This window comes from Bradyrhizobium sp. Ghvi, assembly GCF_900115265.1.
In the GTDB taxonomy this organism is placed as follows: domain Bacteria; phylum Pseudomonadota; class Alphaproteobacteria; order Rhizobiales; family Xanthobacteraceae; genus Bradyrhizobium.
Genome location: NZ_FOVU01000004.1, coordinates 631,469 through 686,878, shown reverse-complemented (window position 1 = coordinate 686,878; position 55,410 = coordinate 631,469). Strand labels below are relative to the sequence as shown.

The 55,410-nt window shown below is 63.5% G+C and carries 61 protein-coding genes (2 of these 61 only partly in view); 28 read left to right on the top strand and 33 right to left on the bottom strand.

Annotation, left to right across the window (positions count from 1 at the left end):
- From BM374_RS18845 to BM374_RS18825, 5 genes are all read left to right on the top strand, one after another.
- Positions 1-1,212 carry the end of a xanthine dehydrogenase family protein molybdopterin-binding subunit gene (locus BM374_RS18845; RefSeq protein WP_092294707.1) on the top strand. 1,560 nt of this gene lie to the left of the window's left edge, so 1,212 of the gene's 2,772 nt are visible here — the last part of the coding sequence; its start codon lies off the left edge, out of view; its stop codon occupies positions 1,210-1,212.
- Positions 1,209-1,733, top strand: coding sequence for a (2Fe-2S)-binding protein (locus tag BM374_RS18840; RefSeq protein WP_092294705.1), 525 nt, complete (start codon positions 1,209-1,211; stop codon positions 1,731-1,733). Before BM374_RS18845 ends, BM374_RS18840 begins: the two co-directional genes overlap by 4 nt.
- A gap of 35 nt (positions 1,734-1,768) precedes the next feature.
- Positions 1,769-2,359, top strand: coding sequence for an Isoquinoline 1-oxidoreductase subunit (locus BM374_RS18835; protein WP_502689448.1), 591 nt, complete (start codon positions 1,769-1,771; stop codon positions 2,357-2,359).
- A gap of 123 nt (positions 2,360-2,482) precedes the next feature.
- Positions 2,483-3,748 (top strand): lipoprotein-releasing ABC transporter permease subunit, encoded by a 1,266-nt coding sequence (locus BM374_RS18830; protein WP_177248394.1) that lies wholly within the window; start codon positions 2,483-2,485, stop codon positions 3,746-3,748.
- 257 nt (positions 3,749-4,005) lie between these two features.
- Entirely contained in the window at positions 4,006-4,281 is a 276-nt protein-coding gene (locus BM374_RS18825) for a DUF3303 domain-containing protein (protein ID WP_027572360.1), read from the top strand.
- A 340-nt stretch (positions 4,282-4,621) separates the two neighbouring features.
- On the opposite strand, the gene BM374_RS37950 is transcribed toward BM374_RS18825, so the two are convergent.
- The 8 genes from BM374_RS37950 to BM374_RS18795 form a co-directional block, all read right to left on the bottom strand.
- Positions 4,622-4,861, bottom strand: coding sequence for a hypothetical protein (locus BM374_RS37950; RefSeq protein ID WP_143270215.1), 240 nt, complete (start codon positions 4,859-4,861; stop codon positions 4,622-4,624).
- Positions 4,862-4,950: 89 nt separating this feature from the next.
- Positions 4,951-5,082, bottom strand: coding sequence for a hypothetical protein (locus tag BM374_RS39985; RefSeq protein ID WP_283807085.1), 132 nt, complete (start codon positions 5,080-5,082; stop codon positions 4,951-4,953).
- A 10-nt stretch (positions 5,083-5,092) separates the two neighbouring features.
- Positions 5,093-5,242, bottom strand: a complete 150-nt coding sequence (locus BM374_RS18820) for a hypothetical protein (RefSeq protein ID WP_007609497.1) — start codon at positions 5,240-5,242, stop codon at positions 5,093-5,095.
- 71 nt (positions 5,243-5,313) lie between these two features.
- On the bottom strand, positions 5,314-5,781 hold the full coding sequence (locus tag BM374_RS18815; protein WP_092294699.1) for a hypothetical protein: 468 nt from the start codon (positions 5,779-5,781) through the stop codon (positions 5,314-5,316).
- An 86-nt stretch (positions 5,782-5,867) separates the two neighbouring features.
- Positions 5,868-6,689: a tetratricopeptide repeat protein gene (locus tag BM374_RS18810; protein ID WP_177248410.1), complete on the bottom strand. Its 822-nt coding sequence runs from the start codon at positions 6,687-6,689 to the stop codon at positions 5,868-5,870.
- A gap of 32 nt (positions 6,690-6,721) precedes the next feature.
- Complete coding sequence (locus tag BM374_RS18805; protein WP_092294697.1) at positions 6,722-7,405, bottom strand: substrate-binding domain-containing protein; 684 nt, start codon at positions 7,403-7,405, stop codon at positions 6,722-6,724.
- Positions 7,406-7,424: 19 nt separating this feature from the next.
- Positions 7,425-8,126, bottom strand: a complete 702-nt coding sequence (locus BM374_RS18800; protein ID WP_177248393.1) for a GrlR family regulatory protein — start codon at positions 8,124-8,126, stop codon at positions 7,425-7,427.
- Positions 8,127-8,324: 198 nt separating this feature from the next.
- Positions 8,325-9,359, bottom strand: a complete 1,035-nt coding sequence (locus BM374_RS18795) for a glutamine synthetase beta-grasp domain-containing protein (protein ID WP_092294693.1) — start codon at positions 9,357-9,359, stop codon at positions 8,325-8,327.
- Between the two features lie 536 nt (positions 9,360-9,895).
- Between BM374_RS18795 and BM374_RS18785 the strand changes: the two genes are divergently transcribed.
- Complete coding sequence (locus BM374_RS18785; protein ID WP_092294691.1) at positions 9,896-10,099, top strand: DUF2735 domain-containing protein; 204 nt, start codon at positions 9,896-9,898, stop codon at positions 10,097-10,099.
- Between the two features lie 112 nt (positions 10,100-10,211).
- On the opposite strand, the gene BM374_RS18780 is transcribed toward BM374_RS18785, so the two are convergent.
- Positions 10,212-10,520 carry an MliC family protein gene (locus BM374_RS18780; protein WP_092294689.1) on the bottom strand — a complete coding sequence of 103 codons (309 nt, stop codon included), beginning with the start codon at positions 10,518-10,520 and terminating at the stop codon, positions 10,212-10,214.
- 71 nt (positions 10,521-10,591) lie between these two features.
- Here BM374_RS18780 and BM374_RS18775 point away from each other — a divergent pair, with 71 nt between their 5' ends.
- A complete protein-coding gene (locus tag BM374_RS18775) occupies positions 10,592-11,350 on the top strand; it encodes a tyrosine-protein phosphatase (protein ID WP_092294687.1) in 759 nt (252 codons plus the stop codon).
- 23 nt (positions 11,351-11,373) lie between these two features.
- The gene (locus BM374_RS18770; RefSeq protein WP_092294685.1) at positions 11,374-12,054 is read left to right on the top strand and encodes an SDR family oxidoreductase; all 681 of its coding nucleotides are present in this window, start codon (positions 11,374-11,376) and stop codon (positions 12,052-12,054) included.
- On the opposite strand, the gene BM374_RS18765 is transcribed toward BM374_RS18770, so the two are convergent.
- Positions 12,055-12,402 carry a GrlR family regulatory protein gene (locus BM374_RS18765; protein ID WP_057757757.1) on the bottom strand — a complete coding sequence of 116 codons (348 nt, stop codon included), beginning with the start codon at positions 12,400-12,402 and terminating at the stop codon, positions 12,055-12,057.
- Positions 12,403-12,529: 127 nt separating this feature from the next.
- Between BM374_RS18765 and BM374_RS18760 the strand changes: the two genes are divergently transcribed.
- Positions 12,530-13,216 (top strand): DUF2161 domain-containing phosphodiesterase, encoded by a 687-nt coding sequence (locus tag BM374_RS18760; protein WP_092294683.1) that lies wholly within the window; start codon positions 12,530-12,532, stop codon positions 13,214-13,216.
- Positions 13,217-13,311: 95 nt separating this feature from the next.
- A complete protein-coding gene (locus tag BM374_RS18755) occupies positions 13,312-13,617 on the top strand; it encodes a hypothetical protein (RefSeq protein ID WP_092294681.1) in 306 nt (101 codons plus the stop codon).
- A 72-nt stretch (positions 13,618-13,689) separates the two neighbouring features.
- Here the strand turns inward: BM374_RS18755 and BM374_RS18750 are convergent, their stop codons facing one another.
- From BM374_RS18750 to BM374_RS18720, 7 genes are all read right to left on the bottom strand, one after another.
- Complete coding sequence (locus BM374_RS18750) at positions 13,690-14,295, bottom strand: GNAT family N-acetyltransferase (RefSeq protein WP_092294679.1); 606 nt, start codon at positions 14,293-14,295, stop codon at positions 13,690-13,692.
- A 152-nt stretch (positions 14,296-14,447) separates the two neighbouring features.
- A complete protein-coding gene (locus BM374_RS18745) occupies positions 14,448-14,846 on the bottom strand; it encodes a PaaI family thioesterase (protein WP_092294677.1) in 399 nt (132 codons plus the stop codon).
- Positions 14,847-15,150: 304 nt separating this feature from the next.
- Positions 15,151-16,353 carry a kynureninase gene (gene kynU / locus BM374_RS18740; protein WP_092294675.1) on the bottom strand — a complete coding sequence of 401 codons (1,203 nt, stop codon included), beginning with the start codon at positions 16,351-16,353 and terminating at the stop codon, positions 15,151-15,153.
- An 8-nt stretch (positions 16,354-16,361) separates the two neighbouring features.
- Positions 16,362-17,201: a tryptophan 2,3-dioxygenase gene (kynA, locus tag BM374_RS18735; protein WP_092294673.1), complete on the bottom strand. Its 840-nt coding sequence runs from the start codon at positions 17,199-17,201 to the stop codon at positions 16,362-16,364.
- Between the two features lie 33 nt (positions 17,202-17,234).
- Positions 17,235-18,044: a hormone-sensitive lipase gene (locus BM374_RS18730; protein ID WP_092295034.1), complete on the bottom strand. Its 810-nt coding sequence runs from the start codon at positions 18,042-18,044 to the stop codon at positions 17,235-17,237.
- 278 nt (positions 18,045-18,322) lie between these two features.
- Positions 18,323-19,600: an ArgE/DapE family deacylase gene (locus tag BM374_RS18725; RefSeq protein WP_092294671.1), complete on the bottom strand. Its 1,278-nt coding sequence runs from the start codon at positions 19,598-19,600 to the stop codon at positions 18,323-18,325.
- Positions 19,601-19,653: 53 nt separating this feature from the next.
- Entirely contained in the window at positions 19,654-20,379 is a 726-nt protein-coding gene (locus tag BM374_RS18720) for a pyridoxamine 5'-phosphate oxidase family protein (protein WP_092295033.1), read from the bottom strand.
- A 75-nt stretch (positions 20,380-20,454) separates the two neighbouring features.
- Here BM374_RS18720 and pdxR point away from each other — a divergent pair, with 75 nt between their 5' ends.
- Together pdxR and BM374_RS18710 are read left to right on the top strand one after the other, a co-directional pair.
- Complete coding sequence (gene pdxR, locus BM374_RS18715; protein WP_092294669.1) at positions 20,455-21,924, top strand: MocR-like pyridoxine biosynthesis transcription factor PdxR; 1,470 nt, start codon at positions 20,455-20,457, stop codon at positions 21,922-21,924.
- 68 nt (positions 21,925-21,992) lie between these two features.
- Positions 21,993-22,250 (top strand): DUF6719 family protein, encoded by a 258-nt coding sequence (locus tag BM374_RS18710; protein ID WP_092294667.1) that lies wholly within the window; start codon positions 21,993-21,995, stop codon positions 22,248-22,250.
- 84 nt (positions 22,251-22,334) lie between these two features.
- Here the strand turns inward: BM374_RS18710 and BM374_RS18705 are convergent, their stop codons facing one another.
- From BM374_RS18705 to BM374_RS18695, 3 genes are read right to left on the bottom strand one after another with little or no spacing between them, the layout of a single operon-like run.
- Positions 22,335-22,700 (bottom strand): hypothetical protein, encoded by a 366-nt coding sequence (locus tag BM374_RS18705; protein ID WP_092294665.1) that lies wholly within the window; start codon positions 22,698-22,700, stop codon positions 22,335-22,337.
- A 33-nt stretch (positions 22,701-22,733) separates the two neighbouring features.
- Complete coding sequence (locus BM374_RS18700) at positions 22,734-23,069, bottom strand: hypothetical protein (protein WP_092294663.1); 336 nt, start codon at positions 23,067-23,069, stop codon at positions 22,734-22,736.
- Positions 23,070-23,128: 59 nt separating this feature from the next.
- Complete coding sequence (locus BM374_RS18695; RefSeq protein WP_092294661.1) at positions 23,129-23,677, bottom strand: CreA family protein; 549 nt, start codon at positions 23,675-23,677, stop codon at positions 23,129-23,131.
- 208 nt (positions 23,678-23,885) lie between these two features.
- On the opposite strand from BM374_RS18695, the gene BM374_RS18690 reads away from it, so the two are divergent.
- The 3 genes from BM374_RS18690 to BM374_RS18680 all read left to right on the top strand — a co-directional run bounded on the left by BM374_RS18690 (position 23,886) and on the right by BM374_RS18680 (position 27,455).
- Positions 23,886-25,487, top strand: coding sequence for a L,D-transpeptidase family protein (locus BM374_RS18690; RefSeq protein WP_092294659.1), 1,602 nt, complete (start codon positions 23,886-23,888; stop codon positions 25,485-25,487).
- Positions 25,488-25,885: 398 nt separating this feature from the next.
- Positions 25,886-26,896: a polysaccharide deacetylase family protein gene (locus tag BM374_RS18685; protein WP_092295032.1), complete on the top strand. Its 1,011-nt coding sequence runs from the start codon at positions 25,886-25,888 to the stop codon at positions 26,894-26,896.
- Between the two features lie 7 nt (positions 26,897-26,903).
- Positions 26,904-27,455 carry a dihydrofolate reductase family protein gene (locus BM374_RS18680; protein WP_177248392.1) on the top strand — a complete coding sequence of 184 codons (552 nt, stop codon included), beginning with the start codon at positions 26,904-26,906 and terminating at the stop codon, positions 27,453-27,455.
- 3 nt (positions 27,456-27,458) lie between these two features.
- On the opposite strand, the gene BM374_RS18675 is transcribed toward BM374_RS18680, so the two are convergent.
- The 3 genes from BM374_RS18675 to aspS form a co-directional block, all read right to left on the bottom strand.
- Positions 27,459-27,911, bottom strand: coding sequence for a DoxX family protein (locus tag BM374_RS18675; protein WP_092294657.1), 453 nt, complete (start codon positions 27,909-27,911; stop codon positions 27,459-27,461).
- A 227-nt stretch (positions 27,912-28,138) separates the two neighbouring features.
- A complete protein-coding gene (locus tag BM374_RS18670) occupies positions 28,139-30,451 on the bottom strand; it encodes an NADP-dependent malic enzyme (protein WP_092294655.1) in 2,313 nt (770 codons plus the stop codon).
- A gap of 304 nt (positions 30,452-30,755) precedes the next feature.
- Positions 30,756-32,528, bottom strand: a complete 1,773-nt coding sequence (gene aspS / locus BM374_RS18665) for an aspartate--tRNA ligase (protein WP_092294653.1) — start codon at positions 32,526-32,528, stop codon at positions 30,756-30,758.
- A gap of 208 nt (positions 32,529-32,736) precedes the next feature.
- Between aspS and BM374_RS18660 the strand changes: the two genes are divergently transcribed.
- A complete protein-coding gene (locus tag BM374_RS18660) occupies positions 32,737-34,209 on the top strand; it encodes a protein adenylyltransferase SelO (RefSeq protein ID WP_092294651.1) in 1,473 nt (490 codons plus the stop codon).
- Between the two features lie 101 nt (positions 34,210-34,310).
- On the opposite strand, the gene BM374_RS18655 is transcribed toward BM374_RS18660, so the two are convergent.
- Positions 34,311-34,850, bottom strand: coding sequence for an REP-associated tyrosine transposase (locus BM374_RS18655; RefSeq protein WP_092294649.1), 540 nt, complete (start codon positions 34,848-34,850; stop codon positions 34,311-34,313).
- A 269-nt stretch (positions 34,851-35,119) separates the two neighbouring features.
- On the opposite strand from BM374_RS18655, the gene BM374_RS18650 reads away from it, so the two are divergent.
- The 5 genes from BM374_RS18650 (at position 35,120) to rnd (ending at position 41,274) form a co-directional block, all read left to right on the top strand.
- Positions 35,120-35,986 carry a phosphodiesterase gene (locus BM374_RS18650; RefSeq protein WP_092294647.1) on the top strand — a complete coding sequence of 289 codons (867 nt, stop codon included), beginning with the start codon at positions 35,120-35,122 and terminating at the stop codon, positions 35,984-35,986.
- The gene (locus BM374_RS18645; RefSeq protein ID WP_177248391.1) at positions 35,973-36,923 is read left to right on the top strand and encodes a carbohydrate ABC transporter permease; all 951 of its coding nucleotides are present in this window, start codon (positions 35,973-35,975) and stop codon (positions 36,921-36,923) included. The genes BM374_RS18650 and BM374_RS18645 overlap by 14 nt, the downstream gene beginning before the upstream one ends.
- A complete protein-coding gene (locus BM374_RS18640) occupies positions 36,920-37,789 on the top strand; it encodes a carbohydrate ABC transporter permease (RefSeq protein WP_092294643.1) in 870 nt (289 codons plus the stop codon). The genes BM374_RS18645 and BM374_RS18640 overlap by 4 nt, the downstream gene beginning before the upstream one ends.
- A gap of 11 nt (positions 37,790-37,800) precedes the next feature.
- Positions 37,801-39,135 carry an ABC transporter substrate-binding protein gene (locus BM374_RS18635; protein ID WP_092294641.1) on the top strand — a complete coding sequence of 445 codons (1,335 nt, stop codon included), beginning with the start codon at positions 37,801-37,803 and terminating at the stop codon, positions 39,133-39,135.
- Positions 39,136-40,125: 990 nt separating this feature from the next.
- On the top strand, positions 40,126-41,274 hold the full coding sequence (gene rnd, locus BM374_RS18625) for a ribonuclease D (RefSeq protein WP_092294639.1): 1,149 nt from the start codon (positions 40,126-40,128) through the stop codon (positions 41,272-41,274).
- A gap of 171 nt (positions 41,275-41,445) precedes the next feature.
- Here the strand turns inward: rnd and BM374_RS18620 are convergent, their stop codons facing one another.
- Both BM374_RS18620 and BM374_RS18615 read right to left on the bottom strand, forming a co-directional pair.
- Complete coding sequence (locus BM374_RS18620; protein ID WP_092294637.1) at positions 41,446-42,828, bottom strand: aspartate aminotransferase family protein; 1,383 nt, start codon at positions 42,826-42,828, stop codon at positions 41,446-41,448.
- Between the two features lie 194 nt (positions 42,829-43,022).
- Positions 43,023-44,354, bottom strand: coding sequence for an MFS transporter (locus tag BM374_RS18615; protein WP_092294635.1), 1,332 nt, complete (start codon positions 44,352-44,354; stop codon positions 43,023-43,025).
- Here BM374_RS18615 and BM374_RS18610 point away from each other — a divergent pair.
- Positions 44,286-45,260: an IclR family transcriptional regulator gene (locus tag BM374_RS18610; protein WP_244552626.1), complete on the top strand. Its 975-nt coding sequence runs from the start codon at positions 44,286-44,288 to the stop codon at positions 45,258-45,260. The two genes, BM374_RS18615 and BM374_RS18610, sit on opposite strands and share 69 nt — an antisense overlap.
- Positions 45,261-45,355: 95 nt before the next feature.
- On the top strand, positions 45,356-46,948 hold the full coding sequence (locus tag BM374_RS18605) for an FAD-dependent monooxygenase (protein WP_092294633.1): 1,593 nt from the start codon (positions 45,356-45,358) through the stop codon (positions 46,946-46,948).
- Positions 46,949-46,969: 21 nt separating this feature from the next.
- Here BM374_RS18605 and BM374_RS38650 read toward each other — a convergent pair whose 3' ends face one another.
- From BM374_RS38650 to BM374_RS18590, 4 genes are read right to left on the bottom strand one after another with little or no spacing between them, the layout of a single operon-like run.
- A complete protein-coding gene (locus BM374_RS38650) occupies positions 46,970-47,134 on the bottom strand; it encodes a hypothetical protein (RefSeq protein WP_177248390.1) in 165 nt (54 codons plus the stop codon).
- Positions 47,135-47,168: 34 nt separating this feature from the next.
- A complete protein-coding gene (locus tag BM374_RS18600; RefSeq protein ID WP_177248389.1) occupies positions 47,169-47,729 on the bottom strand; it encodes an isochorismatase family protein in 561 nt (186 codons plus the stop codon).
- A 25-nt stretch (positions 47,730-47,754) separates the two neighbouring features.
- The gene (locus tag BM374_RS18595; RefSeq protein WP_092294629.1) at positions 47,755-48,375 is read right to left on the bottom strand and encodes a GNAT family N-acetyltransferase; all 621 of its coding nucleotides are present in this window, start codon (positions 48,373-48,375) and stop codon (positions 47,755-47,757) included.
- A complete protein-coding gene (locus BM374_RS18590; protein WP_177248388.1) occupies positions 48,362-48,979 on the bottom strand; it encodes a hypothetical protein in 618 nt (205 codons plus the stop codon). Before BM374_RS18590 ends, BM374_RS18595 begins: the two co-directional genes overlap by 14 nt.
- Before the next feature lie 72 nt (positions 48,980-49,051).
- Between BM374_RS18590 and BM374_RS18585 the strand changes: the two genes are divergently transcribed.
- Positions 49,052-50,092: a LysR family transcriptional regulator gene (locus BM374_RS18585; RefSeq protein ID WP_092294625.1), complete on the top strand. Its 1,041-nt coding sequence runs from the start codon at positions 49,052-49,054 to the stop codon at positions 50,090-50,092.
- A gap of 17 nt (positions 50,093-50,109) precedes the next feature.
- On the opposite strand, the gene BM374_RS18580 is transcribed toward BM374_RS18585, so the two are convergent.
- A complete protein-coding gene (locus tag BM374_RS18580; RefSeq protein WP_092294623.1) occupies positions 50,110-51,276 on the bottom strand; it encodes an autotransporter outer membrane beta-barrel domain-containing protein in 1,167 nt (388 codons plus the stop codon).
- A gap of 377 nt (positions 51,277-51,653) precedes the next feature.
- Here BM374_RS18580 and BM374_RS18570 point away from each other — a divergent pair, with 377 nt between their 5' ends.
- Positions 51,654-51,860, top strand: coding sequence for a cold-shock protein (locus BM374_RS18570; RefSeq protein WP_008129967.1), 207 nt, complete (start codon positions 51,654-51,656; stop codon positions 51,858-51,860).
- A gap of 89 nt (positions 51,861-51,949) precedes the next feature.
- Here the strand turns inward: BM374_RS18570 and purN are convergent, their stop codons facing one another.
- Both purN and purM read right to left on the bottom strand, forming a co-directional pair.
- Positions 51,950-52,603, bottom strand: coding sequence for a phosphoribosylglycinamide formyltransferase (gene purN, locus BM374_RS18565; RefSeq protein WP_177248387.1), 654 nt, complete (start codon positions 52,601-52,603; stop codon positions 51,950-51,952).
- Entirely contained in the window at positions 52,603-53,676 is a 1,074-nt protein-coding gene (gene purM, locus BM374_RS18560) for a phosphoribosylformylglycinamidine cyclo-ligase (protein ID WP_092294619.1), read from the bottom strand. The genes purN and purM overlap by 1 nt, the downstream gene beginning before the upstream one ends.
- 154 nt (positions 53,677-53,830) lie before the next feature.
- Between purM and BM374_RS18555 the strand changes: the two genes are divergently transcribed.
- From BM374_RS18555 to BM374_RS18545, 3 genes are all read left to right on the top strand, one after another.
- On the top strand, positions 53,831-54,373 hold the full coding sequence (locus tag BM374_RS18555) for a CDP-alcohol phosphatidyltransferase family protein (RefSeq protein WP_092294617.1): 543 nt from the start codon (positions 53,831-53,833) through the stop codon (positions 54,371-54,373).
- Between the two features lie 93 nt (positions 54,374-54,466).
- Positions 54,467-55,144, top strand: coding sequence for a P-loop NTPase family protein (locus tag BM374_RS18550; RefSeq protein WP_092294615.1), 678 nt, complete (start codon positions 54,467-54,469; stop codon positions 55,142-55,144).
- 140 nt (positions 55,145-55,284) lie between these two features.
- Positions 55,285-55,410 carry the 5' portion of an RNA degradosome polyphosphate kinase gene (locus tag BM374_RS18545; RefSeq protein ID WP_177248409.1) on the top strand. Its footprint extends 2,064 nt past the window's final position, so only the first 126 of its 2,190 coding nucleotides appear in the window; it begins with the start codon at positions 55,285-55,287; its stop codon lies beyond the right edge, outside the window.

Below are 55,410 nucleotides of genomic sequence, written 5' to 3'. Positions count from 1 at the left end.
CAGCTCAGGCAAACCTCGGGCGACCGCTTGGTCGGCACGGGTGTGGCCTGCGTGACCAAGGACTACGGCTCCGGCGCGGACTGCTCGCTCGGCCGCGTCGAGTTCGGCGCTGACGGCAAAATCGCGATCTTCTGCGACCATGTCGAGATGGGCAACGGCATCGGCACGGCGCTGGCGAACCGCGTCGGCTTCCATCTCGGCGCCATCGCCGACGAGGTCTCGGTCGCGCGCGTCGACAGCTACGACGTGCTCGGCCTCGTCACCTCGGGCGATCCCTACACGATGGACCAGAAGACCCAGGACGCCGCGGCGCGCAATTCGCGTTGGGTGCCCGCGATCTCCTCGGCGACGTCGGCCTCGATCGGCGCCCATGTCGGCACGCACTCGGCATCCGAGGCCGCGCGCATCATCTTCCGCTTCGGCCTGTGGCCCGCGGCGCTGGAGCTGTGGCGCATTCCGAAGGCGGATCCGCGCGCCCAACAATCGGCCCTCGCGGACTGGCAGAACGGCCAGCTCACGATGCCCGGTCTCGAGCCGTTGCCGTTGGCAAGGCTTGCCGCGACCGCGCATGCGCGCGGCTTCGTCACCGGCGCGGTGGCGCACAGCTTTTCGCGCTGGGCCTGGTCGCGGGCGCGCTTTCCCCTGTTCGGCGAGCAATACCTTGCCGAGATCGACGCGCTCGCGATCCGCCGTGGCAACAACAAATTCGAGCGGATCAATCGCAGCAACGTCAAATTTCCGCCGACCGACAACAACCGCATCGGCACCGCCTACACCTCGATGTGCGGCACGCTCGTCCGCGTCGAGATCGAGCGCGCCACCGGCGCGCTTCGCATCGCCAAGGCCTACAGCGTGTTCGAATGCGGCACCCCTCTGGTCCCAGAAGTCGTGATGGGCCAGTCCCATGGCGGCTTCGCCATGGGCGTCGGCTACGCGCTTCTGGAAACGCTGCCGCCGTTCGAGGGCGGCCCCGGCAACGGCGAGTGGAATCTCGGCCGCTATCTCATCCCGCGCGGCTCCGACCTGCCTTTGCGCGATCTCGAGATCGAGATGCTGAAGCCTCTCATCGGGAACGAAGCGCCCAAGGGCATGGCGGAGGTCGTGATGATCCCGATCGTGCCGGCGCTGATCAACGCCATCCATGACGCCACCGGCCACCGCTTCCGCGCGCTGCCGGTCACGGCCAATCTCCTGAAGGGAGTGCTCGCGTGACGACCCTCAGCCTCACCATCAACGGCCGGAAGCATGGTCCGATGGACGTCCGCGACGATCTCTCGATGAACGATTTCCTGCGCGAGATGCTCGGCATGACCGGCACCAAGTTCGGCTGCGGCGCCGCGCAATGCCTGAGCTGCGCCATCATCGTCGACGAGCCGGATGGCACCAGCTACACCAGTCCGACCTGCATTGCGCCCGCCATCAATTTCGACGGCAAGTCGATCCGCACCGTCGAAGGCCACGCCAAAGAAGGCCAGCTCTCGGCCCTGCAACAGGCTTTCATCGATCACTTCGCCTTCCAGTGCGGCTATTGCACGGCCGGTTTCCTCAATGAGGGGCAAGTGCTGCTCGAACGCCTCGCACGCGCCCCTGTGAGCCGCGAAGCTCTGGAGCAGACCATCGCTGATGCGCTCGACGGCCATCTCTGCCGCTGCACGGGCTACATCAAGTACCACGAGGCGGTGCGCGACGTGATCCTCGCCGATTCCACCCGCTATCTCGCCGCCGCCAAATGAGTGCGCCTGTGACGATCACCGCGCGCGTCAGGATCATGGTCGCGATGGCAGCGCTGACGAGCAGCCTGTGCGCCGGCTACGCCGCCTCTGATACGACCAGCCACGGCCTCGCCTCGCCCGAAAGTTTTGCCAACATTACTGACACCGAGAAGCGCTCGGCTGCGATCTTCACCGAGTTGGGGAAAGTGCTGACGCATCCGCGCTGCACCAATTGCCACCCGGCCGGCGACAGTCCGCGCCAGGGCGACAATCCCCGCCTCCATCAGCCGCCGGTGACGCGTGGCGCCGATGGCCATGGCGTCGAAGCGATGCGCTGCCACACCTGCCACCAGAAGGCCAATTTCGAACCCGGCCGCATTCCCGGCCATCCCGAATGGCACCTCGCCCCGCGCGAGATGGCTTGGGAAGGCAAGAGCGTCGGCGAGATCTGCGAACAGATCCGCGATCCCGCGCGCAACGGCGGCCGCAAGGTGGAAGACTTGATCGACCACATCGGCAAGGACACGCTGGTCGGCTGGGCCTGGAAGCCCGGCTTCGGCCGCTCGCCCGTCCCGGGCACGCAAGCGCAGGCCGGTGCGCTGGTCGAGGCCTGGGTGAAGACAGGAGCGGCGTGTCCAGCGCCGTGAGCCAGCCCGCGAGTTGTCATCGACAGCCGAAACCACGATTGGGCTTTTGATCCGCACACCTATAGCTAATCCGATCGCAACCGGAGAGAATGATCGTCCTGGCGGATGAGCGACGAGACAGTGATGGCTTCACCACGAACAGGCCCCTTTGCCCCCTTCGAGTGGATGCTCTCAGCCCGTTATCTGCGAGCCCGCCGCAAGGAAGGATTTGTCTCGGTCATCGCCGGGTTTTCGTTTCTGGGCATCACGCTCGGGGTGGCCACGCTGATCATCGTCATGGCGGTGATGAACGGCTTTCGCACAGAACTCCTGGGCAAGATCCTCGGGTTCAACGGACATCTTGTGGTGCAACCGCTGGAAACGCCGTTGACAGACTGGAAGGATGTCACTGAGCGCATCAGTCAGCTGCAGGGCGTCCGGTTGGCGGTCCCGGTCGTCGACGGCCCGGCGCTCGCCTCGTCGTCCAACGCCTCCGGCGTCCTGATCCGCGGCATCAGGGCTGAAGATCTCATCAGGCTTCCCTCGATCGCCGGCGGCATCAAGCAGGGATCGCTCGAGCATTTTGACGAGGGCCAGGGCGTTGTCATCGGTCAGGGCCTCGCCGACCAACTCTCCCTCCGTGCCGGTGACAGCATCACGCTCGTTGCGCGGCGCGGCGCAGTCACGCCGATGGGCATGATGCCACGCGTCAAGAAATATCAGGTCGCGGCCGTGTTCGAGATCGGGATGTCCGAATACGACACGGGCGTCATCTTCATGCCGATCGCGGAGGCGCAGGCGTTCTTCAACCGCGATCATGACGTCAACGCCATCGAGGTGTTCACGGCCAACCCTGATAGCGTCGACGTGTTTCGCAAGACGGTCGCGGAAGCGGCCGGTCGGCCGATCTACCTGGTCGACTGGCGGCAGCGCAACGCGACCTTCTTTGGCGCGCTCGAGGTCGAGCGCAACGTGATGTTTCTGATCCTGAGCCTGATCGTTCTCGTGGCCGCGCTGAATATCGTGTCCGGCCTGATCATGCTTGTGAAGGACAAGGGCAGCGACATCGCCATCCTCAGGACCATGGGCGCCTCGCAAGGTGCGATCATGCGAACGTTCATGATAACAGGCGCTGCGATCGGCGTGGCCGGGACGCTGGTTGGCTTGCTCGTCGGGCTCCTTGTCTGCGCCAACATCGAGTCGATCCGACAATTCATGTCCTGGCTGACGCACACGGACCTGTTCCCGCGAAAACTCTACTTTCTGTCCAAGCTGCCGGCGGAAATCGATCTCGTCGAGACCGCAGCGGTCGTAATCATGGCCCTGACACTATCGCTCCTTGCGACCCTCTATCCATCCTGGCGCGCTGCCCGGCTCGATCCCGTCGAGGCGCTACGACAGGGCGGCTAGTCGCGAACGAGCATCCTTTAACGGCGATAGTCCGCTCGCGCCGGAAGCAGCCTCTCTATGGCGCGCTCGTCGCACCGCCGGAAGTGCGCCCCTCGCCTCCTGGTTCAGTACGACCTGCCATATCCACCTTGGCGCCACCTCATCGACACGCCGAGCAGGTGGCCAAAGATCCAAAATCGATACTTGCAAGCGTCTCAGTTCGTGATTGAATTCGCACCGCCGTAAGGCGAATGGGTTATTTCAGATTGGAGATTGCAATGAAGTACATCTCAAGCTGGAAGTTGCCGCCGAATCTGATCGATTCCGCCATCGAGAAATTTTTGAAGACAGGGGGCGCGCCACCCGAGGGCGTGAAGATGCTTGGCCGCTGGCACGGAATGAATGGGACAGGCTTTGCAATCTCGGAAAGCAACGACCCGAAGGCCATGTACCAATGGTACGCCCAATGGGCGAATGTGATGGAAATCACCGTTACGCCTTGCGTTGAAGATGCCGAAGCCGGTCCAATCTTGGCTGCCTTGGCAAAGCAGTGACGAGCTCGGAGCGGCCGGCACACCCGGCCGCTCCATTGGTCGCACGTCCGCTTCGCGCCAAGAGCCATCGTCGCCGGGTCGCAGTTCGCTCCATAGGCTACTCTGGCGTTGGGCCGATTTGCTCTGGGTGCTATCTTTCGATGACATCAGTCCGTTAGGGCTGATGCGGCGGGTGGGTGATCAGGCTTACGGACTGCCGCCTGCCATTTGGAAGTTGGAATACTTTAGCCATAGGCCCCGCCTCCGGACGCATTTCAAAGTCGGCCGGGGAATATTCATTTGAGCTTTTTCCCTCCGTTCTTCCCATTGACTCGGAGGCGGGCTTTTTCTGTCCAACGCTTTAGAAAAAGCCATTCGCCATGTCTCCTTTTAGAAGCCGCACCAGGTGCGCGGCAGGCAATGACGGTTCAAGCGCAAGGCGAGTTTGTCGGAAGATTGCGGCTTCCAGCCACTGGATAGCCTGCATCATTCCCTTCGCGGGCAACGTCCGCTCAATGCGCAGCCCGCGATGTCTTGCAGCACCAGCCGAAGCTGAAGATGGTCGCGCCGAAGCGGATATGTCCGCGACATCGCGTTTCATTTTCGCCCGATCCCACCAGCCGGCAGCTAGCAGCGAACTCATTGGATCAGTCGCAGCAATTCTGCCGCCGTGAACGAACCAACGACGCCCTAGGGCATCGCATCCGCCCTGCCCTCCAGCAGGATGGTCGATCCCCCGGTGCGGTCGCGCAGCTTGATCGTGGTGACGTCGGCCCCATCAACGGCCGAAAGTTGGGATCGACTTTCTGACTCGGCCGACATTCGCCAGGCATCAGTGCCGCTTGAAATACTGCACCTCGCGCTCGTGCTTTTCGGCGGCCGCGCGGCTTTTGAACGTGCCGAGGTTGCGGCGCTTGCCGGTCTTGGGATTCACCTTGCGCGAATAGAGCCGGTATTCACCCGATGCGAGCTTGCGGATCATGGTTGCGCCTCCTGTCGTGCCTTGCAGATCAACCCGCTTCGCACGCGCAGCGTTCCGTCACGGCTTGGCGGTCAAGGCTTGGCCTGCGGCGCGAACTGCTGGTTGGCGAAAGGCTGCGGATCGGAGGGAACCTTCATCACGACGAAGCTGCGTCCCATCGAGCGGTGGCATGAATTGCAGCCCTCGGTCAGATCACCCATGACTTTCGCGAATTTGCGGCCGTCCTTTGCTGCGATCGCATCGGATGTCGCTTGCAGCGACGGCTCCAGCGTCGTGACGTTGCTGATGGGGATGCCGGAATAGAGCAAGGCGGCCTCGATCAGGCTCGCCTTGAGCTGCCGCAGCTCGTAGGCGGCAAGCTCCCAGTTCTGGGCCTTACCGGCCAGCGTGAGCTTTTGATGGCGCGTCTGCGCGGCGCTCATGATGTCGCCGAGCTGCGGCACGTACTGGTCCGCCGTCGGCGACTTGAGATCCTGCGCCGCCACCGCCGTCGCAGCCGCCAACCCGCCCAATACCAACATCCAATGCCGCAGTGTCATCGCACGTCTCCATTCCAATGGAGACGCAATCTAGGCCGGCCGGGCCGCGCCACCTTGCGCTCGATCAAGACCGGCGGCGCAGTCCGCTAGAAGCACAGCGTGGTGACGAGCTTGCCCTGCTTGTCCTTGATCGCGTAGGGACAGCGCAGCCGCTCCAGCGCCTTCTTGGCGTCCTCGTCGCCGAGCGCGGCGGCGCGCTCGTAATAGGCCTTGGCGGCGTCCTTGTCCTTCGGGCCGCCGCGGCCCCCTTCCGCGAAGGCGCCCATCCGCTCCAGCGCGCCGGGATGGTTTTGCGCCGCCGCCTTCTCGAACAGCGCGCGCGCCGCGACGTCGTCCTTCTCGCCGCCATTGCCGCTCGCGAGCATCAGGCCGAGCTGGTACTGCGCCTCCGCATTGGTCTCGGCAGCCCTGCCCAGCAGCGCGCGCGCCTGCGCCGGATCGGCCGGCGCACCGCCGCCGGCACTGCCGAGCGCAGCGAGATTCGAGACGCCGCGGGGATTACCCGCTTGCGCCGCCTTCTCGAACAATTGGCGCGCCTGCGCCTCGTCCTTGGCGACGCCTGAGCCGGTGCCGTAGGCGACGCCGAGCTCGACCATCGCCGCGCTGGAGCCCTTGTCGGCGGCCTTGCGCCAGGCGGCGATCGCCTCCGCCGTCTGCCGGTTGGCGGCATAGGCACGGCCGAGCGCGAATATCGCGCGGCGCGAGGAGCCCGCCGCCTGCCTGCAGAACTTGATGGCGGTCGCAATGTCCGAGGCTGCGATGTCGGGCACGCCCTTCACGTCGGCCGGCTTGTCGGGGTCGCTTGGGTCGGCGGCGACGCGGTCGCACAGGACGAGGTCGGCCGATTGCGCATGCGCTGCGATGGGCGCGGCAAGGGCGAGGAGCATGGCACAGAGGTAAGTTCGCATGGCCATCACGTTGCGTCCGCGTGCCGGCGATTTCAAGGCTCGAGTCCCGATTGCCGCAGCACCGGCACGACTTCGGCAGATGCCAGATAGCGCAACAGTCGGTCGGCAGCATCAGCCTGCTTCGCATTCACCATGCGGCCGGCGGAGAACACCGCGGGCGTCTGCAAGTCGTGCGGCACCGGGCCGATCACCTCTATGCCGCCGACCTGCTTCAGCTCGCTGATCTGCTGCACGGCGAGGTCAGCCTCGCCGCTGACGAGCCGCTCCGCGGTAAAGCCCTGCTCGACGATGGTGGCCTTGGCGTTGATCTCGTCCGCAATCCCCATCCGCACGATCAGCTGGGCGAAGTACACCCCGCTCGCACCGAGGCGCGAATAGGCGACCGACCGCGCCGCTAGCAAGGTCTTGCGCAGCGCGGCCTCGGTGGCGATATCGGGATGCGGAGCGCCTTTCCGTACGGCAAGGCCGACATAGGACCGCGCGAGATCTGCCGCGGTGCCTTCGACAACGCGGCCCTCGCCGATCAGCTCATTGAGCCCTTCCCGCGTGAGGATCACGAGATCGGCGCCCTCGCCCGCGCGCATTCGCTTGAGCAGCGCCAACGTTGGCGCGAAGTCGGCATCGACGTGAATGCCTGTTGCGGCCTCGAAGGCGGCGGACAGGCTGCGCATCGCGCCCATCAGGCCGAGCGTCGAGAGCATGCGAACTTTTTCCATGGGCGATGTCCCGTCGCGATCAGGCGCGATGCATCAGTTTGAGCGCGGCGGTCAGGCGCAGGCTGCGCTTACCGGCCAGCGCTGTTGCCTCCAGCACGGCCTCTTCGCCGTCATAGCTGCCGGAGAAGCCGATGCCGACCTCGTGGCCGCCGAAGATCGGATCGTCCTTGGCGGGCGTGTGCTCCTGGTTGAGGATCTGTCCCTTCCAGCGGCCGTTCGCAGCGGTGTAGCTGCCGAGATAGTAGAACGAGGCATCGCCGCCGAGGATACGGCCTGCGTTGAGCAGCATCACGCCGGTCAGCCCGCCATCGACGCCGTCGAGCATACGCAGATTAATCGAGTAGAGACCATCGATGATGCCGCTTTGGCCAACCCCACCGGCGATCGACACTTCTTCCTCCGTGATCGGCGTCATCACCGACTGGAACGGCACACCCGGCAGCTCCTTCAGCTCGCCCTTGAAGCGGTAGAGATCACCGTCGGCAAAACCCTTCGCGATCAAGGTCGCATCGTCGGTGCCGGCCATGGCGCGGTAGTTCGGATCGGGGTTGTGGCGGACGGTCTTGATGACGGTGTCAACCCCGTCAGCGGTCTTCTCATACGTGCCGATATGGGCGAACGCCGAGTTGCCGCCGAGCATCTTGCCATTGCCGGCATGCATCACGCTCCGGCCGATGGCATCGCCGAGCTGAAATCGCACCTTGTAGAAGCCTTCAAACACCAGCCGTGTCCCCGGCCCGCGCATCCTGCGGGCACTCTATCCCGGTTTCGCCTGGGAAGGACAGGCGTCAGACCGGCTTGGCCGCCAGACCCAGAACAACCACGGTCATACAAATGCAAAAATCCGCCGGAGCCTCGCAGCTCCGGCGGATTTGAAAGCCAACCCGGGCCCAGCCCCCCAACCCGGGCCGGGAGGATCTTAGGCCGCGGCCTTCTTGTCGGTCGGCACAGACGCGATCGTCTTCAGGATCTGCGAAGCGATCTGGTATGGGTCGCCCTGCGAGTTCGGACGGCGGTCTTCCAGATAGCCCTTGTATCCATTGTTGACGAAGGAGTGCGGAACGCGGATCGACGCGCCGCGATCAGCCACGCCGTAGCTGAACTTGTTCCACGGGGCGGTCTCGTGCTTGCCGGTCAGACGCTTGTCGTTGTCAGGACCGTAGACGGCGATGTGATCCATCAGGTTCTTGTCGAAGGCGGCCATCAGCGCCTCGAAATACTCCTTGCCGCCCACCGTGCGCATGTACTCGGTGGAGAAGTTGGCGTGCATGCCGGAGCCGTTCCAGTCGGTGTCGCCGAGCGGCTTGCAGTGGAATTCGATGTCGATTCCGTACTTCTCGGTGAGGCGCAGCATCAGATAGCGGGCCATCCACATTTCGTCAGCGGCCTTCTTGGAGCCCTTGCCGAAGATCTGGAATTCCCACTGGCCCTTGGCGACTTCCGCGTTGATGCCTTCATGGTTGATGCCGGCGGCAAGGCAGAGGTCGAGGTGCTCTTCGACGATCTTGCGGGCGACGTCGCCGACGTACTTGTAGCCAACGCCGGTGTAGTACGGGCCCTGCGGTGCGGGATAGCCGTGCTCGGGGAAGCCGAGCGGACGGCCGTCCTTGTAGAAGAAGTATTCCTGCTCGAAGCCGAACCAGGCGCCGGCGTCGTCGAGGATGGTGGCGCGCTTGTTCGACGGATGCGGGGTCTTGCCATCGGGCATCATGACTTCGCACATCACCAGCACGCCGTTGGTGCGGGCGCCGTCCGGGAAGACAGCAACCGGCTTCAGCACGCAATCCGAGCTGTGGCCCTCGGCCTGCTGGGTGGAGGAGCCATCGAAGCCCCAGAGCGGAAGCTGCTCGAGCGTCGGGAACGACGCGAATTCCTTGATCTGAGTTTTGCCGCGCAAATTCGGAGTCGGCGTATATCCGTCGAGCCAGATGTACTCGAGCTTATACTTGGTCATTGAGCCTCTCTGTAGATGATGCGAAAGGTGGGGTTGAGAGCCCCGCACGTTTGTACCCGGCCATCATCGGCCGGCGCTTTATAAGCATTTTGCGTGCCAAAAAGCCGCAGCGCGGCCGCTTTACCACCCGGACCGGGGCTGGAGCCGCCGGTCAAAAAACCTCCACCGCGAGGTGCGTCATAGGCGCGCACCTTCCCGTGAAGCTGCACTGCAAAAATCCCGCGGAAATCGCCTGATTCCGGAGCAAGCAGCCTCCGCCCGGAGGCTGCCGATGAAACGCGCATCAACGTCCGGCAACTTCTGCAAAGCCGTCGGGCCCTGCCTAGCAACCTTTGGAATGGCCCAAGCGTTGGTCACTGACATCGTGCCTTGGGGGATGCAAAAGCTCGACTGCCCATAAATTAGGCTGAAACTGATTTAGTTTTCAGCACTTTCCAATTCGGGATGCGCGGCCGATATGGGGACTCCAGTAACCACATCAGAACGAGTCGGGCGCACGATGGAGGCAAAGTCGCCTCGGCCAAGGAGCAATCGCAATGATGTACAATGGTCTGAGTCACGGAACGGCAACGATCTATCAATTCCCCGTCGGGGGCCGCGCGGCTCTCGCTGGACGCCGCTATGGCGAGACCCGCCTTCCCGCCGATCACGCTTCGCTTCCCGCGAACGTCTCGATTTGCAGCGATAGCTGGTATCATCAGGACGCGGTCGACGAAGCAAAGCCTAAATGGGATCGCTGATGCCGATGTCGGGTTTGAGGCCGCCGCGCTCCTTCAAGAGCGGACGGACATTTGAAAAAGGGTCGAAACAACGACGTTTCGATCCTTTTTGATTCCGGACCCGATAGCCTCGTCAGATCACGCTGCAGGCCGTGACCGGCCTCTTCAGATGCTTGACCGTGGCGGCTCCGGCCTTGCCGATCCTGAGCGTGATGCCCGCCCCCGAATACCGCGCGCCCGAAACCGTCAGCCGCTTGGCGAGCGTCACCGGCTCGCCATCGATCTGAAGGAAGGCGCGGGTATCGTCATCATAAAACCCCACGATGAACTGCGTACCATCGACACAATGGTAGTTCCGGAATGTCTGCGCATTGGCCTGCCCCGCGCCAGTCATTCCGGCCAGCATTGCTATCCCCAAAAGAACGGCCTTGTGCCGATCCATGATCGCCCCCTGTAATAGACATCAAGGACGCCCTCAGTGCGTCCGGCGGAACCATAACCCAAGCTGAGCCCATGCAAGACCCTTCGCTCAAGGACTCCCCTGCCCGTCACCTCGCTTTGCAAGGCGCCAGCAATTTTCGCGATCTCGGCGGCTACGTCACACATGATGGCCGCACCACGCGCTGGCGCCACATCTTCCGCTCCAACCATCTCGGCCAGCTCACCGCCGCCGACGTCGAGATCGTCCGCGCGCTCGGCGTGAGAAGCGCGTTCGACTTCCGCGGCGTCGAGGAGCGTGCAACCGGCATCTGCGCCGTGAGCGAGATCACCGTGCATTCGCTGCCGATCGAACCGACGGTTGTCGCCGCGCTCCGCGCCGAACTCGTCAGGGGCGCACTGACTGGACCGGTCGCGCTCGAGCTCATGCGCGAGTCCTACCGCAACTATGTCCGCCACAACACGCACAGTTTCCGCGCGCTGTTCGGCCATCTCCTGGAAGACCGCGCGCCGCTCGTGATCCATTGCACCGCCGGCAAGGACCGCACCGGTTTTGCCAGCGCCCTGATCCTGCATGCGCTGGGCGTGCCGGATGATGTCATCGCGGAGGATTATCTGCTGACCAACCGCCACTACAAGCGCGACGTGTCGAGCGTCTCCGATCTCCCCGCCGACGTCCTCGACGCCATCGGCTTGGTCGAGACGTCCTATCTCGATGCCGCCTTCGATGCTGTCAGCCGCGACTATGGCGATCTCGAAACCTATTTGCGCGACGGCCTCAAGCTTGGCACGGTCGAACGAACCGCGCTGAGGGAACGCTATCTGCAATCATAGGCGGCCGCGTCGGGAGATTGATGATGCAAGGCAAGGTTCTGATCGTGACCGGCGCGCTGGGCGCGCTTGGCAAGGTGGTATCCGAGATCGCGCTGGCGCGCGGCGCGCGGGTCGCCGGCATCGATCACGCGCCCTCTCAAACACCGGCGACGGCCGAGCGGATCGAGATCGGGGGCGTCGACCTGTCCGACGCGGTGCAGGCGAAGGCGGCGGTCGAGGCTGCCGCAAGGCATTTCGGCAGACTGGATGCCTTGGTCAACATCGCGGGCGGTTTCGTCTTCGAGACCATTGGCGACGGCGACATCAAGACATGGCAGCGCATGCATGCGCTGAACGTGCTGACCGCCCTCAACACCTCGCACGCGGCTTTACCGCATCTTGCCGTGTCGAAGGCAGGCCGCATCGTCAATATCGGCGCGATGAGCGCTCTCCAGGCCGGGTCCGGCATGGGTCCCTACGCCGCATCGAAAGCAGGCGTGCACCGTCTCACCGAGGCACTGGCCAGCGAGTGGAAGGGCAAGGTCACGGTCAACGCGGTGCTGCCGTCGATCATCGACACCAAGGCCAACCGCGCCGACATGCCGAAAGCGGACTTCAGCAAATGGGTGACGCCGCAGGAGCTTGCCGAGGTGATCCTGTTCCTGATCAGCGACGCCGCGAGCGGCGTCACCGGTGCGCTCATTCCGGTGAGCGGACGGGTGTGATCAATCCGGCACCAGCAGCCGCAGATTGCCCTTGAAACGGATGCTCTGCTTGCCGGCCAGCGCGATGCCCTCACCATAGGCAGTCTCATCGGTGTAGGTGCCGCTGAAGCCGATGGTCACGACCTTGCGGCCCCACACCGGACGCTCGTCGAACGAGGGCGAATGTTCCTCGTTGGTCAGCTCGCCTTTCCACTTGCCGTCCGCAGACGTGTAGCTGCCATAAGCGAAGAAGAAAGAATCCCCGCCGCGCATGGTACCGTCGCGCAGCACCATGACGCCCTGATTGCCGCCCTGGACGCTATCCAGGAACTCAATCCGGATATGATAGAGCCCATTCCTGATCGTCATCGCCGCAAACGCCCTGTTCCCCACACCGAGATATAGCTGGCTTGGCCGCGTGCGGGCAAATGCGATCAGCCCAGAGTCCAATCCGGGCTAGACTCCCCGCAACTGATTCTCCGATCGGACACTCGCCGTGGAAACCGCCCTCTATCTCCCCGTCAAACGATTCCTCGAAGGCCTCGGCTTCGACGTGAAGGGCGAGATTCGCGGCTGCGATCTCGTGGGCCTGAGCGCCGGCGATCCGCCCGTGGTGGTGATCGGCGAGCTCAAGCTCGCCTTCAATCTCGAACTGATCCTGCAGGCGGTCGATCGCGCACCGGCCGGCGACGAGATCTGGATCGCGGCAAGAATATCGGCGCGCGGCAAGGGACGCGAGAGCGATGCCCGTTATCGCAATCTCTGCCGTCGACTCGGCTTCGGTATGCTCGGGGTGACCGAGAACGGCCAGGTCGAGGTGCTGGTGAAGCCGCCGACGGCAGCCCCGCGTCGCGAGCCGAAAACGCGCTCGCGGCTCGTGGCCGAGCATCAGCGCCGCCAGGGCGATCCCGCGCTCGGTGGCAGCACCCGCGCACCGATCATGACCGCCTACCGGCAGCAGGCGCTGGCCTGCGCATCCGAGCTCGCAGCGGGCCCGCGGCGCGTGCGCGAACTGCGCGAGCGCTGTCCCGATGCCGGCAAGATCTTGCTTAACAATGTGTATGGCTGGTTCGAGCGTGCCGACCGGGGAATCTACGGACTGACCGAGGCGGGACGTGCGGCGCTGAAGCGTTGGCCGCAGCAACGGGCAGAGGTGAATGCCGGTGTTACGTCACCGCCATGACACCTGACCGGTGCATAGCTGAGATGCCATACCAATTTCATATTGCAATGCAACATTCAGGGCACTAGGTATCCCGGCATCAAAACGAGGCCGCTATGAGCGCAGACTGGAATACCAAATATGGCACGCGCCGCGTCCGCCATGATCCGCCCACTCTGGACGAGGCGATCTTCGCCGCTGTCGGCATCACCGACGATCACGAGCAGCAGGCCGAGATCGCTGCCGCGCTGATGGGGATGCCGCTCGAAATCGTTCAGGCCGAGGTCAAGAAGCAGGCTCGCACCAACAGCCGCATCACTGCCACGCGCGTGATCGCCGGCGAACAGGGTGCACAGCGCTCGGTGGTGGTGGAACGCCGCGTCGTTCGCCGCTTCGGCAACGACAAACGCACCGGAACCTGAACACTCATTTCTTCGGATCAACAAAAAGCGGACCGGCCTCTCGCCGGTCCGCTTTTTGATTCAGGCTGCAATTCAAGCCGCGCGATGGCCATACATGCTGGAGATCAGCTTCCAGCAGGTGGAGTTGAAGCTGAGAAGCGCGCGGCCAGCCTTGAATGGCGCTGCTGCGAGATCGGCAAGCTCGTCCTCGGCCGTCTTGGTAAGGTCGATTGTGCCGGTGGATTCGCCATGGCGGAAAACGAGATGCGCGCCAAACTTCCTCGCGAGCGCGCGCATGGCATGATTCTCCGCGCCCGTGGTGATGCGCAGGCTCTTGTAGCCCTTCCAGCGCGCTTCCGCGATCAGACGGCTGAACAGTACGGTGCCGACATTCTGCCGGCGCGAGGAGGCTTCTACGCTGAAGGCGACTTCGGGTAGCGAATCGCCCTCCGGCGGATGCAGCTCGGCCGCACCACGGACCACGCCATCGACGATGTAGGCAGCGATGACAGTGCCGTCTTCGGCACAGCGGGCTGCGTAACGCTCGATGAAGCTATCGTCGAGAAAACCGTTGAAACGATCATGCCGGCTTTCGGCGTCAAGCCGCAGCAGGTGATCGCGCAATAGTGGCAATTCTTCCTGCTGGATCAGGGTCCGCACGTAACCCGGGGCGGTGCGGACAGTGTCTTCAAGTACCACGTCAAAACTCCTCTTGGTGTCCCTCGAGGAGGCGTTCGAATCCCTAGAGTCCCAATATTGTGCGACGCAATAATTTTTTCAAGATGGGAACCCGCCCAAGTTTGAGGCAGCGTAAACGACTAATTCATTAACAAAATCAAGGCCCGGTAGTCTTACAGGACCAGCTGCGTTTGGGTCACCAATGCGACCAGCTTGCCGTCCTCAGTTTCAAGCCGGGTGGTCCAGACCTGGGTCCGGCGGCCCCGATGGACCGGGGTGGCGATTGCGATGACAGTCGTTCCTTCCTTCGCCCCGCCGATGAAATTGGTCTTGCTCTCCAGCGTGGTCGTGCCCTTCGCGTCCTCCGGCAGGTTGATCACGGTTGCTGCCGCGCCGACGGAATCTGCAAACGCCATCACCGCGCCGCCATGGATGGTGTGATGGAGGGTGCAGAGATCGGGCCTGACCGTCATCCGCGCGACCACGCGGTCCTTCTCAGCTTCGACGAACTCGACGCCCTTGAGCTCGGCGAACGGCATCTTCATCGCTTTAACTTTCTCGAGCGGCGTCATCAGATCTCCTCCCAATTCCTTGTTGTCCCAGCGTGAATGGCTTCGCGCGCTAACGCAATGACGTCTGAAGTCATGGCCGTGCATTTGGAGCCACCGTAGCTGCGCTACGGAGTGAACACGCCAACGCGACCCCAGTTCTCGTGTCCCGGACGCGTTCGCTCTTGCGTTGCTGCGCTGAGCCGGGACCCATCTCGCAACGTACCCGATCAGCAACCTGGGCCCCGGCTCTGCAGCGCACCGCACCGGACGATGCTTCGCATCGCCGGGGAAGCGCTGCGCCGCGTCCGGGGCACGGCTCGCAGCTTCACGTCACCGCATTCACCACCTGATATTCCGGTCGCCGCCACACCTCGCCCTTGATCACCTCCTCGATGATCTCGGCCGCCCGCACGATCTCGCTTTCACCAATATACAGCGGCGTGATCCCGAACCGCATGATGTCAGGCGCGCGGAAATCGCCGATCACGCCGCGGGCGATGAGGGCCTGCATGGCGGCGTAACCGCCCTCGAAGGCAAAGGAGACCTGGGAGCCGCGGCGCTCGTGTGGACGCGGGGTGACCAGCCTCAGCGACGGGCAGCGGCGCTCAACTTCCGCAATCAGCAGATCGGCAAGCCCCAACGAGCGGGCGCGGACTTCATTGATGTCGACGCGATCCCAGATATCGAGCGACGCCTCCAGCGCGGCCATCGCCAGCACCGGCGGCGTGCCCACGCGCATGCGCTCGACGCCGCCGGCGGCCGCATAGGCAAGCTCGAATGCGAAGGGTTTTGCATGGCCCATCCATCCGGACAATGCAGCGCGCGCATCGTCGGCATGGCGCGGCGAGACGTAGAGGAAGGCGGGCGCGCCCGGGCCGGCGTTGAGATATTTGTAGGTGCAGCCGGCGGCGAAATCGACGCGACAGCCGGCGAGATCGACCGGTAGCGCGCCGGCCGAATGGGCGAGATCCCAGACGGTCACGATCCCCAGCGCATGCGCCGTCGCGGTCAGTTTCGCCATGTCGTGGCGGCGGCCGGTGCGGTAGTCGACCTCGGTGATGTAAAGCACTGCAATTTCATCCGACAGCGCGCCCTCGATCTCCTCCGGCGCCACCAGGCGCAATTGATGGCCCCGCCCGAGCGTCGCGATCAGGCCTTCGGCCATGTAAAGGTCGGTCGGGAAATTGCCGGTGTCCGACAAAACGACTTTGCGTGAGGCGTTCATATCGAGCGCTGCGGCCAGCGCCTGATAGACCTTGAGCGACAGCGTATCGCCCACCATCACGGAGCCGCCTTCCGCGCCGATCAATCGCGCGAGACGGTCGCCGACATGGCGCGGCTGGGCATACCAACCCGCACTGTTCCAGGCGCGGATCAGCTCATTGCCCCACTCGGCTGTAATCACGCGGTTGACGCGTTCGGCAACGCCCAGCGGCAGCGCGCCGAGCGAATTGCCGTCGAGATAGATCACGCCGTCCGGCAAATGGAACAGCGCTTTGGTGTCGTCGTAGACGCGATATCCGGTCATGAGCAATTCTACAGAATGGTACGGACGCGCCAGAGCTCGGGGAACAACTCGACCTCGAGCATGCGCTTGAGATAGCTGACGCCGCCGGTACCGCCGGTGCCGCGCTTGAAGCCGATGACGCGTTCAACCGTGGTCACGTGGTTGAAGCGCCAGCGCCGGAAATAATCCTCGAAATCGACCAGCTTCTCGGCGAGCTCGTACAACATCCAGTGCGTCTCCGGCGCCTCATAGACGATTCGCCAGGCCTGCAGCACGCCTTCGCTGAAGCTGTGTGTCTCGCGGACGTCGCGCGCCAGCACCGCGGCCGGCATCGTCAGCCCGTGTCGATCGGCGAGCCGCAGCACCTCGTCATAGAGGCTCGGGGTCGCGAGCTCGGCTTCGAGCAGCTTTGTCGTTTCGACGTCGTGCGCGTGCGGCTTCAGCATGGCGTGATTGCGGTTGCCAAGCAGATATTCGATCAGCCGGTACTGACGCGACTGAAAGCCGGAGGACTGGCCGAGCTGGGAGCGGAAGCGCGTATATTCGCTTGGCGTCATCGTGCGCAGCACGTCCCAGGCATTGTTGAGCTGCTCGAAGATACGCGACATGCGCGCCAGCATTTTCATCGCGGGCTGCACCTCGTCTTTGGCGATGGCGCGTCGCGCGGCGCTGAGCTCGTGGATGGCAAGGCGCATCCAAAGTTCGGTGGTCTGATGCTGGATGATGAACAGCATCTCGTCGTGCGCCTCCGACAGCGGATGCTGCGCGCCGAGAATGGCGTCGAGCGCCAGATAATCACCATAGGACATGCGCCGTGCGAAATCGGTCTCGGCGCCTTCGCTTGAGGGATCATAATCGCTGGATGTCATAACAGACCTCTCGATCGATCATCCCTGCCCTCGCTAGTCGAGACCGATCAGGCGCGCGGTGATCTGCGACGACGGGTCCTTCAGCCCGTCGATCACGGTGAAATGGTTGAGCCCGGGCTCGACGACGAGGCGGGTCGGCACGTCGAAACCAGTCCAGATATTGGCCATCAGGTCGGACTGACGGATGAATTCGGGCCGCTCGCCACCTCCAACCCAGGCGGTGACAGGCGAATGCCCGCGCGGCAGATGCAGCGCCGCGCTTTCGAGGCTCGCCTCCTCCAAGGTCATCCGCAGCGTCTCGTTCATCTTGGTCTTGAGCAGCGGCCGCAGATCGTGCAAGCCGCTGATAGAAAGCGTACCTGCAATGCGGTTGAAGACGGAAGGTTCGAGCCCGCTGTCGTCGCACAGCATGCGCGTGACGAGATGGCCGCCGGCGGAATGCCCGGCGAGCCGGATCGGTCCCGTAACGAGTGAGGCCGCTTTCGTGATCGCGGCAGACATCTCCGCAGTGATGTCGGAGATACGCGCGGCCGGTGTCAGCGTGTAACTCGGCAAGCACACCGTCCAGCCATGATGTCGCGCGCCTTCGGCGAGATCTGTCCAGGTCGATTTGTCGAAGCGCATCCAGTAGCCGCCGTGCACGAACACGACGAGACCCTTGCTATCACCATCAGGCGGGACGAGGTCGAAGCGCTGACGCTCACCGGAGCCGTAGGCGATGTCTGCGCGAAAGCCTTTCAGAGCGGCACGGTAAGCCGCCGCCCGCTCCGCCCATTGCGCCGGCATCTTGTCCGAGCCCGGGATATGGGCCGAATTGGCGTAAGCATCATCCCAATCGCGCATGGTGTCTCCCTGGGTGGACTCGGCAGTCCAGCGCCAGTCTGCCACCAGAGCCGGCGGCATCCTAGTCTTTATTTTAAGCTTAAAGGAATTGGGGGCGCTTATGCATGACGCAAGCGCCGAGTGCTCGGTGCGTTCCCCGGGCGCATCGCAGCGTGCAACGATGCGCTGCTGAACCGGGGTCCAGTGCCTGGGACGACATGGGTCCCGGCCCTGCGGAGCACCACTCGGACCAACGCTTCGCGTCGTCCGCGCGCTGCACCGCGTCCGGGACAACGAAACTACGCCTTCTCCACCCCGCACCATTCCGCGATGAACAGCGCCATTGCCTTGGTCGTCTTCTTGAGCGACTCCAGATCGACAAACTCGTTGAAGCCGTGCATCTCGCCGCCGCTGGCGCCGAAGCACAGGCTCGGAATGCCGTGGTTGAGGCCATAGAAGCGGGTGTCGGTGAGCGCGGTGAAGACCAGGTCCTCGACCGCGCCGCCATAGACCTTGTTGAACGCCTTGCCGAATGCGGCTTCCGGCGCGGCGGCGTCGGTCAGTTCATAACCTTCCGACAGGAAGCCCGACCACTCGACCTCGGGCGGGTTGTTGGCGAGGAAGCGGTGGTCGCGCGAGGCCGCTGCAACGCAGGCCAAAATCTCCTTCTGGTGGTCGGCGACCGACCAGCCCGGCAGGATGGCGATACGGCAGTCGACATCGCACCAGGCAGGCACGCTGGAGGCCCAGTCGCCGCCCTTGATGATCCCAGGGTTGAAGTTGATCGGGTGGTTGAGCGTCTTGAAGTGACGATCCGCCTTGGCACGCTCGTTCCACTCGGTCTCGAGCTTCTGCAGGGCATGGATCAGATGATATGCTGCCATGATCGCATTGGAGCCTGAGCCGGCAAACGCGACGTGGGTCGGATGGCCCTTCACGCGCAGCCGAAACCAGATCACGCCGACCTGCGAGCGCACCATCTTGCCGGAGGTCGGCTCGGGGATGAAGCAGGCGTCGGCACGATAGCCGCGCTGCAGTGTCGAGAGCGCGCCAACCCCGGTGCTCTCCTCCTCGATCACCGACTGGAAGTGAATCCGCGCCGTCGGCTTGAGCCCAGCGGCCTTGATCGCATCAAGTGCATAGAGCGCGCCAATGGTGCCCGACTTCATGTCGCAGGCGCCGCGGCCGAACATCTTGCCGTCCTTGATGACGGGCGAGAATGGCGGCGTGTCCCACAATTCCAAGGGACCCGCCGGCACCACGTCGCAGTGGCCCTGGAGGATCAGCGATTTGCCGGCTTCGCTCGCCGGACGATAGGTGCCGACAACCGAACGGGCCTTGGAGAAATCATGCTCGATCGGCCCGAAGCCGCGCAGATCCTTCAAGTCGTCGACATTGATGTGCCAGTCGTCGACCTCGTAGCCGCGCGCGCGGAGGAGGTCGCCGATCATATCCTGGCACGGTCCCTCCGCGCCGCGAGTCGAGGGGATCGCGACGAAATCGCGCGTGGTCGCAAGCTGGGCTTCGAAGCCGGCATCGACGGCGTCAAGAATCCTCTGCTGCGTTTCGGCATTCATCAGGCAACTCCGGGCATCCAAATGGTCAAAGGGTGCGCGCAAGCTAGCCGATTTCAGCCGTTCGGGTACTCCTCAAAATAAGCATCCCGCAATGCATCTTCGAGCAGTCGACCTTCCGAATATCCATTCAGCGTCGCGGGCCGGCTCACGCCGTCGAGCAGCCGCGGGCACGGCTCCGGCGCGCCGAGGACGGTTCGCACCGGAATGCGCTCGGCGTAGATTGGCAACTCGTAGTCCTCATCGTCGTCGGCGACACCCTTGGCGCGGATTTTTGCAGAGGCCTCCTCGAACTCCATCGCGATGAAGGAGGTCGCCTTGATCTCCTGGACGTTGCTCGCCCGCAGGATGGCAGTGCGCCCCGGAAAGAAGCGATCGACCATCGCGATCACCGCGCGTTCTTTCTCCGCGGGGTCGGTGACGAGGTAGGCCGTGCCGAACGCCATCACCGCGCGATAGTCAGCCGAGTGATTGAAGCCGCAGCGCGCCAGCACGAGGCTGTCGAGATGGGCAACCGTCAGGCAGACGCGCTCACCTTTGGTCTGGTTACGCAGCATGCGGCTCGCGCTGGAGCCGTGCCAATAGAGCCTGGTCCCCTCGCGCCAGAAGAACGTCGGCGTGCAATAGGGCTGTCCGTCGATGACATAGGAGACGTGACACAGCATCGAGGAGTCCAGGATGCGATGAACGGTGGCGTGATCGTAGAAGCCGCGGTCGTGCCGGCGCTTCACCTGATTGCGCGCTGATCTCGGATAGACGCTTTGGCTTTCGGTCTGGCTCACGGCCGCTCCTGTCGGGACTGGAAGAATTCCGGAGCAGTTGTAGCGGCCCATTTGGTCTGCGATAGTGCCAATTCCATGCAAAAATTTCCGACCAATTCCACCTCGACGGGCAAAGCTGAATTGCCGCTGGATTTCACCGGCCCGCATATCACCCCGGGCGCCTCCTCGGCGCACCGGCTGTACCAAGCGCTGTGCGAGATAATCGTCTCTGGCCTGGTCAAGTCAGGCGAGCCGCTGCCGCCGTCGCGCATCCTGGCCAAGCAGACCGGCTTCCGGCGCAACGCCGTCGTCGCGGCCTATGAACGTCTGATCGCCGACGGGTTTGCAGAAGCCACCGTCGGCTCCGGCACCTTCGTTGCCGCGCGCATACCCGCACGCGCCGCCGCACCGAAGAAGCCGAAAGCGACTGTCGAGACCCCCAGGCAAGGCGCGCTCTCGCTTGGCTGCACCCATATCGACGAGCGCGCGGTTCAGCGTTTTCGTGCCTTCATCGGTCGGCGGATGCGGTCGTTCGGCGCCGAGCATCTGCATTATGGCGATCCGCGCGGCAGCCGCGAGTTGCGTGTCGCCATTGCCGATCATCTGCTATCGGCACGAGGGCTGCGCTGCGACCCCGACCAGATCATGCTGACGTCGGGCACGCTGCACACGCTGCGCATCGCGCTCGGCGCGATCCTGAAGACCGGCGATCAGGTCTGGTGCGAGGACCCCGGCTATCCCATCGCACGCAGGACCATCGCGCAATGCGGCTATCGCGCCGTGCCCGTTCCCCTCGACGCGCACGGCCTGCAAGTCGACCGGGGCCGCACGGTCGCTCCGGCTGCGCGCGCGGCCTATGTGACGCCCTCGCATCAGTTTCCGCTGGGGGTGCAGATGTCGATGCCGCGCCGGCTCGAGCTGCTGGACTGGGCCAAGCAGGCGGACGCCTTCGTATTCGAGGACGATTACGACAGCGAATTCCGCTATGACGGCGCGCCCTTGATGTCGCTGGCCGGGATCGATCGCCTCCAGCGCGTGATCTACATGGGCACGTTTGCCAAGACGCTGTTTCCAGGCCTGCGCATCGGCTATTGCGCCCTGCCCGAGCGCCTGATCGGTGGCGTCACGGCCGCGCGCGCCGCGCTGGATCGCTTTCCCGGCACGTTGATGGAAGGCGCGGTCGCCGACATGCTCAATTCCGGCGCGTTCGCGGCGAATTTGAAGCGTGTCCGAAAACTCTATCGTGAGGCGCGCGATGCGCTGGCGGAGACGCTTGAAGCAGCTTCGGATGGCGCGCTGTCGGTTCCGATGCCGTCACAGGGCCTGCATCTCGTGGCACAGTTCGATCCGTTGGTTGCTCCAGCCGTTGCGGCTGAGGCGAAGCAGGCCGCAGGCACGGAAGGCTGGCTGCTCGCCGACACCTATGCGCGGACGCGGCCGCTGCCCGGTTTCGTGCTGGGATTTTCAGGTCACCCGGTTCCGCAACTGGTCGCCGCCGCGGAAAGGCTGGCGCAGGAAGCGCGCGCCGCCTTGCGCAGCAAGGGCAAATCGGTCCGGCGAGCGTGACGAAGGTTGACTATCAGAATCATCGACGGCTCTTTAACGTCGCGGCATCGATTCCAGGACCTCTTGCCATGTTTTCTGTCACGACACTCGGCCGTGCCACCTTCCTCTTGCTGCTGATGCTCACCGCTCTTGCCTCGACAGCATCAGCCACCACAGTCGGACGCGAACAGGATATCGTCGACCTCAAGCTCGGCCAGCGCGTGCAAGTGGATGACGGAACCTGCCCGGCCGGACAAATCAAGGAAGTGCGCGGTTCGAAGATGACCGACCAGGGCGTCGTGCGAACGGCCACCTGCGTGGCGCGGTTCGGCCCGAAGTCGAGGTGACGAGCATGATCCGGACCCGAAGGGCCGCGTTAGCGCAAAGCGTGAAGCGGGTTTCCGACGAGATCATGCTCAGACAATAGACCCTTAAGACTTCGCCGGATCGAACATACACTGCAAGGTCGGCTTGGCGATCTTGGTGAAGGTCGCGCCGATTTCGCTTTGTTTGGCCGCCGGCACCCAATCGGTCTCGATCGTCGGCACACCGGTCTCGCTGATACCGCGCAGCAGAGCCTCGCGCAGATCGCGATCCTCGACGACGGCCGCGGCATGATCATGCAGACAGCCGCAGACCTCTTCCGGATGCTCCCAGCGCCCGAGCATGCGCGGTGCACATTGTCGCACGAATTCGGTACGGGGATCCGGCAGTCGACTCGGCGAGCGGACCTGCGCCTGAACGGAGTTGATCGTCAGAACGGACAGGAACACTGCCGCGCAGAAACGAAGATACATGATGGCCTTGCCGGCTGATTTTCTTGTTGGTGATCAGAAGTGCGCCGCGAGGACGATGGGCTGCGGCGCGGCAGTCGTGACCGGCGAGCCGCTGTACTGGAAGGTCCCAATGCCGGGCAGATCCCCGTCCGGCGCGCCCGCGAACGAGGAACCTGCGAGCACGAAACCAAAAGCAAGGATCAAGCTGAGCGCGCGCATGGATCTCTCTCCGAATTGCGTGGCCGGCGGTACGGCGGCGTCGTTGTGATCCTGATAACCATCCGCGGTTTCTTGCGTGATGCACTCCAAGCCGAAAATGGTTTCGTTCCCGGTGAGAATTGTTTCGTCACCCGAGGCGCGACGAAATAATTCGCGGAAAACATCAATCATTTCAGACGGGACGCCCGATGATTTGAACCCGCCTGGAAACTAGCGTTCACGCAAGCGCATCACTGAGTAAAGAAGTCGCCGCACTTCTGAACGTTGGCGTCAGCCGGTCCCCAGGGCATGATCGGCACCGTCGAAGTTGAGTTCTTCGGCGATCCCTCGATCAACTTGTCCGAATAGACCATGTAGACCAGCACATTACGTTTGGCGTCGCAGCCGCGCACGATCTGCATCTTCTTGAAGAAGATCGAACGGCGCTTGCGGAACATGTCGTCGCCCTGCTCCATCTTATCCTTGAACTTGATCGGGCCGATCTGGCGGCAGGCGAGCGAGATGTCCGAGACCTCCTCGGCAAGACCCAGCCAGCCCTTGAAACCGCCCTTCTCCGGAACCGTGAAATGACAGGCCACGCCCTCGACTTCGGGATCGTCGAGGCCATAGGTCGCGAGCTTGTCGTTTGGGCTCATCCATTTGAACACGGTGGAGCGACGGAAGATCAGATCCGGTTCGTCGGCGGCAGCGGCGGACGTCGCAGGCACAACCAGTAACAACAGGAATAAAACGAAGTCTTTCAAGCAGATGCTGGAAAGACCAGGGAAACGAGATGACATGAAGTTCTCCGGTAACAAGTCCGGGCAATGTAGGCATGAGCTGGCCGATCAGGAAGGTCACGCAAGCCGGCTGCGGCCGCCGTTTACCGCTCCGTGAGGCTTTTTTGCTACGTCTTGGACAAAAGTAGCTGATGGCAGAACCGCCGTGGTGGTGAACGCGTATCCCCTCTGCGACACTAACGTCTGATTTGGATTGCGGATTCGAGGAATGAATAGCGTGAACGGGCCCCGTTTTGCTGCCGCGCCGGCACGGCTGTGGCAGGTCGCCATTTTGACGGCGGCAGGTGCGATCGGCTCGACCAGCCAGGCGGATGCTGCCTTCTTTTACACGCCGGATTATTCGGGCACGTCCTACTATTACCCGCAAGAGCGGTATCCCGAGCAGCTGCGGCAAAAGCCCCAGAAGCGCGGCTCGGCATCCGCCAGGAACAAGAAAGAGGGTGTCGTCGAGAAGGAGAGCGGCGCGAAGCCGCAAGGCCCGCTCGTAATCGTCGTCTCGATCGACCGCCAGAAGGTAACGATCTACGACTCCAACGGCGTGTTCGCGGAATCGCCGGTGTCGACCGGCATGAAGGGCCACTCGACGCCGATGGGCGTGTTCAGCGTCATCCAGAAGCACAAATTCCACCACTCCAACATCTATAGCGGCGCGCCGATGCCGTATATGCAGCGGATCACCTGGTCCGGCGTCGCCATGCACGCCGGCGTGCTGCCAGGCTATCCGGCCTCGCACGGCTGCATCCGCATGCCGATGGCGTTCGCGGTGAAGATGTGGAACTGGACCAAGATGGGCGCGCGTGTGATCGTCGTGCCCGGCCAGATGACACCGCAAAGCTTCTCGCATCCGATGCTCGCCTCGCTCCGCGTCCCGCCGCAGCCGGCCGCCAGCCTCGAGCCGACGACGAGCATCGGCGACAAGACGGACAAGGGTGGGCCGGAGACCAGGGTCGCGGACGCCAAGCCGGTCGAGACCGAATCGTTTGAGACGAAGACTGCCAGCGCTGACGGCGTGCTCGAGCTGCGCTCCACCGTCGGCCATACCGTGATGTCGGACGTGACCACCGGCAATGCGCCGGTCCGCGAGGAAGCCGCGAAGACGGACGATGCCGGCAAGGCCGCTGACACGGCGAGCACGGAAGGGAAGTCGACCGACGCTCCGAAAGCCGACGCGCCGAAGGCGGACGTCGCCTCAGAGCCTGCCAAATCCGAACCGGTCAAGGCTGACACAGCGACCGAGACAAAGTCCGACGCGGCTGTGACCGCAATCGCGCCCGCGCAAGCTGCTTCGCCGGACAAGGAAGAGCAGCCCCGCCTCGCCGAGCCCGCACCGTCCGTAAGGCCGGACCTGCCGAAGCGAACCGGCCAGATCGCAGTGTTCATCAGCCGCAAGGATTCCAAGCTCTACGTACGGCAGAACTTTGCGCCGCTGTTCGATGTGCCCGTGACGATCGCGGCAAGCGATCGACCACTCGGTACCCACGTCTTCACCGCCGAGGCCGACAAAGCCGATTCCAATTCGCTGCACTGGTCGGTGGTGTCGCTGCCCGTCGCTGTTCGCGCCGCCGCGCGCGACGAGGATGGCCGCGCTGTGCGCCGCCAGCGCGGCGCCGCCGTGATCCCCGTTGCCGCAAAGCCGGTGATCACGCCGGACAGCCCCGCCGAGGCACTGGACCGCATCACGATCCCTGCCGATGCCATGGCGAAGATCAACGAGATGCTCACCTCGGGCAGCTCGGTCATCGTCTCCGACCAGGGAATCAACCAAGGTGAGACCGGTGAAGGCACCGACTTCATCGTCCGCCTGTATTAAACCGATCACCCCGCAGATAACGCGGTGTTGAGCAGGCCGGTCGCATAGAGATCTCGAAGACTGCCGGTTACCAATACGAGATTACCTCCCCTGTTGCCGCCAATGCCGTGGTGTGGTCGGAGCAAAGGCATATCTGCTTTACGAATGGACCGGCGAGGCGCGACCGGACGGGGTTCCGCACCGGAACTTCCGCAAACAATTGATTGATCGCGATAGGCTACATCGCCGCGCCGCACGGTCTCATCAAATAGGCTTGGGCACAATTGTGGCGAACCGACAAACAGCCGTTGCAATAGCGATGGGCCACCATCTAGGCTAGGATGATCTGGGGCAGGATGGGTTTGGCCGAAGGCGAAAAGCCGCGGCGGAACAACGGGATCAATCTCGAGGACAGCACCATGCGTGTGGCGGTAGGACTGATTTTGGCAAGCGCGATGTCTGTTGCGCTGACAGGCGCGGCATGGTCGCAGACCTCAGCCGCGAAACCGGTGGCCGCGACGCCAGCCGCACCGGCGGCAACGGCGGCCGCAGCTGCGGCTCCGGCAACCGCAGCGCCCGCCGCGGCACCATCCGCTGCCTTCCCGCCACCGCCGCAACAAGCGCCGCAGCCGGCGCGCGCCGCCTGCACCAATCCGAACGCGCTGGGCGTTGCCCGCACGGTCGAGATCGACACCACAGGCGGTCCCGGCTTCGGCTTCGAGCATTTCAAGGAGCTCGACTTCCTGCGCGACAAGGAGGTCGTCCTGACCTTCGACGACGGTCCGTGGCCGCGCAACACGCCTGCCGTGCTGAAGGCGCTCGCCGACCAGTGCACCACCGGCATCTTCTTCTCGATCGGCAAGCACGCCACCTACGAGCCGGAAATCCTGAAGCAGGTCTACGCGGCCGGTCACACCATCGGCACCCACACCTGGTCGCACGCCAACCTCAACGACAAGAGGCTGAGCGAAGCACAGCGCAAGGAAGAGATCGAGAAGGGTATCAGCGCCGTGAAATGGGCGCTCGGCGGCATCTCGCCGGCGGCGTTCTTCCGCTTCCCGGCGCTGCAACATCCGCCGGAGATGGTCACCTATCTCGGCAACCGCAACGTCGCGATCTTCTCCTGCGACATCGACTCCTTCGACTTCAAGGCCTCGAAGCCCGAGAAGGTGATCGAGACCGTGATGAAGAAGCTCGACAGCAAGGGCAAAGGCATCATCTTGATGCACGACTTCCAGAAGCACACGGCAGAAGCCCTGCCCGAGCTTCTGAACCGTCTCAAGGCCGGCGGCTACAAGATCGTGGCGATGCGCGCCAAGGCGCCGGTCGCCTCGCTTCCCGAATACGACCAGGAGCTGATGAAGGACGTCAAGCTGCCGACGGTCAGCACGCGCCCGGTCAATTCCGTGGTGACGACCGTTTCCGAATAGACGTCACTTGTCTTTCAGGTTCGAAGGTTACGTCATCGTCTCGGCCGACGGCATGCTTGCCGACGCCAGCCATGTCATGCCCGACAGTCTGAAGTTCGAAGGCGACAAGCTTTTCTTCGAGCAGGCCCTCGATGGCGCCGCGCTGATCGTGCACGGCCGCCACTCGCACGAGCAGCAGCCGAACTCACCCAAGCGCAAGCGGCTGATCCTGACCCGCAAGATCAAGGCCCTCACGGTCGATCCCGAAATGCCGAACGCGACGCTGTGGAATCCTGAGCATGCGAGCTTCGAGGAGGCCTGCGCCTTTGCCGATGTCGTCTCCGGCCGCGTCGCGATCATCGGCGGCCCCGTCGTGTTCGACATGTTCATGGACCGCTACGACACGTTCTGGCTGTCGGAAGCCCCGCATGTCACGCTGCCCGGCGGCGAAGGCTGTTTCGTCGACGTGCCCAAGCGGACGCCCCACGACGTGCTGAGATCACATGGGATGAATCCGGGCACGCCTTACCTGCTCGACGCCGCGAATGATGTGACTGTTACGCCGTGGCGGCGGGATTAGCGCTTACACGTCCCCGTAGGCCGCCTCGGCCGGACGGGTGACGCGGCCATAGCCCATGATCATGAACAGCGCGCCGATGATGGAGAGATTCTTCAGCGCATCGATCACCGTGGCGGCGTTCTCGGGCGCCGTCTGATTCCAGAAATCGGAGAACAGGACCGTCGACACCGCGATGGTGATGACCATCAGCATGGCGAAGAAGCGCGCGCCGAGATTGAGCGCGATCATCAGTCCCGCAAGGATCTCGAGCCCACCGAGCGCGATCGCCAACAATTGCGGTGTGGTCATCGCGGTCGCGGTCTCCACCTGCTTCGCATAGGGTGCGATCATATCGGGCACCACGATCTTGCCGGCGATGAGATCGGCGGTCGCCTGGAGCGGGAAGAACTTGGTCGCGCCCGTGTAGATGAACAGCACAGCGAACAGGATTCGCCCGAAAGTCACGAACGCTGGCATGGTCGACCTCTTGGCAAGCGCTAAAACGCGGGACGCCGGCGGATTATGAAGAGTCCGATTGCGGTTTTCAAACGGGGAAATGGAAAGCTGCGAGTTATTCAAAAAGCGGTGGCTTGCAGCAGGTTGGCGCTCCCTAGCGGAATCGAACCAAGGGTGCCGCGGTTGTCATCACACTCTCCTTGTCATGGCCGGGACAAGCCCGGGCATGACGAATTCTCAGAGCCCTTTTACGTAAACAACGTCGGCTGCTGCCGCGCTGCGCGCTCCTGCGCTTCGACCACGGCGACCGCCGTCATGTTCAGGATGCCGCGTGCGGTGACGCCAGGCGTCAGGATGTGGGCCGGGCGCGCCGGGCCGATCAGGATCGGACCGACGGGAAGTGCGTCCGCCAAGGCCTTGATCATCTGATAGGCAACGTTGGCGGTGTCGAGGTTCGGCATGATCAGGATGTTGGCCTCGCCTTCGAGCTTGGAGTGCGGCAGCACGAGCTTGCGGGCCGCAGCCGATAGCGCGGTGTCGCCCTGCATCTCGCCGTCGGCTTCGATCTCCGGATGCTTGTCCTTCAGGAGCTGGGTTGCGCGGCGCATCTTGCGCGAGGAGTCCGTATCGTAGCTGCCGAAATCCGAATGCGACACGAAGGCGATCTTCGGCTTCAGCGTGAAGCGCTGGACGTGGAGCGCGGCCAGCGCCGCGATCTCGGCAAGCTCCTCCGCGCTCGGATTGGGCCGCACCTGGGTATCGGCAAGGAAGTAGGCGCCCTTGCTGGTGATCATCAGTGCAAGCGCCGCATAGTCGGAGATCCCCGGCGTGAAGCCGACGATGTCGCGGACATGACGCAAATGGCTCATGTAGCGCCCTTCGACGCCGCAGAGCATCGCATCCGCCTCCCCGCGCACCACGGCGAGCGCCGCAATCACCGTGTTGTTGGTACGCACCACGGTGCGCGCCGTATCGGGCGTCACGCCGCGGCGGCCTGCGATCTCGACATAGGACTGCACATAGGAACGGTAGCGCGGATCGTCCTCGGGATTGACGAGGTCGAAATCCTTGCCCGCCTTGATCGACAGGCCGAAGCGCTTGATGCGCGCTTCCACGACGGACGGACGGCCGACCAGGATCGGTTGCGCCAGCTTCTCCTCCAGCACGACCTGCGTGGCGCGCAGCACGCGCTCGTCCTCGCCTTCGGCATAGATCACCCGCACCGGCTGGGTCTTGGCCTTGGCGAACATCGGCTTCATGACGAGGCCGGACCGGAAGGCAAAGCGCGTGAGCTGCGTCTCGTACTCTTCGAAATTGGTGATGGGGCGCGTTGCGACGCCCGACTCCATCGCGGCCTTGGCGACGGCCGGCGCGATGCGCAGGATTAGCCGCGGATCAAATGGGCTCGGGATCAGCGAGCCCGGACCGAAACCACCCGCCTCGCCGGTGTCGAAGCCGCCCGCCGAGACCGCATCCGACGGCGCCTCTCGCGCGAGTTGCGCGATGGCCTCGACGGCAGCGAGCTTCATCTCCTCGTTGATGGCGGTCGCGCCGACGTCGAGCGCGCCACGGAAGATGAAGGGGAAGCACAGGACATTGTTGACCTGGTTCGGATAATCGGAGCGCCCGGTGCAGATCATGGCGTCGGGCCGCGCTTTCCGCGCCTCCTCCGGCATGATTTCCGGCGTCGGGTTGGCAAGGGCCATGATCAAGGGCTTCTCGCCCATCTGCTTGGCCATCTCGGGCGTCAGAACGCCCGGCGCCGACAGGCCGATGAAGATATCGGCCCCGCCGATCACATCGCCGAGCGTGCGCTTGTCGGTCTTCTGCGCATAGACCGCCTTCCAGCGGTCCATCGAGGTGTTGCGGCCCTCATGTACGAGACCGTCGATGTCGCAGACCCAGATGTTCTTGCGCTGCGCGCCCATCGAGACCAGGAGGTTGAGGGTCGCGAGCGCTGCCGCGCCCGCCCCTGACTGCACGATCTTGACCTCGGAGAGCTTCTTGCCGTTCAGCCTGAGGCCGTTGGTGATGGCAGCAGCAACGATGATGGCGGTACCGTGCTGGTCGTCATGGAAGACCGGGATCTTCATGCGCTCCTTCAGCCGCGCCTCGATCTCGAAGCATTCCGGTCCGCGGATGTCTTCCAGATTGATGCCGCCGAAGGTCGGCTCCAGCGCCGCCACGGTCTCGACCACACGCTCGATGGTGTCGGCGGCGATCTCGATGTCGAACACGTCAATGCCCGCGAACTTCTTGAACAGGACCGCCTTGCCTTCCATGACAGGCTTGGAGGCCAGCGGGCCGATATTGCCGAGACCGAGCACCGCGGTGCCGTTCGAGACCACCGCGACGAGGTTGGCACGGGTCGTCAGGGTCGCTGCTTCCGCCGGGTTCTTGGCAATCTCGGTGCAGGCGGCCGCCACGCCCGGAGAATAGGCAAGCGCGAGGTCCCGCTGGTTTGCGAGCGGTTTGCTAGCCTGGATCTCGAGCTTTCCGGGGCGCGGCAGACGGTGATAGGCCAGCGCCGCCTGGTGGAGATCATCAGAATAGGACGACATGCGGTCTCTTGCCTCGCGTTACCGGCCTCAAAATGCATGATCCGGAGCGGCCATCCAAGCGGATGGTATTTCCGGGTCGTGGAAACCGGATGAAGCACGGCCGAAGGCCCGGTGGCAATATCCGATTGCGCCCCCATCAACACCGGACGTCGGCGGCGCTGCAAGCCGAGCGAATCGCGCAGCGGTCTCGCGTCCCGGACGCGCCGCGGCACGCAGTGACGCTGCGCAGAGCCTTGGCTGCGGCGACGTGGACCCCGGCTCGGCAGCGCATCACTGCGTGCTGCGCTGCGTCCGGCGCAAGAGCTCACTTCTGCGGCAGGTTCACCCGCACATGCAGCTCGCGCAACTGCTTGGTCGTGGCTTCCGACGGGGCGCCCATCAGCAGGTCCATGGCCTGCTGGTTCATCGGGAACAGCGAGATCTCGCGCAAATTCGTGGTGCCGCAGAGCAGCATCACGATGCGGTCGACGCCCGCGGCCATGCCGCCATGCGGCGGCGCGCCGTACTGGAAGGCGCGGTACATGCCGCCGAAGCGGTCGACCACTTCCTGCTCGCCGTAACCTGCGATCTCGAACGCCTTCACCATCGCTTCGGGCACGTGGTTGCGGATGCCGCCCGAGGCGATCTCGTAGCCGTTACAGGTAATGTCGTACTGAAAGGCCTTAATGGTCAGCGGATCCTGGCTCTTCAGCGCTTCGAGACCGCCCTGCGGCATCGAGAACGGGTTGTGCGAGAAGTCGACCTTCTTGTCGTCCTCGTTGTACTCGTACATCGGGAAGTCGACGATCCAGGCGAGTTCGAACCGCTCCTTGTCGGTGAGGTTCAATTCCTCGCCAACCTTGTTGCGGGCGAGACCTGAAAACTTCCAGAACTTGTCGGGATCGCCGGCAACGAAGAAGGCGGCATCGCCCTCCTTGGTGCCGATCTGCGCGCGGATAGCAGCAGTGCGCTCGGGCCCGATGTTGTTCGCCAAGGGGCCGGCGCCCTCGCCGCCCTCGCGCCACATGATGTAGCCGAGGCCGGGCTGGCCCTCTCCTTGCGCCCACGAGTTCATGCGGTCGCAGAATGCGCGGCTGCCGCCACCGGGCGCGGGAATGGCCCAGACCTGGTTCTTGGGGTCTTCGAGCATGCGCGCGAACACCTTGAAGCCGGAGCCGCGGAAGTGCTCCGAGACGTCCTGCATCTCGATGGGGTTGCGGAGATCAGGCTTGTCGCTGCCGTATTTGCGGAGCGCCTCGGCGAACGGAATCCGCCGCCAGCCTTTCGTCACCGGCTTGCCCTTGGCGAACTCCTCGAACACCCCGGTGATGACCGGCTCCATCGCCGCGAACACGTCTTCCTGCGTGACAAAGCTCATCTCGACATCGAGCTGATAGAACTCGCCGGGCAGACGATCGGCGCGCGGGTCCTCGTCGCGGAAGCAGGGCGCGATCTGGAAGTAGCGATCGAAGCCCGACATCATCAAGAGTTGCTTGTACTGCTGCGGCGCCTGCGGCAGCGCGTAGAACTTGCCGGGATGGATACGCGAGGGCACCAGGAAGTCGCGCGCGCCTTCCGGCGAGGACGCCGTCAGGATCGGCGTGTTGAACTCGAAGAAGCCCTGCCCCTCCATGCGCCGACGCATCGACTTGATGATCTCGACGCGCGTCATGATGTTCTGGTGCAGCTTCTCACGACGCAAATCGAGGAAGCGGTATTTCAGGCGGATGTCCTCTGGATATTCCTGGTCGCCGAACACAGGCAGCGGCAAGTCGCCGGCCGGGCCCAGCACCTCGATCTCGCTGACGTAAACTTCGACCTTGCCGGTCGGCAGATCGTCATTGTCGGTGCCTTCGGGGCGGCGACGGACCTTGCCGTCCATCTTGACCACGAATTCGGAGCGGAGCTTTTCGGCCAGCGAGAAGGCCGGCGAGTCAGGATCGACCACGCACTGGGTCAGGCCGTAATGGTCGCGCAGATCGATGAACAGCACACCGCCATGGTCGCGAACGCGATGGACCCAGCCCGAAAGGCGGATGGTCTCGCCGATGTTGCTCTCGCGGAGCGCGCCGCATGTATGTGACCGGTAGCGATGCATGGTCGTCCCAAAATCAATGTCGGAGGATACGAATCGGACGGTCTGAAACGACCGGTCCGAATTGCGGCAGGGTTTACCCGACGAGGCCCAAAGCGGCAACCCGAGGCGGCAACCAAAGGAACGCCCTGTTTTGGGCCTCGAAGGCCTCTTTTTGGACCATTTGGGCCCAAGCCTTTGCCATCAGGCGTTCCAGCCCTATCTTGAGGCCATGACGGTCCATTTCCCCTTCCAGAACTCCTATTCGGCCCTGCCGGACAGCTTCTTCGCCCGCGTCGCGCCGACGCCCGTGGCCGCGCCCCGGCTGATCAAGCTGAACCGGCCCCTGGCGGTCCAGCTCGGGCTCGATCCCGATCTGCTGGAGACCCCGGAAGGCGCCGAGATCCTGGCCGGAAAGACGGTTCCATCAGGCGCCGATCCGATCGCCATGGCCTATGCCGGCCACCAGTTCGGGAATTTCGTGCCGCAGCTCGGCGACGGCCGCGCTATTCTGCTCGGCGAGGTCATCGACATCGATGGCATCCGCCGCGACATCCAGCTCAAGGGCTCGGGACCCACCCCGTTCTCCCGCCGCGGCGACGGCCGCGCCGCGCTGGGACCGGTGCTGCGCGAATACATCGTCAGCGAAGCCATGTTCGCGCTCGGCATTCCGACCACGCGCTCGCTCGCGGCCGTCGTCACCGGCGAGCCCGTCATCCGCGAGACTGTGCTGCCAGGCGCGGTGCTGACGCGCGTCGCCTCGAGCCACATCAGGGTCGGCACCTTCCAGTTCTTTGCCGTCCGCCGCGACACCGACGCGATCCGCCGGCTCGCCGATCACGTCATCACCAGGCACTATCCGGATCTGCTTCACGCCGAGCGACCATATCACGCGCTGCTCGCCGGTGTCGTCGCGCGGCAGGCCGAGCTCATCGCCCGCTGGCTGCTGGTCGGCTTCATCCACGGCGTCATGAACACCGACAACTCCTCCATCTCAGGCGAGACCATCGATTATGGCCCCTGCGCCTTCATGGACGCCTACAACCCTTCACAGGTGTTCTCGTCCATCGACGAGATGGGCCGCTACGCCTACGCCAACCAGCCGCGCATCGGCTTGTGGAATCTCACGCGCCTCGCCGAATGCCTGCTGCCGCTGTTCTCCGACGACCAGGAGAAGGCGGTCGCGGAGGCGCAGGACATTCTCGGCGCGTTCTCCGAAACGTTCAGCAACGCCTATCAGGCGGGGCTGCGCAAAAAGGTCGGCCTGTTCACGGAACGCGACGGCGACGAAGCGCTGATCCAGGATCTGCTCGACGCCATGGCCAAGAACCAGGCCGACTTCACTCTCACCTTCCGCAAGCTCGGCGACGCCACCGTTGATGACAGCACCGACGTGCGCGCGCAGTTCATGGAGCCCGCAGCCTTCGACGAATGGGCCGCACGCTGGCGCGCGCGCATCGCGCTGGAGCCGCAGACGCCGGCCGAGCGGCAAGCCGCGATGCATGCCGTCAACCCGCTCTTCATCCCACGCAACCACCGCGTCGAAGCCGTGATCCAGGCCGCGGTGAATGACGACGATTACGCGCCGTTCGAAGAATTGGTGAAGGTGCTGGCGAGGCCGTATCAGGATCAGCCGGAGTACACGGCTTATGCCGATCCGCCGCTACCGGATCAGCGGGTGTTGCAAACGTTCTGCGGGACGTAAGGCAAACACGATGCCGTAGGGTGGATTAGCCGAAGGCGTAATCCACCACTTCTCTCAACCAGCGGAAAGCAAAGAGGTGGATTACGCTTCGCTAATCCACCCTACGGTCCCACCCGCTCGCCAAAGTCGCCTGCGATCTTCGCATCACCGCCCCAATCCTCGGGAAACAGTCCCGCTCGCACATCGCGGTGAAACGACGAATACGGCCAGTCGCATACTCGCGACACATGACCGTGCTTCACCGGGTTGTAGTAGCAGTATTCGACATGACGCGCGTAATCCGCCTCATCGCGGATCAGATGCTCCCAGAACCGGCGTTGCCAGATGCCGCGCTCGGCCCGTGCGACGCGAACGGCGCTCAGCCGCTCATCTGCGGGAAGCGCTTTGGCAAAGCGCGTCTTGATCAACCGCCAGCGTACGGAAAAGTCGGCATCGCCCTCTGGCAGTCTCCAGATCGCATGCAGATGATCCGGCAGAACCACGAAAGCGCCGATCTCGAAAGGATGGCTCTTGCGCGTTGCGCCGATCGCCTCTCGCAAGATAGGGATCTCGTCAGTTAGCAGGGTTCTCCGCCGGTCCAGCAGGTTCACAGTGAAGAACCAGCAGCCTCCGGGAACGAATGCGCGGCGATACTGGGACATTCGCAATGGATAGCACAACTTGATGTTGCATCACCGTATACGTAGCGACAAACTCGACTTCGTAGGGTGGATTAGCGGAGCGTAATCCACCACTTCTCTCAACCAGCGGAAAGCAAAGAGGTGGATTACGCTCCGCTAATCCACCCTACGACGCTGCCGTTCGTGGAGATCTGAACCGCTGTCATCAAACTGAAACACACGCGCTCTAACGGGCTGGCAGGTCGTCTTGCCGGAGGCGTCCATCCTCCAACCGTCCGACAAAGCGCGCCATGCCCTTCAAATTCATCCACATCACCGACACGCATCTGGCGACCCCCGGGCTGAAGCTTTATGGGCTCGATCCGCGGGCCCGGCTGGATGCGGCGATCGCCGACATCAACAAACACCAGTCGGACGCCGCCTTTGCAATCGTGACCGGCGACCTCACCCATTGGGGCGAGCCGGAATCCTACGCCAACTTCGCCGAGGCGATGTCGGCGCTGAAGATTCCCTACATCGCCATGGTCGGCAATCACGACAAGCGCGTGGCCTGTCTCGACGGATTGAAGGCCGCACCGCGCGATGCCAACGGCTTTGTCCAGGGCACCCGCACCACCGAGCACGGCCTGTTCGTCTTCCTCGATACGCTGGACGAGACCAGCCATGCCGGCGAGATGTGCGCCAAGCGCTTCGAGTGGCTCGCGAAGATGCTCGCCGCCGCGCCCGCCGACCAGCAATTCGTCGTGTTCATGCACCACCCGCCCTTCCCGGTCGGCGTGCATGCAATGGATGAGATCGGACTGAAGCAAAGTGCCGAATTCGCGGAGGTGATCGCGCCCTATCGTTCGCGCATCCGCCATCTCTTCTTCGGCCATGTGCACCGGCCGATCTTCGGCAGCTACGGCAAGATCCCGTTCTCGACGCTGCGCGGCACCAACCACCAGGTCTGGTTCGAGCTCGATGCCAACGCGAAAGACCATCTGGCGAGCCATGAGCCGCCGGCCTATGGCGTCGTGCTGATCGACGATCAGAACCTCGTCGTGCACAGCCACGATTTCCTCGACACCAGTCTGCGCTTTCCGTTCGATCCGCCCGAGGGAATGGACGGCCGCGACTATGCGCTCAATTTCCCGGCGCGGTCAGATGACCCTCGCTGAACCCGCGGCTCTCTCCGTCGCAGCCTCGGCGCCGCCGCGCCTTCACATCGCGAGGCGATTCACCGCCCGCCTGAAGGCATCGCTTCCCGCCTATCTGCTGCTTCTGCCCTCGCTCGTCTTCCTCGCGCTGTTCACCTATGGCGCGATGGGACGCGTGCTGATCGATGCGCTGTACCAGCGCGCAACGCCGAAGGCGCCGCTGCGCTTCGTCGGCCTCGACAACATCGCGGCGGTGCTGGCGGACTCCGCCTTTACCGGCGCTGTTGTCAACAACCTCATCTACGCCGTCGGCACCGCGATACCGAGCATCGGCCTCGCGCTGCTGTTTGCGCTGGCGCTGGCGCGCACCAACGCCGTCACCAGCGCGTTGCGAGCCGCGCTGTTCCTGCCGGTGCTGATTCCGATGGTCGCGGCGTCCGCGCTGTTCCTGTTCATCTTCCTGCCCAATGTCGGCCTGCTCGACCACTATATCGGCCGCCTGCTGCCGGTGCTGCCGAACTGGCTCGGCGACCCCGATATCGCGCTCTATGCGATCATGATCATCACGATCTGGAAGAACGCCGGATATTACATGCTGTTCTTCCTCGCCGGCCTCCAGGCGGTGCCCGAGGACGTCATGGAAGCCGCGCATCTCGACGGTGCTGGCCCCTTCATGCGGCTGCGCTACATCATTCTGCCGGAGCTCAAGCCCACCTTCCTGTTCGTCATCGTGATCGCCACGCTCAACGCGGTGACGCAAGTCGACCACGTCTTCGTCTTGACCCAGGGCGGCCCATCCAATGCGACCAATCTCGTGCTGTTCTACATCTATCAGCAGGCAGTGGAGCATTTCGACGTCGGCAAAGCCTCGGCCGCGACGCTCCTGACGCTCGCCGCCCTGATGGGCCTCACCGCGCTCTCGTTCCGCACCATGGCGAACCGGGAGGGCGGCCCATGAAGCTGATCGACAGGCTCTACAAGGACGCCCCGCTCGCCACCCGCAACGAGATCACGCCGAAGCTCGGCTTCCTGCTCACAATCCTGCTTGCGCTCGCCTGGCTGATCCCGTTCCTGTGGATGGGCGTGGCAACGCTGCGCCCGGCCTCCGACGGCATCAACCTGATGGCTGAATTGATGCCGAGCCTGAAGCCGACGCTCGACAATGTCAGGGATGCGTGGGAGATCGGCGATTTCCCGCGCTATTTCCTCAACACCACGATCATCTGCACCGGTATCCTGCTGGTGCAGTTCGTCACCATCACCCTGGCCGGCTTCGCCTTTGCGCGGCTCGACTTCGCCGGCAAGACGCCGATCTTCTACCTGTTCCTGATGCAGCTCATGCTGGTGCCTGTGCTGCTGATCGTACCGAACCTGAGCCTTGTGGTGCAGCTCGGCCTCTACGACACGCTCGCCGGCGTGATGATGCCGTTCTTCGCCTCGGCCTTCGGCACCTTCCTTATGCGCCAGGCGTTCGAAGCCATTCCGACCGAGCTGGAGGATGCCGCTCTGATCGACGGCGCCAGCCTGATCCAGCGCATCCGCCACATCTACGTGCCGCTATCGCTGCCGAGCTTCTCGGCGTTTGCCATCATCTCGGTCACCAGCCATTGGAACGACTTCCTGTGGCCGCTGATGGTGATCAATTCGCCGGACAAGCGGCCGCTCACGGTGGGGCTCTCGGTCTTCACCAAGACCGCCGAAGGCACGCAGGACTGGGGCACCATCGCCGCAGGCACGCTGATGGTGATCGCACCGCTGCTCATCACCTTCCTGATCTTTCAGAAGCGTTTCATCAGCTCTTTCGTCACCTCAGGCATCAAATAGGAGATTTTTCGATGCTGTTCTCCCGCAGGCTCATGCTGGGCCTCGCTATGGCAGGCACTTTGGCAAGCGCCCTCACCTTCCCGGCGCTCGCCGGCGAAGGCCCGACCGAGATCGACCTGTTCTTCCCTGTCCCCGTCGACGGCAAGCTTGCCCGCGACATGGGCACCTTGATCAAGGAGTTTAACGACGGTCATCCCGATATCAAGGCGACCGCTGTTTACACCGGCTCCTATGACGATACGCTGATCAAGACGCGCGCCTCGATCAAGGCCGGCAAGCCGCCGGCGGCCGTGATCATGTCGGCGAACTTCCTGCTCGACATGCAGATCGAGAACGAGCTGACCAATCTCGATGCCCTGATCAAGGCCGACGGCACCACCAAGGAGCAGTTCCTGGGCCAGTTCTTCCCGGCGCTGCACGGCAACGCGGTGATCAACCGCTCGGTCTACGGCGTGCCCTTCCACAATTCGACGCCGCTGCTCTACATCAACGCCGACAAGGCCAAGGAAGCCGGCCTTGATGCGAACAAGCCGCCGCAGACCTGGGCCGAGCTCACCGACTGGGCCAAGAAACTTACCAAGCGCGAAGGCGACAAGGTGACCCAATGGGGCATCGCCATTCCCTGCGCCTACGACTATTGCGGCTGGATGATGGAAACGCTGACCATGAGCAATGGCGGGCGCTACTACAACGAGGAGTTCGGTGGCGAGGTCTACTACGACACACCATCGATGTTAGGTGCGCTGACCTGGTGGAACGACCTCGTGAGCAAGCACAAGGTCCACCCGCCCGGCGCCACGCCTGGCCCCGCCGTCAGCACCTCCTTCATCTCCGGCAACGCGGCGATGATGATGCTGTCGACGGGCTCGCTTACTTACGTGCGCGAGAACGCCAAGTTCAACTACAAGGTCGCCTTCATTCCGCGCAACGTCCGCAACGCCGTGCCGATCGGCGGCGCCTCGCTGATCATGCCGGCCGGCGTCGAAGCCGACAAGCAGAAGGCCGCCTGGACGTTGATCAAGTGGATGACCTCGCCGGAAAAGAGCGCCTGGTGGAGCCGCGCCACCGGCTATTTCGCGCCGAACATGGCCGCCTACAAGACGCCTGACATGATCGACTTCCTGAACAAGAACCCGGACGCCAAGACCGCCGTCGAGCAGCTCGACGTCGCAAAACCCTGGTTCGCGACCTACAAGACCGTGCCGGTGCGCAAGAACCTCGAGGACGAGGTGATGCTTGTCCTCAACGGCAAGAAGCAGCCGAAGGAAGCGTTGGTCGCCGCGCAGAAGGCCGCGGACGAGACGCTGAAGCCGTACAACGCTGAGACCTCGCTGAAGCTGCCGTAACCTCGGTCGCTTCGTAGGGTGAGTTAGCTGGGCGAAGGCGCGAAGCGCAGTTCGCCCAGCGTAACCCACCTCTTCTGCCCCAGGGCGATATGAACAGCGGTGGGTTACGCCTTCGGCTCACCCACGCTACGGCGTCAGATCGTCACGACGATCTTGCCGAACTGCGCGTTCGACTCCAGGAAGCGATGCGCCTCGACGATGTCATCGAACTTCGCATTGCCAGCCAGCGCATGGTGGTATGTGGCGCGCGCTCGTATTTGCGCGCCAGCGGCAAGCCGAATCGATCGACGATCTCGCCTCACACCAGGCGATCATCTATCGCCGCTCCGGGCGCGTACGGCCCTGGCTGTTTCCGATGAACGACCTCCAGCATGGCATCATGCCATTGTTTTGCCCGACGCGTCAAACGATTTTCGTAAAATGCGAAATATCATCGACTTGAATCGCGACTGACTGAGGGCGCTGCTGGCTACGAAAACGATCCCGCGCCACAGATGCTGGGAGCTTTGCCCGTTTGTCGCTGATTTGCTCGACGCTGCAATGAGCTGACCGGGTGGACCTCGCGCCGGCGAGCGATCGCGCTTCTACTGTGCATGGGGTTGTTTTTCACGTCTTGCCGAAGCCCCCGTCTCGCTCCGAACGTGTGTCCCCCATTAACCCCCCGTCCACCATCCGGCTCGGCTCGCCGACGGTAACCATTGGAATTAACAGACCCTCAACGCAGCCCCGACAAATTGACCAATGTTTCAGGAGATTTCCGCCGTGGATTTGTTGGTTTTCGAGTTCCTGGGGTTGGCGCTGGTCGGCATGTGCCTGGTCGTGGTGGCGCTGCCCTGCGCCCGCAAATCCTCGCACCGGATCCGCTACGAATAGGAATTTTGGCCGCTTCCGGCGATTCTGGCCCCAATGCAAGGCTCGAATTCGCGCCAACCCCCTTGACATCACAGCACTTTCGGCAGAACGGCTGATACCAAGTGTCATGGGCCGTTCATGGATTTGATTACCACCACTGCTGACCTCGCGGCTGCCTGCAGCCGGCTGGCCAAGCATCCTGTCATCACTGTCGATACCGAGTTCCTGCGCGAGACCACCTATTACCCGCTGCTGTGCGTGGTGCAGATGGCCAGCCCCGAGGAAGCTGTTGTCATCGACACCCTGGCCGAGGGCATCGACCTCAAGCCATTCTTCGAGCTGATGGCCAACGAGAGCGTGCTGAAGGTCTTCCACGCTGCGCGCCAGGACATCGAAATCATCTGGCACCAGGCCAACATCATCCCGCATCCGGTGTTCGACACCCAGGTTGCCGCCATGGTGCTCGGCTATGGCGATAGCATCGCCTATGACGCCCTTGTCGAGAAGGTCACCGGCCACCGCCCGGACAAGACCCACCGCTTCACCGACTGGTCGCGCCGGCCGCTGACCAAGGAGCAGATGCATTACGCGGTCTCCGACGTCACGCATTTGCGCGATGTCTTCGCCGCGCTCGACGCCGACCTCAAGAAGCGCCGCCGCAGCGAATGGGTCTCCATCGAGATGGAGGTCCTGACCTCGCCCAAGACCTACGACTTTCACCCCGAGCGCGCTTGGGAGCGGCTGAAGACGCGGGTGCGCAAGCCGAAGGACCTTGCCGTCCTGATGGAGGTCGCCGCCTGGCGCGAGCAGGAGGCGCAGAGCCGTGACGTGCCGCGCGGGCGCGTGCTGCGCGACGAAGCCGTCACCGATATCGCAACCCATGCGCCGAACACGCTGGAGAAGCTCGCCCATCTGCGCTCGGTGCCGAAGGGTTTCGAGAAGTCCAAATGGGGCGCCGACATCGTCGCTGCGGTCGAGCGCGGCCTGGCGCGGGATTTCTCCACGCTGCCGAAGCTGGAGAAGCCGCGCAACAATTCCAATGGCGCGGCCACCGTCGAGCTATTGAAGGTGCTGCTGCGCATGACCGCCGAGCGCCATGCGGTGGCGAGCAAGGTGATCGCGACCGTCGATGATCTCGAAGAGATTGCAGCCAGCGATGATGCCGACGTGCCGGCGCTGCGCGGCTGGCGCCGTGAGTTGTTCGGCGAAGCCGCGCTGAGGCTGAAACGCGGCGAGCTGGCGCTGGCGATCGAGAAGGGTCGCGTGATCGGCGTGCAGCGGGCGTAGTTAGCCTGAGCCAGACCGTCATCCTGAAGGTGCGAGCCGTGCGGTGCGAAGCACCGCACGGGAAGCCTCGAAGGATGCGAGCCCACGCTGCACCAACCGGGCCGTCGCCCTTCGAAGCTCGCCGAAGAGGCGAGCACCTCAGGGTGACGGTGAGAGAGTTGGGCGCAGCAATTACGCCTGCGGCAGCTTTGCGACTTCGCTCTTCATGTCTTCGAGCACGCCCGAGATCGCGGCGACCAGCTCGTCGATCTGAGCCTTGGTGACGATCAAGGGCGGGCAGATGGCGATGGCGTCGAGCATGTTGCGCAAGATCACGCCACGCTCCTGGAGCATGCGACTGGCCATACCACCAACGGCGCCCGGTGTCGCGGCCGCAGTCCTGCGGCCCTTGTCGAGCACGAGCTCGAGCGCTGCGATCATGCCGACGCCGCGGACCTCACCGACCAGCGGATAGCTGGAGAGCTCGCGCAAGCGGCCCTGCATGTAGCCGCCGAGCTCGGCGGCATGCGCGATCAGGCTCCGCTCCTCGATGATCTTGAGGTTTTCGAGCGCCACGGCCGAGCCGACCGGATGGCCGCCCGCTGTGAAGCCGTGGCCCAGCACGCCGATCTTGTTGCTCTCGTCGGCGATCGGCTCGAACATGCGATCGTTCATGATGATCGCCGACAGCGGGAAATAGCTCGATGTGATCTGCTTGGAGACCACCATCGCGTCCGGCTTGATGCCATAGGTCTCGCAGCCGAACATCTTGCCGGTGCGGCCGAAGCCGCAGATCACCTCGTCGGCGATCAGCAGGATGTCATATTTTTTCAGGACCGCCTGGATCTTGTCCCAATAAGTCGCCGGCGGCACGACGACGCCGCCTGCCCCCATCACCGGCTCGCCGAAGAAGGCGGCAATCGTGTCGGGTCCTTCCTTCTGGATCAGCGCATCGAGTTCCTCGGCCCGTCGCGTCGCGAACGCCTCCTCGCTCTCGCCGGGTGCGCCGTCCTTGTAGAAATGAGGCGAGCCCGTGTGCAGGATGTTCGGCAGCGGCAGGTCGAACGAGCGGTGATTGTTCGGCAGCCCTGTGAGGCTGGCCGAGGCAATGGTGACGCCGTGATAGGCACGCATGCGGCTGATGATCTTCTTGCGCTGGGGCTGGCCGAGCGAATTGGAACGATAGGCGATCAGCTTGAGAACGGTGTCATTCGCCTCCGAGCCCGAATTGGTGAAGAACACCTTGCTCATGGGCACCGGCGCGAGCGCCACCAGCTTCTCGGCGAGATCGATGGAAGGCCCGTGCGATTTGGCCGAGAAGGTGTGATAGAACGGCAACGCCTGCATCTGCTTGTAGGCCGCCTCGACCAGCCGCTTCTCGTTGAAGCCGAGCCCGACGCTCCACAGGCCCGCCATCGCCTCGAAATAGCGTTTGCCCGACGCGTCGAACACGTAGGGCCCTTCGCCGCGCTCGATCACAAGCGGACCCGCCTGCTGATGGGCACGCGCATTGGTGTAGGCGTGGAGCTGGTAAGCCACGTCCCGGGCTTCTTGCGAATTCGGCAGCATTGTCATCACGGGATTCCCTAACTGGTGCGCCATCGGGCGTCGTGGCGCAGCCTCCATCCACGGACGAGGCTTGTCCAACAAAACCTCGATACCTTGGCTATTGCGGTGCGCAGTAACTTGCAACGTCATTTCATTGCCGACACGTGCACATGAGCGTTGCAGGAAAGCAGCGCTGCCGTCTCGGCGTCTCGAGGTCCCGGCTAGGCCCGCCGGGCCAGCGTGAAGGCAGCTGTTGCCGCCACCAGCGCCGGAACCGCTGCCGCGGCAAACAATGGCTGTGCGCCCATGTCGCGGGCCAGCATCGCCCCGCCGACGAGCGGTCCGACGATCGAGCCGATGCGGCCGATACCGAGCGCCCACCCCACGCCTGTCGATCTGACGGCCGTCGGATAAAACGTCGCCGTTAGCGCATTCGAGGCGATCTGTCCGCCGACGATGCAGAATCCCGACGCGAAGATCGTGGCCGTGACCAGGACGATGGAATGGCTGGCGCTTCCGATGGCCGCAATGGCAACCGCGGCCACGAGATAGGTCAGCGACAGCGCGCGGAACGAAAAGCGGTCGATGAAACGCCCGAGCGTGAAGGTGCCGACGACACCGCCGACCTGAAGCATTGCGCCGATCGCAGCCGCAGCGGACACCGAGACACCGAGGTCGTTCAGCACCGTCGGAAGCCAGTTCGACAACAGATAGAGATCGAGCAGGCTCATGAAGAAGACGATCCAGAGCAGAATCGTCACCGATCCACGTCCTTCCGCAAACAGATGCGCAACAGGCAAGCCCGACAATTTCGGCTCCGGCACGACGAACTTGGCGTTGCCAGCGAAGGACGTGCCCGGCGCAATCTTTTTCAGGAGATCGGCGACCTCGTTGTCATGGTCGCCAGCCATCGCCAAAAACCGGATCGATTCCGGCAGCGTCTTGAGCAGGAACGGCACCAACAGCAGCGGTACGAGGCCACCGACCAGAAACACCGAGCGCCAGCCAAAGGCGGGAATGAGCGCGGCCGCGAGCAACCCGCCCAGCGCGGCGCCGATCGAAAAGCCCGCAAACATCGTCATGACCAGGGTGGCGCGACGACGATGTGGGCTGAACTCAGACGTGAGCGCGACGGCATTGGGCATCGCACCGCCAAGACCCAGCCCGGTCAGAACGCGCAACACGATCAGCCAGGTCGTGTCCGGCGCGAACATGGTGAGCAGCGTTCCGATGCCGAACACCACCGTGCTAGCGAGGATGATGCGGCGACGGCCGATCTGGTCAGCCATCGGACCGAAGATCAGCGCGCCGATCATAAGGCCAAAAAGCCCGGCGCTGAACACCGGCCCGAGGCTACCGCGCGCCAGCTTCCACTCCTGCGCGACGGCGGGCGCGACGTAACCGATGGCCTGGGTGTCGAAGCCGTCGATGAACAGCACCGCGGCGCAGACCACCAGCACCCGGATCTGAAAGGCACCGACCGGTTGCCGGTCGACAAAGGCGGGAACGTCAACCGCTCCAGATACGACCTTGTCCGCTGCTGTGACCGCCATGCGCGCCGCTCCCCAACAACCCTGCACTATTTTTCTTCATCAATCTCTTATAATGAGATTACTACCCACGCAAGCGGCCCGCATTCGCGTTACTGCGGGCTTCGCAAATTCAGGCCACAGGACGAAATGGGAAGCGGGATCGAACCGAAATTGGTCAAGGCAAACAGTCAGGAGCGGGTCCTTGCCGTGCTCGACCTCTTCACCGAGGCACGTCCGCAATGGTCACCCGAAGAGCTCATGAAGGAGCTCGGCTATACCAGACCGACGCTATATCGCTACCTGAAAAGCCTGAAGGACAGCGGTTTCGTGATGCCGACGCGCGGCGGCCGCTACGCACTCGGCCCGCGCGTGGTCGAGATGGACTATCTCAGTCGCCGCTCCGATCCGCTGATCGCAACCGCCATGCCGCATCTGGAACGCCTTTCGGCCGCGCATCCCTGCACCGCGCTCGCCGTGCGATGGTATGGCGACAAGACGCTGTGTGTAGCCTCGATCGCGTCCAGCGTGAGTCCGGTCAGCAGCTATCCGCGCGGCAGACCGATGCCGATGGGGCGCGGTGCGATCGCACGCTCGATCATGGCCTTTCTGCCCAAGCAGCGCGTCATGCCGCTGGTGGCGCGCTACGCCGCCGATCTGCGCAGCGTCGGCGTCGGCGACACGCCAGAGGACATTCTGGCCACGTTGAAGCGCGTGCGGCGCGCCGGCGTTGCCATCGCCTTCGGCGAAGTGACGCCGGGCGCAGTCGGGATCGCCGCCCCGATCCTCGATGCAGGCTACCCGATCGCGAGTCTCTGCATCACGATCGCGGGGCAGCATGCCAATGGCAAACTGATCGACCGCATCAGTTCGGAGGTGCGCGAAGCGGCCTGGCAAATCTCCGCGGCGGCCGACATGAATTCAATGTAATCTCATTATTCGAGATTTTTCTTGACGAACTACCGACGGAGTCCCATGAGGGCGGTCGATCGTGCCTCGCGCGGGACACACATGGGGAAAACGACGTGAAGCAGGCTCAGGCGAGCAACGATGCGCCGGTCGTCATCGTCGGCGGGGGACCGGTCGGAACCGGCCTCGCCATTGGCCTTGGCTTGCGCGGCATTAAGACGATCGTCGTCGAGCGCTACGAGCAGCCTCAGCCGATCCCCAAGGGACAGAACCTCACCCAGCGGACGATGGAGCATTTCCATTTCTGGGGCGCGGAAGCGGCGCTGAGGGCAGCGCGAACCATTCCGCCCGATTATGGCATCGGCGGAATGACCAGCCACGGCACGCTGCTCAGCGATTATAATTACGACTGGCTGCAGCGCGAGCTGGTCCGCCCGTTTTACTTCACCGACAATGAGCGTCTGCCGCAATACGCGACCGAAGCAGTATTGCGCCAGCGAGCCGCGCAGCTTCCTGCCATCGATTTGCGTTATGGATGGACCTGCCAGGACATGCGGCCTGAAGCCGACGGCGTCGTCCTCGAAATCGTCAATCGCGAGGGTCAGAAGCAAAGCCTGCGCGCCGGCTACGTCGTCGGCTGCGACGGCAGCCGGTCGGTCGTGCGCGAGCGCGCCGGCATCACCCTGACTCGCTCCGACCATGATCGGTTGATGGTCCTGCTGGTGTTTCGCTCCACCGAATTGCACCGCCTGCTCGGCAGGTTTCCGGGCAAGTCCTTCTACAGTGTGCTGCACCCGGATCTTGACGGCTACTGGAAATTCTTCGGCCGCGTCGATCTCGGCACCACCTGGTTCTTCCACGCGCCCGTTCCCGCCGACACGACGCGCGATAATTTCGATTTCCGGCGCCTGCTGCACGAGGCCGCAGGCGCAGAGTTCGACGTCGAGTTCGAGCACATCGGATTTTGGGATCTGCGTTTCACGCTGGCCGACAGCTATCGCGCCGGCCGCATCTTCATCGCCGGCGACGCCGCGCACAGCCACCCGCCTTACGGCGGCTACGGCATCAACAGCGGCTTCGAAGATGCTGTCAATCTGGCGTGGAAGCTCGCCGCCACGCTGCAAGGCTGGGCACCTGCGGGCCTGCTCGACAGCTACGACGCAGAGCGCCGTCCCGTGTTTGCATCGACCGCACGCGATTTCATCGAGACGTCAATCTTACGCGATCGGGATTTTCTCAGGCGGCACGACCCGGCGCGCGATCGGGCGGATTTCGAGGTCGCATGGCAGGAGCGGCAATCCGGGGCGCGCGCGGAGGTCAATGCCTTCGAGCCGAACTACGAGGGATCGCCGATCGTGTTCGGGCCTGCAGGGGGCGCCAGCAGCGCGATCGGCTCGCATCGCTATGCAGCGCGCGCCGGCCATCATCTGACGCCGCAGCCTCTGTCGTCCGGCAAGAATGTCTTCGAAGAGCTCGGTAACGGCTTCACACTGATCGATCTGACCGATGGCACCGCGGCAGCAGCTTTCGAGCAAGCTGCCGCCCGGCTCGGTGCTCCACTGAAAGTGATCAGAGACACCGCCTCGAATGGGCGCGAAAAATACGAGGCGCACCTGATCCTGGTGCGGCCCGATCAGTTTGTCGCCTATGCAGACAACCATGCCGATGACGCATCGAAGATCTTGATGCGCGCCATCGGCCGGTTCTGACGGAAACGCTTTCGCGCGAGGCTAGGCCGCGCCGTCCTCGTTCCCTCCGTCGTCTGCAGCCTCCCTCACCTCGACGAGCGCCATCGACAGCAGATAGACGGCCGTTGGCAGGCCCACACGGCGCGCTGCCTCGACGGCACGCGACAGATCGCTCGCCAGCTGCTTGAGCTCATCCTCCCGCGACAAGGTCCGACCCCATCCATCCGCCGATCACGGCCGCCTACACCGCGACGGCGCCGCTGGTTTTGATCAGTTCGGCGCTGGACTGGATTGTAGCAAAGTTGGCGATGACATTCATCACCGACTGCTTGTAGGCAGCCGCCTCGCCCGCGCCCGGCTGCCGGCAAGCCGCGGCATCGGCGACCACCAGATGGCGGTGGCTACGATGAAACCCGTCGACGACGGTGGCCAAGATGGTCTCGTCGAGGGAAAAGCCGGTCAGCACACAGCGCAGATTGCGGACGCTGGACATGTAGCCGGCGAAACGGGATGAGCTGTAGGCCGAGGGCAACGCATGCTCGAACGTCATCTCGCCCGGCCGCGGCCGTGCCTCCGCAATCCAATCGGTCAACCTGGCTGACGGATTGAACCACGCCGAGTCCGCGATGCGTTTCAAATGCATCACAGGCCAGAGATTGCTGCGCCACAGCGACAACAGCTCCAGACAGCGCATGGTTGCGGCGTCGCCGTCAAGCATGACCTGGCGACGCCCCGGAACCAGATATTCCAGCTGCAGGTCCGCACAAATCAGGACTAGCGGATCGTCGTGGGAGACCGGCATTATCTTGCGCAGAGCTGCATCTATTTCAACGGTCGGCGAGCGCGAGGTCCCGCAACGGCGAGGTCACCGCGCGCCCCGCCGAGGCATCGAGTACGCCCGGCCGGTCCCAGTCGCCCTCCGGGCGAATGATCACATAGGGATCGCTATCCAGCGTGATGGCGTCCGGACCCGGCTCGATCTCCAGCAGCATCTCCGTGTAGGAGAAATCCGAGAACGTGATCTTCCTGTTATGACCAAGCGGCTTGGCGCCGAAATGAGCCCAGAAATCCACCAGCCGGTCCTGGGCCTGACCATAGATCTTGCGGAACCCCTTGCGCTTTACGAAGTCGATGCTCGCCTGCACCAGCTTGAAAGAAAGGCGCGAGCGCCGATATTGGTGACGCACCGCGAGCCGCTCGACCTTGGCGAAATCGCCGAAGAAGCGCACGCGTAGGCAGCCCGCGGGCTCGTTGCCGACATAACCGATGAAATGCGCGGCCACCATGTCGTTGCCGTCGAACTCCTCGTCAAACGGACAATCCTGCTCGGCGAGATAGACCGCGGAGCGAATGGCGGTGACCAGCATGAGATCGCTCGGATCGCGCGCAAGGCGGATAGTGATGGCGCGGGAGTCGGGCTTGGCGAGAGGAATCCTAGTGCCGTGCATCTGCAAAACTCCATGCTTGGATCATCGCACCCGGCATGCGCATCGGACGCCGATGCCACGGGCGCTGGTAACACCAAAGGTCGGGCTGGAAGCTCGATATGGGCTCGAAGCCGGTCGCCCTCATGATCTCGCGTCCGGCCACGGTTGACGGCTGGGCATAGCAATCGGCTCCGCGAAATCTTAACTGGCGCAGATGAGCCGCAGCCTTGCCCAGACCCCCGATACCGCGGCCGGTCGCCGCGATCGCCCAGATGTAGATGGCTGCGACGTCGTCATTCGCGGAAGCGAGATAGCGCGTCTCCGGCGCAGTCAGACAGATTTCGTCGAGCAGCAATGCATCATGCCCATGATCGTTGAGAAACAGGAAGGCCATGCCGCCGAGCAAACTGCCTTTCCGGGTGAACGTCAGGATGCTCTGGGGATCAAAGGCGAAATATTTGGCAAGCTCCACTGCCCCGATTTGCACGCCAGGAACCAGCCGTCGCGCCATCTCCGAGAGCGCTGCGATTTGGGACAACTGCGCGCAACGGACATCCACCTCAGGGCGCAGTGGCAAGGCATCGAAATCATGTCTTGCCGCAAACGAGCCCCTTTCCATACTCATGTCGTCCCTCTATCGTTCAGCGGCTTTTGTACGCCGCTATGGGGACGAGACTAGCGGCTGGAGATCAGGAGTATGCAGCAAGTATTGCACCGGGGCGCTGCAACGATGCAGCACCATGAAGAAGCGCTAAATGCGTCCTGGAACGATTTGAAGCTGTTTTTAGCCTGCGCAAAATTTAAAAGTTTCCGAAATGCCGCCGAAGAGCTCGGGCTCACCTCCACCACGTTGATGCGCAGGATCGACCGGCTCGAAGAGAGCATCGGCTGCAAGCTTTTCCTGCGCGACCAGAGCGGCCTCACGCTCAGCGACGAAGGCGCTGCAATGATCGCCGACGTCGCGCATATGGAGCGTCACGCCTTCAACGTCTTCCGCCGCGCCTCGCGTTCATCCAACGACATGTCGGGCACCGTGCGCGTCGCGGTGACGGAAGGTCCCGGCAATTTCTGGATCCTGCCGCGACTGATCGACTTCCAGAAGACCTATCGCAAGATCACCGTTGATCTGCGTTGTGCGATGGAGCAGTCCGACGTCGCGCGATTGGAGTCGGACATCGCGATCCAACTCGAGCCGCCGACCAATTCCGACCTCATCGTCGTCAAGCTTGGCCGGCTGCACATTTATCCGTTCGTCTCCAGGGACTATGCGAATCTTTACGGCGTGCCCGCGACGCTCGCCGAATTGCCGAACCATCGCATCATCAAGCAGAGCGCACCGCAGGTCGACGACAGCGCCTATGCCCGCGTGCTCGGGTTGAATTCGCTGGAAGGCATCGTCGGAATCAAGACCAACTCCTCGGTCGGCGTGCTCTATGCGGTCGAGCGCGGCGCCGGCATCGGCTTCCTGCCGACGGCGTCGATCGCACTCGGGGCTCCGCTCGTCGCCGTCGACCTCGGCGTCAGCCACCACGCCGATCTCTGGCTCACTTATCATAAGGAGTTCCGCGCCTCCGAGCGGCACAAGATCGTGGTCGACTGGCTGAAGAAGATCTTCGATCCCAAAATTTATCCCTGCTTCCGCGACGAATTCATCCATCCGAACGCGCTGGCGCCGATGATGACGGCTGCACGCGAAGCCTTTGGATTGACGGGTTACGTCGCGGCGACGCCGGCCTAAGCGCTATCGACGCCACGTCACCAGCGATATTCGAAGCCGACCGTACCCTGGTGCGACGTCAGCTCGTTGCGGAATTTGCCGTCGTAATTGACGTAGAGCCGCGCGGTATTGGTCAGGTTGAGCGAGGCGGCGGCGCCGACGTCCATGCCGTACCGGCTCTCGCCGATGCCGGGAACGATGATGTTCTGGGTTCCGAGACTGACCTGCACCGATCCCAGGTCTTGATAGAAATTATCGACGAACTTGCCGTAAGCTGAGAGGTCCAGGATCTTCCTGTCGAAGATGAAGTAGCGCCCGATCTCGGCGCCGATCATGACGCGCGCGCGCGAGATCGCGCTCGAGCCGACGTTGAGCGGGTCAAGCCCGCCCGCCTCCTGGAACGCCGCGCCGGTCGCCCGCACATATTCAAGCGCGCCCTTGGGGACGATGCGTATCTGGTCTCTGGTCCAGTAATAGCTGATCTCGGTCAGCGCGCCGTCGACCGCAGCGCGATAACCCGCGGTCGCAAGGCCAAAGCCGGTGTCGCGACTGGAATGAACCTTGCCGAAGCCATGCACCACGGCGAAGGCCCAGGTCCACGGTCCTTTGTCGAGCGAGCCGTTAAAGCCGACCTGCGTCAGGTCGAGCGTCGCCGACTGGAGCGCGAGCGGCACGTCGATGTCGGTATGGCTTTGGTCAACGGAAAAGCCGAGGTTGACGCCGGGCGCGATCCGCGCACCGAAGCCGGCGACGCCGCCGATCGTCTTGCGTTTGTCGCCGACGAAATCGCCCTGGGCATCGGTCCGGACTGAAATCCCGTAACCCTCGTACCAGGTGCGGTAGCGCGGGTCCTCCGCGCTCTCCGACGCGCCGCCGCCGCCGGGATTGGTGCGCGCCACCCGGTTGATCCCGCCGGAAGCCTGGCTGCCGAGCCGCTCCAGGAAGTTCGAGCCGGAGTTGAGTGTGCTGTTGCCGGCCGACTTCTCGTAATTGGTCGATGTCGCGCTGGGGGTCGGGGACGGTGTAGGCGTGGGTGTGGGCGTCGGCGTCGGAGATGCAGCCGGCGTCGGGGTCTGAGCTAAGACCGATGTCGCCGACATCGTTACGACGATCGAAACGGCGACGGCAACCGCCCGCACGATCCGGCGGACACGCTCCAATCCGATCGTCTGCCGTATCCTGTTGGGCTGCCGAATGCGGCACATGACGAGTAATCCCAGAAGCAAAAATGGCGGCCGCAAAAATACAACACGAACGGCGAGGAGGTGCGGTGATTTGTGCTGAACTGCCACGAGGGGTCAACAGTTTGGCAAGCTATCGCTGAGGGGATTGCCCCAGATTGTGGTTCCGCGGCCACAGGTCGCAAATTGCTGCGCTAGATCTTCGTTATGGTCTTGAAATTCGTACGCCGCTTGCTAGCGCGCGGATTTCGTGTTGGAATACCGCACACAATCGGAATTGGCCGCTCGGCTGTGCGTTTCGCGACAGACTCAAGACTCGAACAGACTTCCGGAAGCCCGTTTGTGACGTGGCACGCGAAAAGCGGCCGCGTCTTTTTTATATCTAGCGGAGGAGACTAACGATGCCACAAAAGGGCACCGTCAAATGGTTCAACCCGACCAAGGGTTATGGGTTCATCAAGCCAAACGGCAGCGATAAGGACGTGTTCGTCCACATCTCGGCCGTCGAGCGTGCCGGACTCTCGACCCTGAATGAGAACCAGGTGGTTGAATACGACCTCGTGGAAAATCGCGGCAAATCATCCGCCGAGAACCTCAAGGTCTCCTGATTTCTCTCGACGCTCAGCGCGAGAGATCATGACGATGCCCCCGGCTCAGCCGGGGGATTTTGTTTGGGGCGACGAAACGCGAGCGCGCTTCAGTTCGCCACCGGCGCAATTAGGAAATTCTCCGACGCTGCGCTTCCCGCCGTCTTGCAGACATCGCCCTCGATCCTGACCTTGCCGGTCGCGAGCAGGCTCAGTGCCGCGGGATAGATGCGGTGCTCGACTTCGAGAATGCGCTCCGACAGCGTTTCCGCCGTGTCATGGTCGCTGACGGGCACGGCGCCCTGCATCACGATCGGACCGGCATCGGTCTCGGGGATGACGAAGTGCACCGTCGCGCCGGACAGTTTGACGCCGACGCGCAACGCCTGGCCGTGCGGGTCGAGGCCCGGGAATGACGGCAATAGCGAGGGATGGATGTTGAGCATCCGTCCGTACCAGGCCTTGGTGAATTCGGCGGTGAACAGGCGCATGAAGCCGCCGAGGCAAATCAGCTCGATGCCGTGCTGGTCCAGAGCTGCCTGCAACACTTTCTCGAAACCAGCACGGTCCTTGCCGAACGGCTTGCTCTCGATCACCTCCGTCTTCACGCCAGCCGCCTTGGCCCGTTCGAGCCCGGGCGCGTCGGCCTTGTTCGAGATGACCAGCGAAATCTCTGCGGGGAAATCCGGCGCGCTGGCGGCCTTGATCAACGCGGTCATGTTGGAGCCGCGACCGGAGATCAGAATGGCGACGCGGCGCTTCATCACAGCGCCAGGTCGAGATGGCCGTTATAGACGACGCGGTGCTCGCCCTCGGCCGGGATCACGGTGCCAAGCCGCGCCACGGTTTCGCCGGCGTCAGTGAAGACCCGCATGACCCCGTCGACCTTGTCCGGCTCGACGATGGCGATCATACCGATGCCGCAGTTGAAGGTGCGGAGCATTTCGAGCTCAGCGATGCCGGCCTGCGCGGACAGCCATTTGAATACCGGCAGCACCGGCAGGCGTGCGAGGTCGATGCCAACGCCGAGATTGCTCGGCAACACGCGCGGGATGTTGTCGGTGAAACCCCCGCCAGTGATGTGGGCAAGCCCCTTCACCGCACCGGTTTCGCGGATCGCGCGCAGGCAGGATTTGACGTAGAGCCGGGTCGGCGTCAGCAGCGCGCCCCCCAGGGTCATCACAGGCGCGAATGGCGCTGGCGCCTCGAAGCCGAGGCCGGACTGTTCCACGATCTTGCGCACCAGCGAGAAGCCATTGGAGTGCACACCCGACGAAGCAAGGCCGATCACGGCATCACCCTCCGCGATGTCCTTGCGCGGCAACAACGTACCGCGTTCGGCGGCGCCGACGGCAAAGCCGCCGAGATCATAATCGCCATCCCTGTAGAGGCCGGGCATCTCGGCGGTCTCGCCGCCAATCAGGGCGCAGCCCGATTCGCGGCAGCCTTCGGCGACGCCGGCGACGATCGCAGCCGTGGCCTCGGGGTCGAGCTTGCCGCAGGCAAAATAGTCGAGGAAGAACAGCGGCTCGGCGCCCTGCACCACGAGATCGTTGACGCTCATGGCGACGAGGTCGATGCCGATCCCGCCATGCAGGCCGGTTTCGATCGCGATCTTGACCTTGGTGCCGACGCCGTCGGTGGCCGCCACCAGGACGGGATCCCTAAAGCCAGCCGCCTTGAGGTCGAACAGGCCGCCGAACCCGCCGATCTCGGCGTCGGCGCCGGGCCGTGCGGTGGCGCGCACCATCGGCTTGATCAGGTCGACCAGGCGGTTGCCCGCGTCGATATCGACGCCTGAATCGGCGTATGTGAGGCCGTTTTTGCGGTCGGTCATGCCCGATTTCCAGTGGGTTTGCGGCTGGTTACGTCGAATTCCGGGGACGCGCAATGGCAAGCGTGGCGCCCCGCCTTATACTATGTAGAGATATCAACCGGTTCAGCCTCTTGGAGGCGGGATTCAAGGTCAGTCGGGTGCCGGGAAGCGCCGTGTGAGTATTCCGAACATTATTACCCTGGGCCGCATCATGCTGGTCCCGATCATCGTCTGGGCCATCGTGTCGAGCCAAATGGAGGTGGCGTTCGCCGTCTTCCTCATCGCGGGCGTCAGTGACGCCGTGGACGGTTTCCTCGCCAAACGCTTCAACATGTCCAGTGAGCTCGGCGCCCTGCTCGATCCGCTGGCTGACAAGGCCCTACTGGTCTCGATTTACCTGTCGCTCGGGATCTGGGGCGACATCCCGCGCTGGATCGTGATCCTGGTGGTGTCGCGCGACATCATGATCGTCGCTGCGGTGATCGTATCCTGGCTGTTCGACAAGCCAGTCGAGATGAGACCATCCAAAGTCTCGAAGCTCAATACCGCCGCCCAGGTGGCCTATGCGGCATTGGTGCTGGCTGCCCTCGCTTTCGGCTTCAAACCGGGCCCTTATGATATGATTCTGATAGGTCTGGTCACGGTGTTCACGCTGTCCTCCGTGTCGCTCTATCTCGTCGAGTGGCTGCGGCACATGAGCACGATCGAAGCCAAATGAACCGGGATCCGGCCCCGCAAAAGGCCAACTCCCGATTGATGAAGTCGCATCTCTTCAGGCAAAGCCGGCACACCGGCACGGAGCAAAGCTAGCGTGGCAGGCCGCGTTCATCCCCGACAATTGGCGTTTTCGCTTCCGCATGCGGAGAGCCTCAGCCGGGACAATTTTCTCGAGGGCCCCGCCAATGCCGCCGGCCTCGCTCTGATCGACAGCTGGCCGGAATGGCCGAGCCGGATCATGTGGCTCGCCGGCCCCGAAGGCTCTGGCAAGAGCCATCTGGCCGCAATCTGGGCCGAGCTATCAGGCGCCCGCTCGACTATGGCCAATGTGCTGACCCCAGCCAGCGTCCCCGGCACGCTCGCGACCGGCGCGCTGGTCGTCGAGGATCTCAAGGCCAAGGATTTCGACGAGCGTGCGCTCTTTCATTTGATGAACCTCGCCCGGGAGGACGGCGCCTTTGTGCTGTTTACCGGGCGCGCGGCACCGGCGGCACTGGAGGTCGATCTCCGCGACCTGCACTCACGTTTGCGGACCATTCCGGTGATTTCGCTGGCGCCCCCCGATGACCAGCTGTTCCGCGGCCTGATCGTCAAATTCTGCGCCGACCGCCAGCTCACCGTGGACGAAAGCGTGGTGGGCTATCTCGCGACCCGGCTGGAGCGCTCCTCGGCCGCCGCCCGGCGGGCCGTGGAACTGCTCGACAGCGAGGCACTGCGCCTCGGCCGCCCCGTCACCCGAGCCCTCGCCGCCGAGCTGCTTCGGGACACCTGACCGCCAGCTCCCTCAGGCCCGCTTGACGTCAGGCCGCGGCGGAACATCAATGTCATCGAAACGTCATCGCACTAACACATGCTCCGGCCGGTTTTGCGCTTAAGTCGCAAAAAGGGGCAATTTTGATGGACCGACTTCTCATGGACTCCGCGCAAGCTGTTGAAACGAAAGAGAAAGCCCCGGAGAGTGAGGGATTGCCCGCAATCGCCTCGAGCCCCGAGCGCTTCATCAATCGCGAATTGTCCTGGTTGCATTTCAACCGGCGC

Coding starts and splice junctions, on each gene's coding strand:
- BM374_RS18770 (WP_092294685.1), top strand. CDS start 11,374: ATGCAAGGCAAGGTTCTGATCGTGACCGGCGCGCTGGGCGCGCTTGGC.
- kynU (WP_092294675.1), bottom strand. CDS start 16,353: ATGACCGGATATCGCGTCTACGACGACACCAAAGCGCTGTTCCATTTG.
- BM374_RS18655 (WP_092294649.1), bottom strand. CDS start 34,850: ATGTCCCAGTATCGCCGCGCATTCGTTCCCGGAGGCTGCTGGTTCTTC.
- aspS (WP_092294653.1), bottom strand. CDS start 32,528: ATGCATCGCTACCGGTCACATACATGCGGCGCGCTCCGCGAGAGCAAC.
- BM374_RS39985 (WP_283807085.1), bottom strand. CDS start 5,082: ATGTCGGCCGAGTCAGAAAGTCGATCCCAACTTTCGGCCGTTGATGGG.
- BM374_RS18620 (WP_092294637.1), bottom strand. CDS start 42,828: ATGACAATGCTGCCGAATTCGCAAGAAGCCCGGGACGTGGCTTACCAG.
- BM374_RS18690 (WP_092294659.1), top strand. CDS start 23,886: ATGAATAGCGTGAACGGGCCCCGTTTTGCTGCCGCGCCGGCACGGCTG.
- BM374_RS18635 (WP_092294641.1), top strand. CDS start 37,801: ATGCTGTTCTCCCGCAGGCTCATGCTGGGCCTCGCTATGGCAGGCACT.
- BM374_RS18805 (WP_092294697.1), bottom strand. CDS start 7,405: ATGGAAAAAGTTCGCATGCTCTCGACGCTCGGCCTGATGGGCGCGATG.
- BM374_RS18685 (WP_092295032.1), top strand. CDS start 25,886: ATGCGTGTGGCGGTAGGACTGATTTTGGCAAGCGCGATGTCTGTTGCG.
- BM374_RS18795 (WP_092294693.1), bottom strand. CDS start 9,359: ATGACCAAGTATAAGCTCGAGTACATCTGGCTCGACGGATATACGCCG.
- BM374_RS18670 (WP_092294655.1), bottom strand. CDS start 30,451: ATGTCGTCCTATTCTGATGATCTCCACCAGGCGGCGCTGGCCTATCAC.
- BM374_RS18705 (WP_092294665.1), bottom strand. CDS start 22,700: ATGTATCTTCGTTTCTGCGCGGCAGTGTTCCTGTCCGTTCTGACGATC.
- pdxR (WP_092294669.1), top strand. CDS start 20,455: ATGCAAAAATTTCCGACCAATTCCACCTCGACGGGCAAAGCTGAATTG.
- kynA (WP_092294673.1), bottom strand. CDS start 17,201: ATGACATCCAGCGATTATGATCCCTCAAGCGAAGGCGCCGAGACCGAT.
- purN (WP_177248387.1), bottom strand. CDS start 52,603: ATGAAGCGCCGCGTCGCCATTCTGATCTCCGGTCGCGGCTCCAACATG.
- rnd (WP_092294639.1), top strand. CDS start 40,126: ATGGATTTGATTACCACCACTGCTGACCTCGCGGCTGCCTGCAGCCGG.
- BM374_RS18700 (WP_092294663.1), bottom strand. CDS start 23,069: ATGATTGATGTTTTCCGCGAATTATTTCGTCGCGCCTCGGGTGACGAA.
- BM374_RS18775 (WP_092294687.1), top strand. CDS start 10,592: ATGCAAGACCCTTCGCTCAAGGACTCCCCTGCCCGTCACCTCGCTTTG.
- BM374_RS18675 (WP_092294657.1), bottom strand. CDS start 27,911: ATGCCAGCGTTCGTGACTTTCGGGCGAATCCTGTTCGCTGTGCTGTTC.
- BM374_RS18580 (WP_092294623.1), bottom strand. CDS start 51,276: ATGTGCCGCATTCGGCAGCCCAACAGGATACGGCAGACGATCGGATTG.
- BM374_RS18765 (WP_057757757.1), bottom strand. CDS start 12,402: ATGACGATCAGGAATGGGCTCTATCATATCCGGATTGAGTTCCTGGAT.
- BM374_RS18585 (WP_092294625.1), top strand. CDS start 49,052: ATGCAGCAAGTATTGCACCGGGGCGCTGCAACGATGCAGCACCATGAA.
- BM374_RS18755 (WP_092294681.1), top strand. CDS start 13,312: ATGAGCGCAGACTGGAATACCAAATATGGCACGCGCCGCGTCCGCCAT.
- purM (WP_092294619.1), bottom strand. CDS start 53,676: ATGACCGACCGCAAAAACGGCCTCACATACGCCGATTCAGGCGTCGAT.
- BM374_RS18815 (WP_092294699.1), bottom strand. CDS start 5,781: ATGACACTGCGGCATTGGATGTTGGTATTGGGCGGGTTGGCGGCTGCG.
- BM374_RS18780 (WP_092294689.1), bottom strand. CDS start 10,520: ATGGATCGGCACAAGGCCGTTCTTTTGGGGATAGCAATGCTGGCCGGA.
- BM374_RS18785 (WP_092294691.1), top strand. CDS start 9,896: ATGATGTACAATGGTCTGAGTCACGGAACGGCAACGATCTATCAATTC.
- BM374_RS18810 (WP_177248410.1), bottom strand. CDS start 6,689: ATGCGAACTTACCTCTGTGCCATGCTCCTCGCCCTTGCCGCGCCCATC.
- BM374_RS18820 (WP_007609497.1), bottom strand. CDS start 5,242: ATGATCCGCAAGCTCGCATCGGGTGAATACCGGCTCTATTCGCGCAAG.
- BM374_RS18745 (WP_092294677.1), bottom strand. CDS start 14,846: ATGACGCCGCTCGAGAAAGTTAAAGCGATGAAGATGCCGTTCGCCGAG.
- BM374_RS18835 (WP_502689448.1), top strand. CDS start 1,769: ATGGTCGCGATGGCAGCGCTGACGAGCAGCCTGTGCGCCGGCTACGCC.
- BM374_RS18830 (WP_177248394.1), top strand. CDS start 2,483: ATGGCTTCACCACGAACAGGCCCCTTTGCCCCCTTCGAGTGGATGCTC.
- BM374_RS18650 (WP_092294647.1), top strand. CDS start 35,120: ATGCCCTTCAAATTCATCCACATCACCGACACGCATCTGGCGACCCCC.
- BM374_RS18730 (WP_092295034.1), bottom strand. CDS start 18,044: ATGCGCGATTGGGATGATGCTTACGCCAATTCGGCCCATATCCCGGGC.
- BM374_RS18695 (WP_092294661.1), bottom strand. CDS start 23,677: ATGTCATCTCGTTTCCCTGGTCTTTCCAGCATCTGCTTGAAAGACTTC.
- BM374_RS18645 (WP_177248391.1), top strand. CDS start 35,973: ATGACCCTCGCTGAACCCGCGGCTCTCTCCGTCGCAGCCTCGGCGCCG.
- BM374_RS18595 (WP_092294629.1), bottom strand. CDS start 48,375: ATGCACGGCACTAGGATTCCTCTCGCCAAGCCCGACTCCCGCGCCATC.
- BM374_RS18825 (WP_027572360.1), top strand. CDS start 4,006: ATGAAGTACATCTCAAGCTGGAAGTTGCCGCCGAATCTGATCGATTCC.
- BM374_RS18640 (WP_092294643.1), top strand. CDS start 36,920: ATGAAGCTGATCGACAGGCTCTACAAGGACGCCCCGCTCGCCACCCGC.
- BM374_RS18710 (WP_092294667.1), top strand. CDS start 21,993: ATGTTTTCTGTCACGACACTCGGCCGTGCCACCTTCCTCTTGCTGCTG.
- BM374_RS37950 (WP_143270215.1), bottom strand. CDS start 4,861: ATGAAACGCGATGTCGCGGACATATCCGCTTCGGCGCGACCATCTTCA.
- BM374_RS18725 (WP_092294671.1), bottom strand. CDS start 19,600: ATGAATGCCGAAACGCAGCAGAGGATTCTTGACGCCGTCGATGCCGGC.
- BM374_RS18615 (WP_092294635.1), bottom strand. CDS start 44,354: ATGGCGGTCACAGCAGCGGACAAGGTCGTATCTGGAGCGGTTGACGTT.
- BM374_RS18660 (WP_092294651.1), top strand. CDS start 32,737: ATGACGGTCCATTTCCCCTTCCAGAACTCCTATTCGGCCCTGCCGGAC.
- BM374_RS18570 (WP_008129967.1), top strand. CDS start 51,654: ATGCCACAAAAGGGCACCGTCAAATGGTTCAACCCGACCAAGGGTTAT.
- BM374_RS18590 (WP_177248388.1), bottom strand. CDS start 48,979: ATGAGTATGGAAAGGGGCTCGTTTGCGGCAAGACATGATTTCGATGCC.
- BM374_RS18600 (WP_177248389.1), bottom strand. CDS start 47,729: ATGCCGGTCTCCCACGACGATCCGCTAGTCCTGATTTGTGCGGACCTG.